General features: G+C 69.1%; 51 protein-coding genes (1 of these 51 cut by a window edge). 35 read left to right on the top strand and 16 right to left on the bottom strand.

The genetic code is table 11. From position 1 onward, the window contains the following. Positions 1 to 400: 400 nt before the first annotated feature. Complete coding sequence (locus AC3WQR_RS15075) at positions 401 to 943, bottom strand: hypothetical protein (protein ID WP_492742539.1); 543 nt, start codon at positions 941 to 943, stop codon at positions 401 to 403. Between the two features lie 123 nt (positions 944 to 1,066). Here AC3WQR_RS15075 and AC3WQR_RS15070 point away from each other — a divergent pair, with 123 nt between their 5' ends. Next, positions 1,067 to 2,038 carry a LysR family transcriptional regulator gene (locus AC3WQR_RS15070; RefSeq protein WP_062470498.1) on the top strand — a complete coding sequence of 324 codons (972 nt, stop codon included), beginning with the start codon at positions 1,067 to 1,069 and terminating at the stop codon, positions 2,036 to 2,038. Positions 2,039 to 2,391: 353 nt separating this feature from the next. Continuing rightward, positions 2,392 to 3,198 carry a metallophosphoesterase gene (locus AC3WQR_RS15065; protein ID WP_492742538.1) on the top strand — a complete coding sequence of 269 codons (807 nt, stop codon included), beginning with the start codon at positions 2,392 to 2,394 and terminating at the stop codon, positions 3,196 to 3,198. A 16-nt stretch (positions 3,199 to 3,214) separates the two neighbouring features. Here the strand turns inward: AC3WQR_RS15065 and AC3WQR_RS15060 are convergent, their stop codons facing one another. Further along, on the bottom strand, positions 3,215 to 3,949 hold the full coding sequence (locus tag AC3WQR_RS15060) for a GntR family transcriptional regulator (RefSeq protein ID WP_062470492.1): 735 nt from the start codon (positions 3,947 to 3,949) through the stop codon (positions 3,215 to 3,217). Between the two features lie 297 nt (positions 3,950 to 4,246). On the opposite strand from AC3WQR_RS15060, the gene AC3WQR_RS15055 reads away from it, so the two are divergent. The 8 genes from AC3WQR_RS15055 to AC3WQR_RS15020 all read left to right on the top strand — a co-directional run bounded on the left by AC3WQR_RS15055 (position 4,247) and on the right by AC3WQR_RS15020 (position 12,027). Beyond that, positions 4,247 to 5,587 carry an aromatic ring-hydroxylating dioxygenase subunit alpha gene (locus AC3WQR_RS15055; protein WP_492742537.1) on the top strand — a complete coding sequence of 447 codons (1,341 nt, stop codon included), beginning with the start codon at positions 4,247 to 4,249 and terminating at the stop codon, positions 5,585 to 5,587. A 9-nt stretch (positions 5,588 to 5,596) separates the two neighbouring features. Continuing rightward, the gene (locus AC3WQR_RS15050; protein ID WP_492742536.1) at positions 5,597 to 7,042 is read left to right on the top strand and encodes a glutamine synthetase family protein; all 1,446 of its coding nucleotides are present in this window, start codon (positions 5,597 to 5,599) and stop codon (positions 7,040 to 7,042) included. An 11-nt stretch (positions 7,043 to 7,053) separates the two neighbouring features. Continuing rightward, complete coding sequence (locus tag AC3WQR_RS15045; protein WP_492738571.1) at positions 7,054 to 7,377, top strand: 2Fe-2S iron-sulfur cluster-binding protein; 324 nt, start codon at positions 7,054 to 7,056, stop codon at positions 7,375 to 7,377. Positions 7,378 to 7,474: 97 nt separating this feature from the next. Then, positions 7,475 to 8,677, top strand: a complete 1,203-nt coding sequence (locus tag AC3WQR_RS15040) for an ABC transporter substrate-binding protein (RefSeq protein ID WP_492742535.1) — start codon at positions 7,475 to 7,477, stop codon at positions 8,675 to 8,677. Between the two features lie 36 nt (positions 8,678 to 8,713). Continuing rightward, positions 8,714 to 9,574 (top strand): branched-chain amino acid ABC transporter permease, encoded by an 861-nt coding sequence (locus AC3WQR_RS15035; protein WP_062470478.1) that lies wholly within the window; start codon positions 8,714 to 8,716, stop codon positions 9,572 to 9,574. After that, complete coding sequence (locus tag AC3WQR_RS15030; RefSeq protein WP_307696760.1) at positions 9,571 to 10,533, top strand: branched-chain amino acid ABC transporter permease; 963 nt, start codon at positions 9,571 to 9,573, stop codon at positions 10,531 to 10,533. The genes AC3WQR_RS15035 and AC3WQR_RS15030 overlap by 4 nt, the downstream gene beginning before the upstream one ends. Then, a complete protein-coding gene (locus AC3WQR_RS15025; RefSeq protein WP_492742534.1) occupies positions 10,530 to 11,306 on the top strand; it encodes an ABC transporter ATP-binding protein in 777 nt (258 codons plus the stop codon). Before AC3WQR_RS15030 ends, AC3WQR_RS15025 begins: the two co-directional genes overlap by 4 nt. Beyond that, positions 11,299 to 12,027 (top strand): ABC transporter ATP-binding protein, encoded by a 729-nt coding sequence (locus tag AC3WQR_RS15020; RefSeq protein ID WP_487850448.1) that lies wholly within the window; start codon positions 11,299 to 11,301, stop codon positions 12,025 to 12,027. The genes AC3WQR_RS15025 and AC3WQR_RS15020 overlap by 8 nt, the downstream gene beginning before the upstream one ends. A 4-nt stretch (positions 12,028 to 12,031) precedes the next feature. Here the strand turns inward: AC3WQR_RS15020 and AC3WQR_RS15015 are convergent, their stop codons facing one another. The 3 genes from AC3WQR_RS15015 to AC3WQR_RS15005 all read right to left on the bottom strand — a co-directional run bounded on the left by AC3WQR_RS15015 (position 12,032) and on the right by AC3WQR_RS15005 (position 15,331). Next, the gene (locus tag AC3WQR_RS15015; protein WP_492742533.1) at positions 12,032 to 12,382 is read right to left on the bottom strand and encodes a hypothetical protein; all 351 of its coding nucleotides are present in this window, start codon (positions 12,380 to 12,382) and stop codon (positions 12,032 to 12,034) included. Between the two features lie 101 nt (positions 12,383 to 12,483). Continuing rightward, entirely contained in the window at positions 12,484 to 13,653 is a 1,170-nt protein-coding gene (locus AC3WQR_RS15010) for an ABC transporter substrate-binding protein (protein ID WP_070061347.1), read from the bottom strand. 85 nt (positions 13,654 to 13,738) lie between these two features. Next, a complete protein-coding gene (locus AC3WQR_RS15005; RefSeq protein WP_390347450.1) occupies positions 13,739 to 15,331 on the bottom strand; it encodes a phospholipase D family protein in 1,593 nt (530 codons plus the stop codon). A 96-nt stretch (positions 15,332 to 15,427) separates the two neighbouring features. On the opposite strand from AC3WQR_RS15005, the gene AC3WQR_RS15000 reads away from it, so the two are divergent. Then, entirely contained in the window at positions 15,428 to 16,657 is a 1,230-nt protein-coding gene (locus AC3WQR_RS15000; protein ID WP_062470462.1) for a nucleoside recognition domain-containing protein, read from the top strand. Positions 16,658 to 16,663: 6 nt separating this feature from the next. On the opposite strand, the gene AC3WQR_RS14995 is transcribed toward AC3WQR_RS15000, so the two are convergent. Continuing rightward, the gene (locus tag AC3WQR_RS14995; protein WP_492742532.1) at positions 16,664 to 18,664 is read right to left on the bottom strand and encodes an alkyl/aryl-sulfatase; all 2,001 of its coding nucleotides are present in this window, start codon (positions 18,662 to 18,664) and stop codon (positions 16,664 to 16,666) included. A 123-nt stretch (positions 18,665 to 18,787) separates the two neighbouring features. Here AC3WQR_RS14995 and AC3WQR_RS14990 point away from each other — a divergent pair, with 123 nt between their 5' ends. The 5 genes from AC3WQR_RS14990 (at position 18,788) to AC3WQR_RS14970 (ending at position 22,694) form a co-directional block, all read left to right on the top strand. Then, a complete protein-coding gene (locus tag AC3WQR_RS14990; protein ID WP_492742531.1) occupies positions 18,788 to 19,702 on the top strand; it encodes a LysR family transcriptional regulator in 915 nt (304 codons plus the stop codon). Between the two features lie 50 nt (positions 19,703 to 19,752). Next, positions 19,753 to 20,262: a flavin reductase family protein gene (locus AC3WQR_RS14985; protein WP_354346178.1), complete on the top strand. Its 510-nt coding sequence runs from the start codon at positions 19,753 to 19,755 to the stop codon at positions 20,260 to 20,262. Then, positions 20,259 to 20,762, top strand: a complete 504-nt coding sequence (locus AC3WQR_RS14980) for a BON domain-containing protein (protein ID WP_492742530.1) — start codon at positions 20,259 to 20,261, stop codon at positions 20,760 to 20,762. The genes AC3WQR_RS14985 and AC3WQR_RS14980 overlap by 4 nt, the downstream gene beginning before the upstream one ends. Before the next feature lie 82 nt (positions 20,763 to 20,844). Next, entirely contained in the window at positions 20,845 to 21,753 is a 909-nt protein-coding gene (locus AC3WQR_RS14975; RefSeq protein ID WP_492742529.1) for a DMT family transporter, read from the top strand. Then, positions 21,750 to 22,694 carry a glutaminase gene (locus tag AC3WQR_RS14970; protein WP_492742528.1) on the top strand — a complete coding sequence of 315 codons (945 nt, stop codon included), beginning with the start codon at positions 21,750 to 21,752 and terminating at the stop codon, positions 22,692 to 22,694. Before AC3WQR_RS14975 ends, AC3WQR_RS14970 begins: the two co-directional genes overlap by 4 nt. 7 nt (positions 22,695 to 22,701) lie before the next feature. On the opposite strand, the gene AC3WQR_RS14965 is transcribed toward AC3WQR_RS14970, so the two are convergent. Further along, positions 22,702 to 23,691 (bottom strand): NAD-dependent epimerase/dehydratase family protein, encoded by a 990-nt coding sequence (locus tag AC3WQR_RS14965; RefSeq protein ID WP_492742527.1) that lies wholly within the window; start codon positions 23,689 to 23,691, stop codon positions 22,702 to 22,704. A 95-nt stretch (positions 23,692 to 23,786) separates the two neighbouring features. On the opposite strand from AC3WQR_RS14965, the gene AC3WQR_RS14960 reads away from it, so the two are divergent. From AC3WQR_RS14960 to AC3WQR_RS14900, 13 genes are all read left to right on the top strand, one after another. Beyond that, on the top strand, positions 23,787 to 24,743 hold the full coding sequence (locus AC3WQR_RS14960; RefSeq protein WP_492742526.1) for a LysR family transcriptional regulator: 957 nt from the start codon (positions 23,787 to 23,789) through the stop codon (positions 24,741 to 24,743). Continuing rightward, complete coding sequence (locus AC3WQR_RS14955; protein WP_070061358.1) at positions 24,744 to 25,238, top strand: hypothetical protein; 495 nt, start codon at positions 24,744 to 24,746, stop codon at positions 25,236 to 25,238. It begins immediately after the preceding gene. Between the two features lie 400 nt (positions 25,239 to 25,638). Further along, complete coding sequence (gene urtA / locus AC3WQR_RS14950) at positions 25,639 to 26,832, top strand: urea ABC transporter substrate-binding protein (RefSeq protein ID WP_492742525.1); 1,194 nt, start codon at positions 25,639 to 25,641, stop codon at positions 26,830 to 26,832. 5 nt (positions 26,833 to 26,837) lie between these two features. Further along, positions 26,838 to 27,740 (top strand): urea ABC transporter permease subunit UrtB, encoded by a 903-nt coding sequence (gene urtB, locus AC3WQR_RS14945; RefSeq protein WP_062470432.1) that lies wholly within the window; start codon positions 26,838 to 26,840, stop codon positions 27,738 to 27,740. Positions 27,741 to 27,743: 3 nt separating this feature from the next. Further along, positions 27,744 to 28,796: an urea ABC transporter permease subunit UrtC gene (urtC, locus tag AC3WQR_RS14940; protein ID WP_492742524.1), complete on the top strand. Its 1,053-nt coding sequence runs from the start codon at positions 27,744 to 27,746 to the stop codon at positions 28,794 to 28,796. Positions 28,797 to 28,810: 14 nt separating this feature from the next. Beyond that, complete coding sequence (gene urtD, locus AC3WQR_RS14935; protein ID WP_492742541.1) at positions 28,811 to 29,593, top strand: urea ABC transporter ATP-binding protein UrtD; 783 nt, start codon at positions 28,811 to 28,813, stop codon at positions 29,591 to 29,593. Between the two features lie 18 nt (positions 29,594 to 29,611). Next, entirely contained in the window at positions 29,612 to 30,301 is a 690-nt protein-coding gene (gene urtE / locus AC3WQR_RS14930; RefSeq protein ID WP_492742523.1) for an urea ABC transporter ATP-binding subunit UrtE, read from the top strand. Between the two features lie 42 nt (positions 30,302 to 30,343). Beyond that, positions 30,344 to 31,381: an aliphatic amidase gene (locus tag AC3WQR_RS14925; RefSeq protein ID WP_070061362.1), complete on the top strand. Its 1,038-nt coding sequence runs from the start codon at positions 30,344 to 30,346 to the stop codon at positions 31,379 to 31,381. Between the two features lie 11 nt (positions 31,382 to 31,392). After that, positions 31,393 to 32,403, top strand: a complete 1,011-nt coding sequence (locus AC3WQR_RS14920; RefSeq protein ID WP_492742522.1) for an alpha/beta fold hydrolase — start codon at positions 31,393 to 31,395, stop codon at positions 32,401 to 32,403. Beyond that, the gene (locus AC3WQR_RS14915; RefSeq protein ID WP_492742521.1) at positions 32,400 to 33,218 is read left to right on the top strand and encodes a CbbQ/NirQ/NorQ/GpvN family protein; all 819 of its coding nucleotides are present in this window, start codon (positions 32,400 to 32,402) and stop codon (positions 33,216 to 33,218) included. Before AC3WQR_RS14920 ends, AC3WQR_RS14915 begins: the two co-directional genes overlap by 4 nt. Next, complete coding sequence (locus tag AC3WQR_RS14910; RefSeq protein ID WP_492742520.1) at positions 33,215 to 34,852, top strand: nitric oxide reductase activation protein NorD; 1,638 nt, start codon at positions 33,215 to 33,217, stop codon at positions 34,850 to 34,852. The genes AC3WQR_RS14915 and AC3WQR_RS14910 overlap by 4 nt, the downstream gene beginning before the upstream one ends. Positions 34,853 to 34,918: 66 nt before the next feature. Continuing rightward, complete coding sequence (locus tag AC3WQR_RS14905) at positions 34,919 to 36,073, top strand: transporter substrate-binding domain-containing protein (protein ID WP_492742519.1); 1,155 nt, start codon at positions 34,919 to 34,921, stop codon at positions 36,071 to 36,073. 180 nt (positions 36,074 to 36,253) lie between these two features. Next, positions 36,254 to 36,907, top strand: a complete 654-nt coding sequence (locus AC3WQR_RS14900; RefSeq protein WP_492742518.1) for an ANTAR domain-containing response regulator — start codon at positions 36,254 to 36,256, stop codon at positions 36,905 to 36,907. Positions 36,908 to 36,913: 6 nt separating this feature from the next. On the opposite strand, the gene AC3WQR_RS14895 is transcribed toward AC3WQR_RS14900, so the two are convergent. Then, complete coding sequence (locus AC3WQR_RS14895) at positions 36,914 to 37,804, bottom strand: LysR family transcriptional regulator (RefSeq protein WP_062470400.1); 891 nt, start codon at positions 37,802 to 37,804, stop codon at positions 36,914 to 36,916. Between the two features lie 90 nt (positions 37,805 to 37,894). Between AC3WQR_RS14895 and AC3WQR_RS14890 the strand changes: the two genes are divergently transcribed. Continuing rightward, positions 37,895 to 38,089, top strand: coding sequence for a YjiS-like domain-containing protein (locus tag AC3WQR_RS14890; RefSeq protein ID WP_492742517.1), 195 nt, complete (start codon positions 37,895 to 37,897; stop codon positions 38,087 to 38,089). A 64-nt stretch (positions 38,090 to 38,153) separates the two neighbouring features. Next, the gene (locus tag AC3WQR_RS14885; RefSeq protein ID WP_492742516.1) at positions 38,154 to 39,821 is read left to right on the top strand and encodes a hypothetical protein; all 1,668 of its coding nucleotides are present in this window, start codon (positions 38,154 to 38,156) and stop codon (positions 39,819 to 39,821) included. On the opposite strand, the gene AC3WQR_RS14880 is transcribed toward AC3WQR_RS14885, so the two are convergent. The 5 genes from AC3WQR_RS14880 to AC3WQR_RS14860 are packed head-to-tail and all read right to left on the bottom strand — an operon-like array spanning position 39,802 to position 45,220. Beyond that, positions 39,802 to 40,386, bottom strand: a complete 585-nt coding sequence (locus AC3WQR_RS14880; RefSeq protein ID WP_492742515.1) for a uracil-DNA glycosylase family protein — start codon at positions 40,384 to 40,386, stop codon at positions 39,802 to 39,804. The two genes, AC3WQR_RS14885 and AC3WQR_RS14880, sit on opposite strands and share 20 nt — an antisense overlap. Before the next feature lie 11 nt (positions 40,387 to 40,397). Next, positions 40,398 to 41,228, bottom strand: a complete 831-nt coding sequence (locus AC3WQR_RS14875) for an isocitrate lyase/PEP mutase family protein (RefSeq protein WP_492742514.1) — start codon at positions 41,226 to 41,228, stop codon at positions 40,398 to 40,400. Positions 41,229 to 41,285: 57 nt separating this feature from the next. Continuing rightward, the gene (locus tag AC3WQR_RS14870; RefSeq protein ID WP_492742540.1) at positions 41,286 to 42,671 is read right to left on the bottom strand and encodes an L-serine ammonia-lyase; all 1,386 of its coding nucleotides are present in this window, start codon (positions 42,669 to 42,671) and stop codon (positions 41,286 to 41,288) included. Positions 42,672 to 42,675: 4 nt separating this feature from the next. Continuing rightward, on the bottom strand, positions 42,676 to 43,845 hold the full coding sequence (locus tag AC3WQR_RS14865) for a M20 aminoacylase family protein (protein WP_369645805.1): 1,170 nt from the start codon (positions 43,843 to 43,845) through the stop codon (positions 42,676 to 42,678). 25 nt (positions 43,846 to 43,870) lie between these two features. Continuing rightward, a complete protein-coding gene (locus AC3WQR_RS14860) occupies positions 43,871 to 45,220 on the bottom strand; it encodes a DUF3100 domain-containing protein (RefSeq protein WP_492742513.1) in 1,350 nt (449 codons plus the stop codon). 113 nt (positions 45,221 to 45,333) lie between these two features. Between AC3WQR_RS14860 and AC3WQR_RS14855 the strand changes: the two genes are divergently transcribed. Both AC3WQR_RS14855 and AC3WQR_RS14850 read left to right on the top strand, forming a co-directional pair. Further along, on the top strand, positions 45,334 to 46,311 hold the full coding sequence (locus AC3WQR_RS14855) for a LysR family transcriptional regulator (RefSeq protein WP_492742512.1): 978 nt from the start codon (positions 45,334 to 45,336) through the stop codon (positions 46,309 to 46,311). Between the two features lie 56 nt (positions 46,312 to 46,367). Next, positions 46,368 to 46,826: a CopD family protein gene (locus AC3WQR_RS14850; RefSeq protein ID WP_492742511.1), complete on the top strand. Its 459-nt coding sequence runs from the start codon at positions 46,368 to 46,370 to the stop codon at positions 46,824 to 46,826. Here the strand turns inward: AC3WQR_RS14850 and AC3WQR_RS14845 are convergent. From AC3WQR_RS14845 to AC3WQR_RS14835, 3 genes are read right to left on the bottom strand one after another with little or no spacing between them, the layout of a single operon-like run. Then, positions 46,823 to 47,281, bottom strand: a complete 459-nt coding sequence (locus tag AC3WQR_RS14845; RefSeq protein WP_492742510.1) for a VOC family protein — start codon at positions 47,279 to 47,281, stop codon at positions 46,823 to 46,825. The genes AC3WQR_RS14850 and AC3WQR_RS14845 overlap by 4 nt on opposite strands. 13 nt (positions 47,282 to 47,294) lie before the next feature. Continuing rightward, the gene (locus AC3WQR_RS14840; RefSeq protein WP_492742509.1) at positions 47,295 to 48,533 is read right to left on the bottom strand and encodes a CaiB/BaiF CoA transferase family protein; all 1,239 of its coding nucleotides are present in this window, start codon (positions 48,531 to 48,533) and stop codon (positions 47,295 to 47,297) included. A gap of 8 nt (positions 48,534 to 48,541) precedes the next feature. Further along, positions 48,542 to 49,741, bottom strand: a complete 1,200-nt coding sequence (locus AC3WQR_RS14835) for an acyl-CoA dehydrogenase (RefSeq protein ID WP_492742508.1) — start codon at positions 49,739 to 49,741, stop codon at positions 48,542 to 48,544. Between the two features lie 185 nt (positions 49,742 to 49,926). Here AC3WQR_RS14835 and AC3WQR_RS14830 point away from each other — a divergent pair, with 185 nt between their 5' ends. Together AC3WQR_RS14830 and AC3WQR_RS14825 are read left to right on the top strand one after the other, a co-directional pair. Further along, positions 49,927 to 50,829 (top strand): LysR substrate-binding domain-containing protein, encoded by a 903-nt coding sequence (locus tag AC3WQR_RS14830; RefSeq protein ID WP_492742507.1) that lies wholly within the window; start codon positions 49,927 to 49,929, stop codon positions 50,827 to 50,829. 11 nt (positions 50,830 to 50,840) lie between these two features. Then, positions 50,841 to 51,456, top strand: partial view of an AraC family transcriptional regulator gene (locus tag AC3WQR_RS14825; RefSeq protein ID WP_492742506.1) — the 5' portion only. 314 nt of this gene lie beyond the right edge of the window; the window shows 616 of its 930 coding nt (coding positions 1-616); it begins with the start codon at positions 50,841 to 50,843; its stop codon lies beyond the right edge, outside the window.

Here is a 51,456-nt window from a genome sequence, read left to right as displayed (position 1 = left end):
CTTTCTTCACCACCCACAACCAGCGCCCCTGAGAGCACCAGTCGCTTCGAAAACCAGAGGTATTCAGCAGCGAAGCCTGCCAGTGTATGTCATTTTGGGTGCCGAAGCCAACACGAGATGAAAAGAATCTTGCAGTGAGACCGCTCCACAGCTTGCCGCGTCGCTTGATCTCACTGCGCTCCCCAGGCGCGACTCCATTCGCCCCCTTATATATAGAGGCGTACGCCCCCCCAACTAGGGCGCCATCGAGCAACTCCCGCAGCACCCCCATGACAGCAGATACATTCACCAACCTGCATCGGCTCAGCCACCAATGAAAAAGGCCCGTCGGACATACGTCCGACGGGCCTTTGAACCAACTCAACTACAGCCGGCCGCTCAGCGCCCGGCCCAGCCTTGCTTAGTAATAGCGCGAGCTGTTCATGCGGCGCATCGCTTCGTACAGCGTGGGCATGCGGACTTCTTGCGAACGACGGTTCATGCGAGCCAGTGCGTCGACCTTGGCGACGGCTTCGACCGACACGACGTCGTCCGACTGCTGACGCCACACCGCGGCTTGCAGCTCTTGCATGATGCGCGGATCGCTCTGGGCGGTCGCCAGGAAGCGGGCGTCTGCACGCGCTTGCGCACGGCGCTCTGCAGCTTCGCGCCACAGGGTGGCCAGGCTGCTCTTGCGGACCGAGCCGACGAAGAGTGCGAACAAGGCGATGGCGGCGACGCAGAACACGGTCCATGCGGCGAGCAGTGCGCCTTCGTCCCAGCTGGAGACGATCTTGTCGGCGACCACGAGCACGGCGGCCGCGAAGGCCAGCACGAACAGTGCAATCAGAGGACGGGCGCCGTGGGCGCCGGCACGGGCGGCCTGGATCTGGCCGAAGAGAACTTCGGCGCGACGGACGCCGGGATGTTCGGTGGGTTGGTCAACGTGGACAAAGCTGGTCATGATGCATCCCTCCTGGGGATAAGTGGTAATCAGTGGTGGCGAACAAGGCCGATGCCCTGATATTAGGGATTACCCCAGTGTTCCGCCACTTTATCTTTCTGATGTTTATCATTCATATCGCTGATGGACGTCAATTTCCGCACATTCGATCTCAACCTGCTGCGCGTCTTCGACGAGGTGATGGCAGAGCGCAACCTCACGCGCGCCGCCCGCAACCTCGCGATCACACAGCCGGCCGTGAGCAACTCGCTGCGCCGCCTGCGCGAGTTGCTGGGCGACGAGCTGGTGCGGCGTTCCGGTGCGGGCGTGGAACCCACGCCGCGCGCGCAAGCCCTCTGGCCGACGGTGCGCGACGCCTTGCGCCAGCTGCAGCACACGCTGGCGCCCGGCGAGTTCGATGCCGGCACCGCCGACACGACCTTCCTGCTGGCCATGGCCGACGCCACGGCCGCCGAACTCATGCCGGGCCTGGTGAAGATTGCGGAAGAAGAAGCCCCGGCCATCTCGCTGCGCGTGCTGCCGCTGACCACGCGCGACCCGCGCCGCATGCTGGAGCACGAAGAAGTCGACATGGCGATCGGCTACTTTCCCGCCGTGATCGCGAGCCTGGCGGCGCGCGGCCAGTCGGGGGTGGGGGTGCCGTTCGAGACCCAGCGGCTCTACCTGGGCCAATATGTATGCGTGATGCGACGCGGCCATCCGCTGGCCAGCGCACCGCTGACGCTCGACAGCTACTGCACGGCACGGCACCTGCTGGTGAGTTTTTCGGGGCGGCCGTACGGCTTCATCGACCAGACGCTGGGCGCCATGGGACGCGAGCGGCGGATCGCGGTGACGGTGAACCAGTTCTTCACCGCCGGGCGCGTGGTCGCGAATTCGGACCTGCTGGCGGTGCTGCCGCGTCACTTCGTGAGCGTGACGGGCATCGAGAATCAACTGGTGGTGCGGGACCTGCCCTTCGACCAGCCGCCGGTGCATGTGGATGCCATCTGGCACCGGCGCGCCCAGCATGGGCATTCGCACGAGTGGCTGCGTACGGCGCTGTTGCGCTCGGCGGCCGCGGCGTTCGCGGGCTCGGTCCACGGACAGGCGTGACCTGCCCTTGGATCCCGGGTGCGCCGCACGGGGCGGCGCGCGTCAGCGAATTACCTGACGACGCTGAGCCAGGCGGAAGCCGCTGCACGCAGTTCTTGCGCGTGGTGCGCACCGCGACCGGCACGGCTGTCGGCGCTTTCCATCAGCGCGGCAGCGTGGCTGGCGGGGGTCTGGCTCGGCGACGAACGGAAGAAACGGGCCACTTGGGCAAGAAGACTGAACATGACGGTGCGCGGCTTGTGGCTGCGACGGGGTTGATTAACGATGGATGTAGATTAAGGGTAATCCCTAGCAAAGCAAGCCCTAGGTTATGCATCTCACGCATAGTGCGATTCACCTAGACTGACCCGACGATGAAGCTGCAACTGCTCTCCGACCTCCACCTGGAATCCCACCCCAACTTTCATGCCGACCCCATCCCGGGCGCCGACCTGCTGGTGCTCGGGGGCGACATCGGCTCCTACCAGGAAGGCTCCCGCCTGGCGGACACCGACTTCGGCCTGGGCCGCTTCTCGCCACGCAAGGGCTGGCCGACGCCAGTGGTCTACGTGCCGGGCAACCATGAGTACGACAACCTCGACTTCGACGCGACGCATGCGCGCCTGCGGGCGCTGTGCGACGAGCTCGGCATCCTCTGGCTGGAGCGCGAGACGCTGGTCATCGAAGGCATCCGCTTCATCGGCACCACGCTGTGGGCCGATTTCGACGCGCTGGTCGAGCCCCGCGACGGCCTCGCCGAGGCGCTCAAGAAGCGCGGCAAGGCGATGCGCGCGGCCGATTTCTACCTGGAGAAGATGGCCGGCACGCGCAACGGCAAGCCCTTCATGGCTGCCGAAATGAGAGAGCAAGCGCTCACCTGCCAGACCTGGTTGCGTGATGCGCTGGCCCAGCCCTACGACGGCACGACGGTGGCCATCACCCATTTCGCGCCCAGCCTCGCGAGCGCCGATCCCCGCTATGGGCTCACGCCCGGCACCGCGGGTTTCTGCAATTCGCTCGACGAGCTGCTGCCGCATGCGCAGCTATGGCTGCACGGCCACCTGCATTGCCCGTTCGACTATGTGAAGGACGGCTGCCGCGTGGTCGCCAATCCGCTGGGCTACCGAAGCAACGGCGAGCAAGAGGGCTACCAGCCCCAGCTGCTGATCGAAATCCGCTGACCGGCCGTTTCGCCGCTCAGGCGGTGCGCCCCTTGGCCACGAGCCGGATGCCCGGCATGAGCTCGGCCGCGAGTTCGGGCCGCTCCAGCGCGTAGTCGAGATTCATGCGCGCGATCTCGACGTGCTCCTCACCGAGCGCCTGGGCGCGCGAGCCCTGGCCGCGCTCGATGGCCTGCACCATCGCGTGGTGCGTGCGGTGCGCCTGGCGCATCCACTGCTGGCCCTCCTCCATCGACGACTGCATGGGCAGCATCGCGCTGGGTGCGGCGAAGGGCTGGCCGCCGAGCATGTCCATCACGCGCTTGAGCGCGAGGTTGCCGCAGCCTTCGAGGATCAGCCGGTGGAAGCGGTCGTTCATCTCGACGTAGGCCGCGTAGTCGTCGATCTCCATGCTGGGCTTGTTGACGGCGCGGTCACCATCTTCCAGGCAGTCCTTCAGGTCGCGCAGCAGCTGGCGCGACACGCCGTCTTCCGCCAGCAGGCGGGCGGCAAAGCCTTCGATCACACCCCGCACGCGGATGGCGTCGGCCACTTCCTGCGAGGTGAAGCGGCGCATCTGGTAGCCGCCGCTGGGCGACTGCTCGATGAGCCCTTCGTGCTCGAGGCTGGCCAGCGCCAGGCGCACCGGCGTGCGCGAGGCCCCGAGCTTCTCGGCCAGCGGGATCTCGGCCAGCCGCTCTCCGGGCACGAATTCGCCCTTGAGGATCAGGTCGCGCAGTTGCACGAGCACGCGGGATTGTTGGGAGTCCATCGGTAGGCGCCAGGGCAACAAGGAGAGGGATGAATGGGCGGATTCTAGGAGACCCGCCCGCCACTGCACGCAGCATAGCCAAACGGGCGCGGTTGTTGCATGCACTGCAAACAGAAGTGTGTCAAAAACACACAACCACCTCAGAGTTAACCCTATATATGACCGGTTCAAGCCCCAAAACAGGGCAAATCGGCCGATGAAAGTTTGACCTTTGTCAAAAATCACCAAGACAATGCATACAACTGCATGCAATGCCTGCAGGCCTTCTGACAAAGACCTCTCGATGGAGCCCGCACGATGATCAGCGCCGAGCAAAACGATTTCATCACCCGCGTCGGACCCGGCGCGCCCGCCGGCAAGCTGCTGCGCCGCTACTGGCAGCCGGTGGCCCTGGCCGACGAACTGGCGGGTCCGCGCCCGGTCAAGCCCGTGAAGCTCATGGGCCAGGACTTCGTGCTGTTCCGCGACGAGAGCGGCCAGCTCGGCATGCTCGACCGCGACTGCCCGCACCGCGGTGCCGACCTGGCCTTCGGCCGGCTGGAAAACGGCGGCATCCGCTGCGCCTTCCACGGCTGGCTGTTCGACGCCAAGGGCAACTGCCTGGAGACCCCGGCCGAACCCGCCACCAGCAAGCTGTGCAGCCGCATCAAGCAGTCGGCCTACCCGGTGGTCGAGAAGGCCGGCATCGTCTTCGCATACATCGGCGAGGGCGAGCCCCCGGCCTTCCCCGACTTCGACTGCTTCGTCGCGCCCGACAGCCACACCTTCGCGTTCAAGGGCCTCTTCGAATGCAACTGGCTGCAGGCGCTTGAAGTGGGCATCGACCCCGCGCACGCCTCGTACCTGCACCGCTTCTTCGAGGACGAAGACACCTCCGAGAGCTACGGCAAGCAGTTCCGCGGCGCCTCGGCCGACTCCGACATGCCCATCACCAAGGTGCTGCGCGAGTACGACCGCCCCGACATCAGCGTGGAGCCCACCGACTACGGCTTCCGCCTGAAGGCGCTGCGCAAGCTCTCCGAAGACACCACCCACGTGCGCGTGACCAACGTGGTGTTCCCGCAGGCCTTCGTGATCCCGATGAGCGCCGAGATGACCATCTCGCAATGGCACGTGCCCGTGGACGACACGCACTGCTACTGGTATGCCGTGTTCACCAGCTTCACCGGCCCGGTCGACAAACAGCAGATGCGCGACCAGCGCCTGAAGCTGTACGAGCTGCCCGACTACACCTCGCGCAAGAACAAGCGCAACAACTACGGCTTCAGCATCGAAGAACAGCTGACCGAGACCTACACCGGCATGGGCGACGACATCAACGTGCACGACCAATGGGCGGTGGAATCGCAAGGCGCCATCCAGGACCGCACGCGCGAGCACCTGGGCAGCACCGACAAGGGCATCATTGCCTACCGCCGCGTGCTGGTGAAGGCCATCGAGGCCACGCTCGCCGGCGAAACCGCGCCGATGCTCATCGACGCCGCCCAGGCCAGCGCCATGACCGGCCCGCCGTCGATCGACGGCATCGGCAAGGTGGTCGACGAAGCCGCCACCGAGGCCTACTGGCAGGACGCCGACCGCGCGCGCCGCCTGAAGTCCGACTGGGCGTCCGCACGCCTGGCCGCTGCCGCTGCCTGAGCACGCGCCATGAACAGCCACACCTTCGTCGACCGCTTCGGTCTCTGGTCGCCCGACCAGCATGCGCAGGCGCGCGAACTCGTGCGCCGCATCGACAGCGGCGAGGTGGACACCGTCCGCTTCGCCTGGCCCGACCAGCACGGCCTGCTGCGCGGCAAGACCCTGGTCGCGGGCGAGGCGCGCTCGGCCCTGTGGGAGGGCGTGAACCTCACCTCCACCCTGCTGGCCAAGGACACCTCGCACAAGACCGTGTTCCCCGTGTTCACGCAGGGCGGCGGCTTCGCCATCGAGGGCCTGCAGGGCGGCGCCGACTTCACCATCGTGGCCGACCCCGCCACCTTCAAGGTGCTGCCCTGGGCGCCGCGCACCGGCTGGATCCTGTGCGACGCCTACATGGCCGACGGCCGGCCCTGCCCCTTCGCCACGCGGCAGATCCTGCAGCGCGCGGTGACGCAGCTCGACGAGCTCGGGCTGGACTTCATCGCCGGCCTCGAGGTCGAGTTCCACGTCTTCAAGCTCGAAGACGCGCGCATGGGCCTGGGCGACTCGGGCCAGCCCGGCGAACCGCCGCGCGTGTCGCTGCTCTCGCATGGCCACCAGTACCTGACCGAGCTGCGCTACGACCGCGTCGACGGCCTCATGGAACTGCTGCGCTCGCAGCTCGTGGCGCTCGGCCTGCCGCTGCGCTCGCTGGAGATCGAGTTCGGCCCGAGCCAGTTCGAGCTCACCTTCGGCCCCACGGCCGGCGTGACGCCCGCCGACACCATGGTGCTGCTGCGCAGCGCCATCAAGCAGATCTGCCAGCGCGCCGGCCTGCATGCCACCTTCATGTGCCGCCCGAAGATCCCGAACGTGATGTCCAGCGGCTGGCACCTGCACCAGTCGCTGCGCCGCAAGAGCGACGGCGTCAACGCCTTCATGCCCGAGCCCGGCGGACGCGACCTCAGCGAGATCGGCATGCACTACCTCGGCGGCCTGAAGGCGCACGCCTGCGGTGCGGCCGCGCTCGCCAGCCCGACGATCAACGGCTACCGCCGCTACCGCCCCTTCTCGCTCGCGCCCGACCGCGCGATCTGGGCCCGCGACAACCGCGGCGCGATGCTGCGCGTGCTCGGCGGCCCGGGCCAGAACGCCTCGCGCATCGAGAACCGCGTGGGCGAGCCGACGGCCAACCCGTACCTGTACCTCGCGTCGCAGCTGTTCTCGGGGCTGGACGGCATCCACAACAAGACCGACCCCGGCCCCTCGGCCGACGCGCCCTACGAAACACCGGCCGAACAACTGCCGCGATCGCTCGGCGACGCCCTCGCCTGCCTGCGCAAAGACGAGATGCTCAACACGCAGATGGGCAAGACCTTCGTCGACTACCTGTGCCACATCAAGGAAGCGGAAATCGCCCGCTTCAACCTCGAAGTCTCGGAGTGGGAACACCGCGAGTACTTCGACATGTTCTGAACCCTTCTTTCATGCCCACGATCCACTACATCCTCAAGGACGGCAGCACGCGCGAGGTCGACGCCAAGGTCGGCGCCAGCGTGATGGAGACCGCCATCCGCGGCAACGTGCGCGGCATCGACGCCGAGTGCGGCGGCTGCTGCTCGTGCGCGACCTGCCACGTCTACGTCGACGACGCGTTCCTCGAACTGCTGCCGCCGCCTGACGACATGGAAAGCGCGCTGCTCGATGCCGTCGCGTCCGAGCGCCGGCCCGGTTCGCGCCTGAGTTGCCAGCTCAGCGTGAGCGCCGCCCTCGATGGCCTCACGGTGCGTGTGCCCGATACACAGGTCTGACCAACGTGTCGGGCATCATCGCCCGCTGCCCAACATCCGGTTACAAGCCAGCGGCGCCCGTGCGGCGCATTCCACTCCCACTGAAAGGCGTTTTTTCATGACGACGACGATGACCAAGCGAACCCTCCTCTCGACCCTGCTGCTCGCCGGCCTCGGCATGGCGGGTGCCGCTCAAGCCCAGACCACGGAGCCGCTGCGCATCGGCCTCATCGCGACCTACTCCGGCCCCTACGCCGACTACGGCCGCCAGTTCGACGCCGGCATCGCGCTCTATCTGAAGGAGCACGGCGGCAAGGTGGGCGGGCGCGCCGTCGAAATCATCAAGAAGGACACCGCCGGCCCGGCGCCCGACGCCGCCAAGCGCATCGCGCAGGAACTCATCGTGCGCGACAAGGTGAGCATCCTCACCGGCCTGGACTTCAGCCCCAACGCCTACGCCGTGGGCGCCATCGCCACGCAGGCCAAGATCCCCACGCTGGTGATGAACGCCGCCTCCTCGGCCATCACCACCAGCTCGCCCTACGTGGCGCGCCTGTCGTTCACCGTGCAGCAGGTCACCGACCCGATGGCGCGCTACATGCTCAAGCAGGGCGTGAAGGACGCCTACACCGTGGTCGCCGACTACGCCTCGGGCGTGGACGCCGAGACCGCGTTCAAGAAGGCCTTCACCGCCGGCGGCGGCAAGGTCTCGGGCGAGGTGCGCACGCCGATGAACAACCCCGACTTCTCGGCCTACGTGCAGCGCATCAAGGACGCCAAGCCCCAGGCCGTGTTCTTCTTCTTCCCCTCGGGCGTGATGCCGCCGGCCTTCCTCAAGGTGTGGAAGGAGCGCGGCATGGAGCAAGCCGGCATCAAGCTCTTCGCCACCGGCGAAGCCACCGACGACAGCTACCTGGACGCCACCGGCGACGTGGCGCTGGGCCTGGTCACCAGCCACCACTACTCGTTCGCGCACAACTCGCCCAAGAACCAGAAGTTCGTGAAGGACTTCGCCGCCGACAACGGCGCCAAGCTGCGCCCCAGCTACTTCGCCGTGACCGCCTACGACACCATGGCCGCCATCGACCTGGCGCTGGCCAAGACCAAGGGCGACACCGCCGGCGACAAGTTCATGGACGCGCTCAAGGGCCTGAGCTTCGAGAGCCCGCGCGGCCCGATCGAGATCGACGCCGCCACGCGCGACATCGTGCAGACCGTCTACATCCGCAAGACCGAGCGCGCCAACGGCCAGCTGGTGAACGTGGAGTTCGACAAGTTCGAGCGCGTCAAGGACCCGGCCAAGGAAGCCGCTCCCAAGTAAGCCAACGCCAGCCAGCACGCAGCAAGCAGGAAATTCATGGGCATCGTGATCTTCGATGGAGTGGCCTACGGCATGCTCCTGTTTCTCATCGGCGTGGGCCTGTCCATCACGATGGGACTCATGAATTTCGTCAACCTCGCGCACGGCAGTTTCGCGATGGTGGGCGGCTACGCGGCCAGCGTGCTCATGAACCAGTGGGGCCTGGGCTTCGGGCTCTCGCTGGCGGCGGCCTTCGTGGCGGCGGCCGTGGTGGGCGCGGTGCTGGAGTTCGTGTTCTACCGGCGGCTGTACCGCGCGCACCCGCTGGACCAGGTGCTGCTGTCGATCGGCGTGGTGTTCGTCTCGATCGCCGCGTTCACCTACTTCTTCGGCCCGACGATGCAGCCCTTCACGCTGCCGAAGGCACTCGAGGGCCAGGTGTCGTTGCTCGGCCTCGAAGTGGGCCGCTACCGCCTGTTCCTCATCGGCTGCGGCGTGGCCGTGCTGGTCGCGCTGCTGCTGGGCCTGGGCAAGACGCGCTACGGCGCGATGGTGCGCGCCGCCGTCGACAACCAGCGCGTGGCGGGCGGCACCGGCATCCACGTGCAGCGCCTGTTCTTCCTGACCTTCTCGCTGGGCTGCGGCCTGGCGGGCCTGGGCGGCGCGCTGAGCCTGGGCATGCTGGGGCTGGAGCCGTCGTTCCCGCTCAAGTACCTCGTCTACTTTTTGATGGTGGTGTGCGTGGGCGGTGCGGGCACCGTCACCGGGCCTTTCATCGCGGCGCTGCTGGTCGGCATCGTCGACGTGGCGGGCAAGTACTACCTGCCTGAAACGGGCGCCTTTCTCATCTACGTGTTCATGATCGTCATGCTGCTGGTGCGCCCGAACGGCATCGTCGCCAAGAAGGGGCTCGCATGAAGCCGCTGAGCCTGTCCCCCGCGCAGCTGCGCGTGGCCGAAATCGCCTTCTGGCTCGCGCTCGCCTCGAGCTTCTTCCTCTTGCCCGACAAGCTCACGCTGATGAGCCAGATCATGATCTTCGGGCTCTTCGCCGTGTCGCTGGACATGGCGCTGGGCTACGCGGGCATCCTCACCGTGGGCCACGCCGCCTTCTTCGGCGCGGGCGCCTACGCGGCCGGCCTGCTCGCCAAGTACGGCTGGAGCGAGCCCTTCACCGGCCTGGCGTTCGCGCTCGCCGTGTGCGGCCTGCTGGGCTACGTGCTGAGCTACCTGGTGGTGCGCGGCGCCGACCTCACGCGGCTGATGATCACCATCGGCGTGTGCGTGCTGCTGTTCGAGCTGGCCAACCGGCTCTCGGGCATCACGGGCGGCACCGACGGCCTGCAGGGCGTGGTGATCGCGCCGGTGCTCGGCCTGTTCGACTTCGACCTCTACGGCAAGACCGCGTTCGGCTATGCCTTCGGCGTGGTGCTCGCCATGTTCCTGCTCGTGCGGCTGGTGCTGCGCTCGCCCTTCGGCCTGGCGCTGCGCGGCATCCACGACAGCCGCAAGCGCATGACGGCCATCGGCTCGCCGGTGGAAGCGCGCCTGCGCATGGCCTATGCGATGTCGGCCGCGGTGGCCGGCGTGGCGGGCGCGCTGCTGGCGCAGACCACGCAGTTCGTGGGCATCGAATCGATCAGCTTCAACCGCTCGGCCGAAGTGCTGATCATCCTCGTGCTCGGCGGCACCGGGCGGCTGTATGGCGGCCTCATCGGCGCCATCGTCTACATGCTGGTGCACGACTGGTTCGCCGACATGAACCCGCAGTACTGGATGTTCTGGCTCGGCATCTTCCTGATCGCGGCCGTCATGCTCGGGCGCGGCGGGATCATGGGCGCGCTCTCGCGCGTGGTGCGCACGGGGAAGGCGCGATGAGTTCCACCACCGCAACCACCACGCACGCGCTGCGCACGCAGAACCTGGGCATCCGCTTCGGCGCCTTCCAGGCCGTGAGCGACGTCAACCTGTCGCTCGAACCCGGTGCGCGGCAGGCGCTGATCGGCCCCAACGGCGCCGGCAAGACCACGCTCATCAACCTGCTCACGGGCGTGTTCAAGCCCACCAGCGGCCAGATCCACCTGGGCCCGCGCGACATCACGCGCCTGCCCGGCGACAAGCGCGCCCGCATGGGGCTGGCGCGCACCTTCCAGATCAACACGCTGTTCCCCAGCCTCACGCCGCTGCTGTCGGTGGTGCTCGCGATCAGCGAGCGCGAAGGGCTGGGCGCCACCTGGTGGCGGCCGCTCAAGGGCTGCACCGCCGTGTTCGACGAGGCGCATGCGCTGCTGGCCACGCTGAAGCTCGACGCCCTGGCCGACGTGCCCGTGGCCGAGCTGGCCTACGGCAAGCAGCGGCTGCTCGAGATCGCGCTGGCGCTCGCCGCCAAGCCCCGCATCCTGCTGCTCGACGAGCCCGCCGCCGGCGTGCCGGAGGACGAGAGCGGCGAACTCTTCGAAGCCATCGCGGCGCTGCCGGCCGACATCAGCGTGCTCTTCATCGAGCACGACATGAAGCTCGTGTTCCGCTTTGCGCGCCGCATCTCGGTGCTGGTGGGCGGGCGCATCCTCACCGAAGGCACGCCCGCCGAGATCGGCGCCGACCCGCGCGTGCGCGAGGTCTACCTGGGAAGCTCGCACCACCATGGCTGAATCCGCCGCACTCGCCTTCGACCGCGTCACCGCCGGCTACGGCAACGCCGTGGTCCTCGACCGCCTCGACTTCTCGCTGCGGCCCGGCGAAAGCCTGGCCATCCTCGGGCGCAACGGCGTGGGCAAGACCACGCTGCTCGAAACGCTGATGGGCAACACCCGCGTGATGCAGGGCGCGATCCGCTGGCAAGGCGCCGACATCACGCGCTGGCCCGCGCACCAGCGCGTGCGCGCGGGGCTGGGCTGGGTGCCGCAGGAGCGCGAAGTGTTCCCCTCGCTCACGGTGGAAGAAAACCTCACGGTGATCGCCCGCCCCGGCAGCTGGACCTTGCAGCGCGTGTACGAGTTCTTTCCGCGCCTGCGCGAGCGGCGCGGCAACTACGGCAACCAGCTCTCGGGCGGCGAGCAGCAGATGCTGGCCATCGGCCGCGCGCTCATGACCAACCCGAAGCTGCTGCTGCTCGACGAGCCCATGGAAGGCCTCGCGCCGATCATCGTGGAAGAGCTGGCGGCAGCGATCCGGCGCCTGTGCGAATCGGAAGGCCTGGCCTCGATCGTGGTGGAGCAGCACCCGGTGCTGGCCCTGGACATGACGCACCAGGCGATCGTGCTGGAGCGCGGCACCGTCGTGCATGCGGGCCCGAGTGCGGCGCTCGCGGCCGACAAGGAACTGCTCGAAGGCTTGCTGGGCGTCGGCATCGCCGAGGCGCCGGCCGGCTGAACCGTCAGGCCAGCAGGCCGATCCGCCGGGCACCGACAAAGAAACGCCACGACGCCAGTCCGCCGGCGATCAGGCTCACGCCCCACGACAGCCACACGCAGGTGTACAGGATGAAGGCCAGGCCGACGTCCACCACGGGCGCCAGGAAGGTCGTGTCCTTGCCGAACAGCACGTGGGTGCCCAGGCCCCACCACACGAAGTACGGCAGCACGGCCAGGCACAGGCCGTAGACGAGGCTGGCCACCAGCGGGCCCAGGTACTCGCGCAGCACGGCCCAGCGCACGAGGAAGAACAGGGCCAGGTCCAGCAGCACCAGGGCCAGCAGGCCGAGGCCCAGGATGAGTTCGAGGGTCATGGCCGCACTGTAAGCACGCCGACCCGCGACAGGGCCGCGCGTGCGCCGGCGTACCGGCAGGCGCTACCGTGCGCCGCAGCGCGCGGTACGCCTCGACCGCATCAGCTCAGCATCTGCCCGCGGCTGCCGATCACGGCCACGTCCACGAACTGGCCGCCTTCGCGGTTGGAGCGGCCGTAGTTGATCTTCACGCCGCCCAGGTCGAAGTTCTCGATGCTCGCCATGCCGCCGAGCACGGCGGCGCGCGTCGGCGCGGGGCCGGCGCGGCGCAGGCCCTCGGCCAGCACGGCGGCGTTCATGTAGCCCTCCAGGCTGGTGAGCGAAAAATCCTTGGTGCCGTTGGCCACCATGTCGGCCTGGTAGCGGCGCACGATCTCGAACTTGGTCGAGTACGGCGACGGCACCACGATCACGAAGCCCAGGCCGCGTGCCAGGTCGCCCATGGCCGACAGCGCGCTGGCCGTGATCGACAGGCCGTAGGCCGAGCTGCTGTTGCCCGCGCCGCGCAGCGCCTTCAGGAACACCGGCGCCGTGCCGGCCAGGCCGACCACCACCACCTGCGGCTTGGCCTTGGCGATGGCCTCGGCGGCCGGGCCCACTTCCATGCTCGTGGTGTTGGGCGTGGTGGCGATCACCGCCGGTTCCAGCTTGGCCTTGGCCAGCGCGTTCTTGAACGCCGCCAGCACCGACTGGCCCAGCGGGTCGTTCGAATGCACGAGGCCGATGCGGGTCTGGCCCAGCACGGCGGCCGTGCTCACCAGCTTGTCGACCTCCTGGTCGTAGTTGGCGCGCACCCAGAAGGTGTTGGGCGAGGTCTTCTTGCGCAGCGCGATGGTGCCGGTGATCGGGCCGACCACGGCCATGCCGGGCACCGCGTCCATCACCTCGGCGGTCTGGCGCGTGCCCAGCGGGTGCACCAGCGCGAGCACCGAGCTGTCCTTTTCGAAAGCCAGCGCGTTGGCCTTGGCCACCTCGGGCTTGAAGGTGTCGTCGGCCATCACGAGCTCGACCTTGCTGCCGTGGATGCCGCCGGCCTTGTTCAGTGCGTTGAAGAACGCGCTGGAGCCCTGGTACAGCCCCTGGCCGTTGGCCTTTTCGACGCTGCTGTTGTCGAAGGTCGTCCCGATGCGGATCGCACGGTTCTGCGCGAACGCCGGAAATCCCAGCCCGACGCCGGCCGCGGCGGCCGTCGTGGCGGCCAGCCCGGAAAGAGCGCGGCGGCGGCTGGTGGAAAGCGGCGCGGTCGACTCGCGCGGCACGGGGACGGTCATGATCAAAGCCTCCAATAGTCGGTGACAAAAGTTCACATTTCAAACAGAAATGTAACGCACCTCACTGGATCGGTCATGACAAACCCTAGAGCAGCTCCTCACCCACGATGGGTAAAAGCAACCAGTTCTTGAAGCGCAGCCAGAGGAATTCGCCCGGTTCGTCCTCGTGCACGATGTCGCCGCCGGCATCGTCGTATTCCAGCCACTGCACGCGCCGCCCGCCCGGCGCGAGCCGCAGCCGGTAGCCCAGGTTGACGCGCTCGCCGTTCATGAGCTTGTCGTAGTCCTGCACCAGCCGCGGGCTGTCGATCACCAGCCCCATCTCGGTGTTGACGGCGGCCGAGCGGTGGTCGAGGTTCATCGAGCCGACGAAGAAGCGCTCGTCGTCCACGATGGCCAGCTTGGCGTGCAACCGGCTGATCGACTTGCCGAAGTCGCCGAAGCGCCCCGAACGCCCGGTGAGCGTGGGCGCGATCTCGTAGATGGTGACGCCGATCTTCAGCATGTCGGCGCGGTAGCGCTCGTAGCCCGCATAGGCCAGCGGCTCGTCGGTGGCGCCCAGCGAATTGGTGACCACCGTGATGCGGCCGCCGCGCTCGATGGTCGCCTTCATCATCGCCATGCCACGCGCGCCCGGAATGAAGTACGGCGAGCCGATCTTGACCTCGTGCTTCGCCGCCTGGATCACACCGAGCGCGCCCTCGGTCACGCTGCCGCCGTAGGCCGCCTCGGCCTTGCGCGTGATCTTGTCGGGGTCGTCCACGAACAGCGTGGCCGGGGCCCAGTAGCGGTCGATGCGGCCGGTGGTGAGCTGCTCGCCGAGCGGCGACTTGTTCAGGATGTCGCGCTGGCGCATGGGCACGTCGGGCACGGCCGCGCGCGCCAGGGTGTCGAAGCGCCGCTGGGCTTCTTCCACCGGCACGCGCCGCGGCGCGATGCGCTCGATGGGCCAGGCATGCTCGCTGTTCCAGTAGCGGTCGAAGCCCTCGGACATGCGGCGCACGATCGGCCCGCTGGAGAGCACGTCCATGTCGATGAAGTTCGCCGCCGTGCTGCGCATGAAGTACTCGTTGGCGATGTTGCGCCCGCCCGAGACCGCAAAGCTGTTGTCGGCCACCAGCAGCTTGTTGTGCATGCGGTGGTTGATGCGCCCGAAGTCGCCCAGCGAGAACAGCAGCCGCGCGGCCAGCGAGCCGGCGCGCGAAGGCAGCGGGTTGAACAGCCGCACCTCGATGTTCGGGAAGGCCGAGAGGCTGCTGAACACCTCGTCCTCCCCCGCCGTGTACAGGTCGTCCACCAGCAGCCGCACGCGCACGCCGCGCGCGGCGGCCTCGCGCAGCTCCTTGAGGAACAGCAGGCCGACGTCGTCGTTGCTGATCAGGTAGTACTGCACGTCGAGCGACTTCTGCGCATGCCGCGCCAGCGAGATGCGCGCATCGAACGCGAACGCTGCCTCGGGCAGCAACCGGAAGCCCGACAGCCCCGCCGCCCCGCCCTGCGGCGCGTCCTGGGCGGCCAGCCGGCCCAGGTCGGTGTCGGCCACGTCGGTGATCGCGTTCGTGAGCACCGGGTGCGGCTGCGGCGGCGGCAGGCTGGCGCAGCCCGCGAGCCAGGCGAGGGCCAGCCCGCTCGACACCAGGGCGACAAAGCGACGAAGGCGGAACAGGGCGGCGGCCATGGGTCGCACTGTAGCGCCGCAGAGCCCGGCCGGGGCGGCATGCCGCCCTATGATCAACGGCACACACGGCAGCCAACGAAAAGAAGGAAAAAACGCGTGCTCAATGGGTTGTGGCTGGGGTTCTTCGGGATGGCGGCGCTCGCAGCGCTGGGACGGTGGCTCGTCGGCGGCGACCCGACCGTGTTCGCGGCGCTGGTCGAAAGCCTGTTCGCGATGGCGCGGCTGGCCGTCGAGGTGATGGTGCTGCTGTTCGGCACGCTCACGCTGTGGCTGGGCTTCCTGCGCATCGCGGAAACTGCCGGCCTCGTCGGATGGCTCGCGCGCCTGCTCGGGCCGCTGTTCCGGCGGCTGATGCCGGGCGTGCCGGCCGGGCACCCGGCGCTCGGGCTCATCACGATGAACTTCGCGGCCAACGCGCTGGGGCTGGACAACGCCGCCACGCCGATCGGCCTGAAGGCCATGCGCGAGCTGCAGCGACTGAACCCCGACCCCGTGACGGCCACCAACGCGCAGATCCTGTTCCTGGTGCTCAACGCCTCGTCACTGACCTTGCTTCCCGTCACCATCTTCATGTACCGGGCGCAGCAGGGCGCCAGCGACCCGACGCTGGTGTTCCTGCCGATCCTGCTGGCCACGAGCGCCTCGACGCTGGTGGGCCTGCTGTCGGTGGCGGTGGTGCAGCGCCTGCGGCTGTGGGACCCGGTGGTGCTGGCCTACCTGGTGCCGGGCGCGCTGCTGCTGGGCGGCTTCATGGCGCTTTTGGGCACGCTGTCGGCGGCGGCCATCGCCTCGCTGTCGTCGCTGCTGGGCAACCTCACGCTGTTCGGCGTGATCATCGTGTTCCTGGCGGCCGGCGCGATCCGGCGCGTCAAGGTCTACGAGGCCTTTGTCGAAGGCGCGAAGGAAGGCTTCGACATCGCGAAGCACCTGCTCCCCTACCTCGTCGCGATGCTGTGCGCGGTGGGCGTGCTGCGCGCCTCGGGCGCGCTCGACTTCGCGCTCGACGGCCTGCGCTGGCTGGTGCAGGCGGGCGGCTGGGACGCGCGCTTTGTCGACGCCATGCCGACGGCGCTCGTCAAGCCCTTCTCGGGCAGCGCGGCCCGCGCGATGCTCATCGAGACCATGAAGACCCAGGGCGTCGACAGCTTCCCCGCGCTGGTGGCCGCCACCATCCAGGGCAGCACCGAGACCACGTTCTACGTGCTGGCGGTGTACTTCGGCGCGGTGGGCATCCAGCGCGCCCGGCACACCGTGGCCTGTGCCTTGCTGGCGGAGCTGGCGGGGGTGGTGGCTGCGATTGCGGTCTGCTACTGGTTCTTCGGCTGAGCCCGCTTACTTGCGGGGCTCGACCACCGGGAACATCAGGTCGAAGTTGTCGAGCATCCCGAACAGCTCGCCCAGCTTCGCCCGGTTGCCGTCGATCTTCACGAGCCCCGACTGCACGGCCTCCGGAAAGGTCGTCTGCTTCAGGGTGATCGCGTCGAGCGTTGCCCGGCTCAATGTGACCGTGGCATCCGCGCCCGCCGCCTGCAGGTTCTTCACATGCGTGAGCGCCGAGTTCTCCAGTGTCAGCACGAACTTCTGGTTCGAATCGGTGAAGTTCCAGTTGACCACCATCGTCTTGCCCTCGGCCTTGGCCGCGTCGAGCCGCACGCCGAGGAAGTCGAAGAAGAGCTCGTTGCTCACCGCCTTCAGCGTGTCGCCGTTCGCGCTGCTGCCGCCCGGGATCTTCGGCACGCCGTTGCGCAGTTCCATCGCGCCCACCAGGTAGGCGCTGCGCCACGTGCCCGCCTCCGACTGGTAGCCCATCTGTTCGAGCGCGTCGGCGCCGAGTTCGCGTGCCGCGCGGTTCGCCGGGTCGGCGTACACCACCTGGCTCATCGCGCTGGCCACCCAGCGGTACTCGCCCTTCTTGAAATCTTCGCGGGCGCGCGCCACCACCGCGTCGGCCCCGCCCATGTACTCGACCGTCTTCTTCGCCTGCGCCACCGGCGGGAGCGGGTTCAGGTTGGCCGGGTTGGCGTCGTACCAGCCCAGGTACTTCTGGTAGACCGCCTTCGCGTTGTGGCGCAGCGTGCCGTAGTAGCCGCGCGTGGACCATTCCTGCTCCAGGCTCGCGGGCATGCGCAGCGTCTCGGCGATCTCGGACGCCGTGTAGCCGTGGTTCAGCAGGCGCAGCGACTGGTCGTTGATGAACTTGTACATGTCGCGCTGCTTCTTCAGCAGGTCGACGATGCGTTCGCGCCCCGTGGTGGGCCAGTGGTGCTGCGCGATGAGCACGTCGGTCTTGTCGCCGAAGGCCACGCGGGCCTCGTCGATGTACTTGGCCCACAGGTTGCCGTCGCGCACCTCGGCGCCGCGGATCGTGTACAGGTTGTGCATGTTGTGCGTCACGTCCTCGGCCATGTTGAGCACGCGAAACTGCGGCAGGTACATGAGCATCTCGGACGGCGCCTCCGAGCCCGGCACCAGCTGGAACACGATCTGCACGCCGTCGATGGTGCGCTCCTCGGTGGTCTTCTCGATGGTCGAGGTGGGCGCGATCAGCGTCACGCTGCCGCGCGCCAGCGCCTTGCCCAGCCCTGTGTCGACCTGCCCGCGCGCGCCCGGCGGCAGCAGCGTGCCGAACTGGTACTGCGAGCGCCGGTTCATCGCGTTGCCCGCCAGGATGTTCTCGGCCACCGCCGATTCCATGAAGCCCGAAGGCGCGATCACCTGCACCTTGCCCGCGGCCACATCGGCCTCGCTGACCACGCCCTTCACGCCGCCGAAGTGGTCGGCGTGGCCGTGCGTGTAGATCACCGTGCCGACCGGCTTCTTCGGGCGGTGCTGGTAGTACAGCTCGAGCGCGGCGCGCGCGGTCTCGGCGGCCAGCAACGGGTCGATCACGATCAGCGAGGTGTCGCCTTCGACGATGGTGACGTTCGCCAGGTCGAAGCCGCGCACCTGGTAGACGCGGTCGGTCACCTTGAACAGCCCGTGAATCGCATTGAGCTGCGCCTGCCGCCACAGGCTCGGGTTGACCGTGTCGGCCGCCTCGTTCGCCTTCAGGAAGTCGTAGGGCTTCATGTTCCAGACCGGGCGCGGGCCGCTGCCGCTCACCAGTGCGTCGGGCACGGTGCCGATGAAGCCGCGCATCGCGTCCTCGAAGTCCTGCTTGTTGGCGAAGGGCAGCGCCTTCGCCATGTCGGCGTTGGCCTTCAGCGTGACGGGCTCGGCCGCCTTGGGCGCCACCACCGGCTGCGCGGTGGCGGTGAAAGCGCAGGCCCAGGCGACAAGGGCCAGGGAGAAACGGCGGGGTACGAAAGAAGCGGCAGGAGCAATGCGGGTCATCGATGTCTCGGAGTTGGGGTCTGTCGGACGACGGGGGCACGGGAAGGCAGCGGCCGATTTTCGGAACCACTCAACCCCTTGGCAAATGCAAAATGTGCGCTTGCTTTTGAACCAAAACGCAAAATGCAGCTGCGCCACCTCCAGCACCTGATCGCCCTCGCCGAGCAAGGCAGCTTCGGGCGTGCCGCGCAGGCCGTGCACCTGTCGCAGCCCGCGCTCTCGCGCAGCATCGACGCGCTGGAGCAGGCGCTGAAGGCCCGCCTCATCGACCGCGCCTACGGCACCGTGCGCTTCACGCAGGCCGGCGAGCTGGTGCTGGCGCGGGCCCGCGAGCTGGTCGCCGACGCGCGGCAGATCCAGCGCGAGGTGCAGCAGCTCGAAGGCCTCACGCTCGGCAGCCTCAATGTGGGCCTGGGCCCGTTCGCGGCCGGGCTGCTCGGGCGCGCGGCGCTCTCCCTCATGACGCAGCGCCACCCGCAGTTGCTGATGCGCATGGAAGTGGCCGACACCCCCACCCTCAGCGAGCGCCTGCACCGGCGCCAGATCGACCTGTTCATTGCAGACACCCGCGACCTGAAGAAGCAGCCCGGCCTGAAGCTGGCGCGGCTGCCCAACGTGCCGGTGTCCTTCTTCGTGCGGCCCCGGCATCCGTTGCTCAAGCAGCCGGCGCCGGTCACGCTCGAGCAGCTCATGGACTACCCGGTGGCCGGCCCCAACCTGCCGGCCGAGGTGGCCGCGCATTTCGACCGGCAGATCCGCCGCACCGACCGCGGCGTGTTCAACGTGACCTGCGACGACGCCGACACGCTGCGGCACCTCGCGCTCACGGCCCACGCGGTGATCCTCGCGCCCCACGCGCCCGGCCTCGCGCCCGAGACCGCCGCGCTCGCGCCGCTGCCGGTGGCGGGCCTGTCGCGCATGCGCACCCACTACAGCCTGGTGACGCTGGCGGGCCGCACGCCCTCGGCGGCCGCCACGGTCTATACCCGGCTGGTGACCGAGTTGCTCGGGCCGGTTCAGCAGCCCGCCAGAGCCTGAGCCAAAATGGCCCCTTCTCCGCCGTTCACCGCCTTGCCGTCCGTTCTCCCGTGACCACCTCCCGCCGGGCCCAGCCCCCCTCCTTCTCGCCCGGCGAATTCCGCAAGGCACTCGGCATGTTCGCCACCGGCGTGACCATCGTCACCGCACGCGCGGCCGACGGCAGCCTGGTCGGCCTCACGGCCAACTCGTTCAACTCGGTGTCGCTCGCGCCGCCGCTGGTGCTGTGGAGCCTGGCGCGCGCGGCCGCGTCGATGTCGGCGCTGCGCGCCGGCTCGCACTACGCGGTCAACATCCTGGCCGCCAACCAGAAGGCGCTGGCGGAGCGCTTCGCCACCAAGAACATCGACCGCTGGGCCGACGTGGCCTACACCGACGGCCTGGGCGGCGCGCCGGTGCTGCAGGGCGCGGCGGCGAGCTTCGAGTGCTTCAACCGCAGCCGCTACGACGAAGGCGACCACGTGATCTTCGTGGGCGAGGTGGAGCGCTGCACGCACGACCCCGACGCCTCGCCGCTGCTGTTCCACGGCGGGCGCTTCTACACCGAGCACCCGTTGTGAAACACCCCGCGCTGCTGGCCGTCCTGCTGCTCGCCGCGCGGATCGCCACGGCGCAGGGCACCACTGAGCCATCGCCGCTGCGGCAGAACTGGTTCGACGACCCCTTCTTCCAGGTCGCCGCGGGCCTGCCGGCCTGCCCCATGCCGCAGGGCCCCTACTACACCGCCGAGGAACGCCGCGCGCAGACCCACTCGCGGCTGGAGCGCGGCACCAGCTGCTGGCTCGCCGGCAAGTGCACCGACAGCAACGCCTACCGCTACGACAAGCCCCTCGCGCCGAAGGTGCGTGCCGCGCTGCTCGCGGTGCCCGGCGTGCGCCGCGGCAGCGTGTGGGTCACGGTGCAGCGCCGCTGGGTCTACCTGCAGGGCTGCGTGCCCAACGCGGCGCTGGCCCGCAAGCTCGAACGCGCGGCGCGCACCGTGGCCGACGTCGAGACCGTGGTGCCCGACCTGATGGTGGGCACGCGCGGCAAGCCGCCCTACCCGCTGGCCGGGCACTGAGCGGCGCCGCACGGGTTCTTCGCCGGCGCGATACGATCATCGGATGAATTCCGCGGCCCGTGCCGCCACCGATTGACCGCGAATGATCCAGCGCAAGACCCACCTCGACTCCCTGGCCATCGGCCTGCTCATCGTCTGCTGCGCGTTCTGGGGCCTGCAGCAGATCCTCATCAAGACCACCGTGACCGAGGTGCCGCCGCTGTGGCAGGCCACGGTGCGCATGGTCGGCGCGGTCGTGCTCCTGTGGCTGTGGTGCGTGGTGCGGCGCGTGCCGCTGTTCGAGCGCGACGGCACGCTGTGGCCCGGGCTGCTGGCCGGCCTGCTGTTCGCGGGCGAGTTCGCCGGCATCTACCTGGGGCTGCAGCACACCAGCGCTTCGCGGCTCACGGTGTTCCTCTACACGGCCCCGTTCTGGGTCTCGCTGCTGCTGCCGCGCTGGGTGCCGGCCGAGCGGCTGCGCGGCTTCCAGTGGCTGGGCCTGTTCATCGCCTTCGCGGGCGTGGTGCTGGCCTTCAGCGAAGGCTTCGGCCACATGAGCTCGTCGCAGCTCATCGGCGACGGCATGGCGCTGGCGGCCGGCATGCTCTGGGGCCTGACCACGCTCACGCTGCGCACCACGCGCCTGGCCACGGCCAGCGCCGAGAAGACGCTGTTCTACCAAGTGGCCGTGACCGCCGCCGTGTGCCCCCTGCTGTCGCTCGCGCTGGGCGAAACCTGGGGCTTCTCGTACTCCGCCTGGGCCTGGACCTCCATCGGCCTGCAGACGGTGGTCGGCGCCTTCGCCAGCTACCTCACGTGGATGTGGCTGCTGCGGCACTACCCGGCGACGCAGATGTCGTCCTTCACCTTTCTCACGCCGCTGTTCGCGCTGATCTTCGGCGTGGCGCTGCTGAAGGAGCCGCTCACGCTGCAGCTGGTGGTGGCGCTGATCGGCGTGGCGCTGGGCATCGTGCTGGTGAACCGGCGGCCTGCGGTACAACGCCCCGCATGAGCAAGAAACTCCACCGGTTCCAGCCCGTCCTCGACGAGATCGTCGCCACCCTGCGCCTGCAGCTCGGCCAGGGCGGCACCGTGGCCAGCTACATCCCGGCGCTGGCGCGCGTCGATGCGCGGCAGTTCGGCATCGCGCTGCGCACCTGCGACGGCGAGGAAGCCGGCGCGGGCGACTTCGAGACGCCCTTCTCCATTCAAAGCGTGTCCAAGCTCTTCACGCTCACGCTCGCCATGCAGCGCATGGGCGACGCGCTATGGGAGCGCATCGGGCGCGAGCCCTCGGGCAACCCCTTCAACTCGCTGGTGCAGCTGGAGAACGAACAAGGCAAGCCGCGCAACCCCTTCATCAATGCCGGCGCCATCGCGGTGGCCGACCGGCTCGTGAGCCAAGCCAAGGCCAGGGGCGGCAGCGCCAAGGCCGACATCCTCGCGCTCATGACCAGCCTGTGCGGCGAGCGCATCGACTTCGACGGCGAGGTGGCGCAGTCGGAGGCCGACACGGGCTTTCGCAACGTGGCGCTGGCCAACTTCATGAAGAGCTTCGGCAAGATCGACAACGACGTGGCCGAGGTGCTCGACACCTATTTCCACCAGTGCGCGCTGCGCATGAGCTGCCGCCAGCTCGCGCGCGCCGCCGCCTTCCTGTGCCGCGACGGCGCGCACCCGATCCCCGGCGAGCCCGAGGTCACCGGCGAGCGCCAGACACGCCGCATCAATTCGCTGATGCTCACCTGCGGCACCTACGACGCGGCCGGCGACGTGGCCTTTTCGATCGGCCTGCCCTGCAAGAGCGGCGTGGGCGGCGGCATCGTCGCGGTGGTGCCCGACCAGCTCACGCTGTGCGTGTGGTCGCCGGCGCTCGATGCCACCGGCAACTCGCTGCTGGGCATGAAGGCGCTGGAGCTGTTCGTGGCGCGCACCGGGCTGTCGGTGTTCTGACGCCCGCTCAGGCCGCGACGGCCACGGGCGCCACGGGCAGGCAGCCCATGCCGTCGAGCGCGGCCTCCACGGCCTCTTCAAGCGGCGTGTGCGGCTCACGGCCCAGAAAGGCCACCAGCTTCGCGTTGTCCATGCCCACGGGCGTGCGCCACAGGTAACGCATCTCGCGCAGCTCGCGAAAGGTGACGACGAAGGGCGAGGCCAGCGCCAGCAGCCACCAGGGAAAGGCCGACACGCGCACCTGGGCGCCGGTGCGCCGGGCCACCACCTTGCGGATCGCGTCGCTCATGCGCATGCCGTCGGCGTCCCAGTGGCCGGCCATGTGAAAGCGCGCGAAGGGCGCGAGCCGGTCGCGCCGCGCCAGCAGCTCGACCATGGTGCGGGCCACGTCCGGCAGGTACGACCACTGGTGGCCGACACCGGGGTCGCCGGGGCAGCTGACGGCCCGGACGGGCTGCCCCGCCTTCACCAGCCCCTGCGAGAACCAGTTGTTGCCGGCCTTCGGGCCGAAGAAGTCGCCGGCGCGCACGATCAGCACGCGCGCGCCCTGGCGGCTGGCGTCTTCGAGGCGCCGTTCCATCTCGACGCGGATCGCGCCCTTGGCGGTGAGCGGGCGCTGCGGCGAGTCTTCGGCCAGCAGCGGGAAGGCATCGGGGCCGAAGTTGTAGACCGTGCCGGGCAGCACGACGGTCGCGCCCTCGGCCTTCGCGGCGGCGAGGGTGCTGTCGAGCATCGGCAGCACCAGCTCCGACCAGCCGCGATAACCCGGCGGGTTGACCGCATGCACGATGACCGCGCAGCCCTTCGCGGCCCGCCGCACGGCCTGCGCGTCCATCGCGTCGCCGGCCAGCCAGGTGATGCCCTCGCGCTTTCCTTCGACCGCGCCGCGCTTCAGGGCGCGCACCTCCCAGCCCGCATCGCACAGCTGACGGGCCACCTCGCCGCCGATGCCGCCCGTGGCGCCGAGCACCAGAACCGTGTTGTCGTTGCGTGCCATGAAATGCTCCTGAACAGTGATCGATGGACGAATTCTGGGCAGGATAGGGTTCGAATGGAATTGCCGAACATGCACCACCAGCCATACATTTCCGTATGACCTGGAACATCAGCTGGGAGCTGTACCGCTCCTTCCTCGGCGTGCTGCGCGAAGGCTCGCTCTCGGGCGCGGCGCGCGCACTCGGCATCACGCAACCCACCGTCGGGCGCCACGTGGCGGCGCTCGAAGAAGCGCTCGGCGTGGTGCTCTTCACGCGCTCGCAGGTCGGCCTGCTGCCCACCGAAGTGGCGCTGGCGCTGCGCACGCATGCCGAGGCCATGGAAAGCACCGCGGCCTCGCTGCAGCGCGCGGCCAGCAGCCAGGGCGACGGCGTGCGCGGCGTGGTGCGGGTGTCGGTCAGCGAGGTGGTCGCGGTGGAGGTGCTGCCGCCCGTGGTGGCGCGGCTGCGCGAGGCGCACCCGGCGCTGAAGGTCGAGCTGGTGTCGACCAACCGCGTGCAGGACCTGCTGCGGCGCGAGGCCGACATCGCCGTGCGCATGGTGCGGCCCCGGCAGGCGCAGCTGGTGGCACGCCGCATCGGGAACATCGAGCTGGGCTTTCATGCGCACACGAGCTACCTCGCGCGCCACGGCACGCCGCGCACGCCCGACGACCTGGCGGCGCATGCACTCATCGGCTACGACCAGCCCTCGGCCTTCGTGCGCGAGGCGATCAAGTCGTTCAAGTCGGTCACGGGCTTCACGCGCGACGCCTTTGCGCTGCGCACCGACAGCGACCTCGCGCAGCTGGCCCTCATCCGCGCGGGCGCGGGCATCGGCGTGTGCCAGGTGGGCCTGGCCAAGCGCGACGCCGCGCTGGTGCGCCTGCTGCCGCGCGCGCTCTCGCTCAAGCTCGACACCTGGGTCACGATGCACGAGGACCTGCGCCACAGCCCGCGCTGCCGCGTGGCCTTCGACGCGCTGGTCGAGGGCTTGCAACAGTACGTTGGCGCGGCTTCCACGCCCACGCCCCGGGCGACAATGCCCCGCGCAAGACCCAAAGCTTCCCCCTGAATGACGACGACCGACTCCCCCGACCACCTCCCCCTGCAGGAACCCCGCCTCTGGCGCGACGACCTCTGGACCGCCCGCATCATCAAGAACGAGGAAGACGACGGCTGGGCCGTCGAGATGACCCGCCACGGCGACCCCGAGCCCGCGCTCGTCGGCCCCTGGACCATGGGCCGCGACAAGAAGAACCCCAAGCCGCTGGACACCCCCGCCTTCCACACGCTGGTGAAGACCGCCGCCGAGGTGATCCGCCGCCACGAGCAGCAGCTGCACGCCACGCTCAACAAGAGCGTGACCGTCACCGCGCGCAACGACCAACGCGTGCGCGTGGCGCTGTCGATCGTGCCCGACGAAGACAACCCCTCGGCCACGCTCACGGCGTATGACGATGCCGACGACTCGGAGCTGGCGAGTGTGAACGTGTCGCCCGCGTTCCGGCTCACGACCTCGAGCGCCACCGCGTGGATCGAGTCGGACTACGCACGCCCGCGCAGCTGATGTGTTCAGGCGCTGCGCGCGAATAGCACACGCGCCGCCCTTTCGCCAATTAGCGAAAAAGCGTATGTTCACGCCGGGGTGAGTTGAGAAGAATCCGCCCCAACGAGCAATCGTTCCCAGTCATACGACGCCCGCTGCCAGTGCTGCCAGCGAGGTGTCGGGCAATTAAGCCCGAATCGGTTTCACCACCGGTTCGGGCTTTTTTGTTTTTTCGGTCGCAACAACGCCTTTTTCAAACGGATGCGCGTCATCCGGTGGCGCAGCTTTGCCCGAAGAAAACGCACTGGCAGCACAGCGCTCGTTTGCAGGGGCCGCACGGCGGGAGGAGACACCCAAAACGCGGTTCCGAAGGTCGGATGTTCCTGATGACTCGCACAAAACCAAAGCAAAGGAATTTGACATGACGAACGCTTTCAACCGCCGCCAGATCGTGAAGACCGGCGGCTCGATGATCGTGCTGGGCGCCGCCTCCGGCGTGGCCGGCCTGGCCCGCGCGCAGGACGGCGCGACCGTGAAGCTCGGCCTGCTGCATTCGCTCTCGGGCACCATCGCCATCGCCGAGGCTTCGCTGGTCGACGCCGAAAAACTGGCCATCGAGGAGATCAACGCCGCCGGCGGCGTGATGGGCAAGAAGATCGAGGCCGTGGTCGAAGACGGTGCGAGCGAGAACTCGGTGTTCGCCGAGAAGGCCCGCAAGCTGCTGGAGCGCGACAAGGTGGCGGCCATCATCGGCTGCTACACCTCGGCCTCGCGCAAGGCGCTGCTGCCGGTGCTCAACCAGGCCAAGGGCCTGCTGTTCTACCCGACCTACTACGAGGGCCAGGAGCAGGACAAGCGCGTGTTCTACCCCTCGCAGGAAGCCACGCAGTCGGTGATCGCGGCCGTGGAATGGATGGCGCGCGAGAAGGGCAAGAACTTCTTCCTCGTCGGCTCCGACTACATCTACCCGCGCACCTGCAACAAGATCGCCAAGCCCGCCATCGCGAAGGCCGGCGGCAAGGTGCTCGGCGAAGAGTACGCCCCGCTGGGCCACACCGAGTTCTCGTCGATCATCAACAAGATCAAGGCCGCCAAGCCCGACTGCATCTACAGCACCGTGGTGGGCGGCTCCAACGTGGCCTTCTACAAGCAGCTGCGCGCGGCGGGCCTGGACGGCGCCAAGCAGGTGCTGCTGTCGACCGTGGTGTCCGAGAACGAGATCGACGGCATCGGCCGCGACAACGCCGCCGGCTACTACGCCTGCATGGGCTACTTCCAGAGCATCAAGTCGCCGGCCAACGAGAAGTTCGTGAAGGCCTTCAAGGCCAAGTACGGGCAGGACCGCGTGATCGGCGATCCGATGGAGGTGGCCTACAACAGCGTGTACCTGTGGAAGCTGGCAGTGGAAAAGGCCAAGTCCTTCGACGTCGACAAGGTCACGGCCGCCGCCGCGGGCGTGGAGATCGAGGCGCCCGAGGGCACGGTGCGCATCCACGCCACCAACCACCACGTGTGGAAGAAGGTGCGCGTGGGCCGTGCACGGCCCGACGGGCAGTTCGACATCGTGTGGGAATCGCCGCAGCTGGTCGAGCCCAACCCCTTCCCGAAGGTCTGAACGCGATGAACTTCGACATCGCGGTGATGCAGGTGTTCAACGGCGTGAGCCTGTTCACCATCCTGCTGCTCATGGCCATCGGGCTGGCCATCGTGTTCGGCCTGATGGGCGTCATCAACATGGCGCACGGCGAGCTGATGGCGCTGGGCGCCTACATGACCTACCTGGCGGCGCGCTTCTTCGCGCACTACGCACCGGGCTTCATGGACCTGTACCTGTTCGCCGCGATTCCGTTCGCGTTCGCCGTGACCTTCGCGTTCGGCTATGTGCTGGAGCGGGGCTTCATCCGCTTCTTCTACGACCGCCCGCTGGACACCCTGCTGGCCACCTGGGGCCTGAGTCTCATGCTGCAGCAGGCCTACCGCTCGATCTTCGGCGCGCAGGAGGTGAGCGTGCCGCTGGCCTCGTGGCTGGCGGGGGCGTGGGAGCCGACGGCGGGCATCCAGCTGCCGCTGAACCGCATCTTCATCGTCGGGCTCACGGCCCTGGTGGCGGTCGGCGTGTACCTGTTGCTGTACCGCACGCCGTGGGGGCTGAAGGTGCGCGCGGTGACGCAGAACCGCGCCATCGCCGGCGCAGTGGGCATCGACACGCACCGCGTCGACGCGATGACCTTCGCGCTGGGCTCGGGCCTGGCGGGCATCGCGGGCGCGGTGTTCACCATGATCGGCTCGACCAACCCCGGCACGGGCCAGCTGTACATCGTCGACTCGTTCATCGTGGTGGTGTTCGGCGGCGTGCAGAGCCTCATCGGCACCGCGCTCTCGGGCTTTGCCATCGCGCAGTCGCAGACCTGGCTCGAGTACCTCATGAGCGGCTCGATGGCCAAGGCCACGATCCTGCTGCTGGTGATCGCGGTGCTGTACTTCCGGCCGAACGGCCTGTTCGCCACGCGGTCGAGGAGCTGAGGCATGCACGGTCTTTCTCCTCAACGCAAGCGCGACATCGGCGCCCTGCTCGCGGTGCTGGTGCTGCTGGCGGTGGTGCTGCCGCTCACGCTCGACCCGTTCCGCCTGAACCTCGTGAGCAAGTACCTGGCCTTCGCGTTCGTCGCGGTGGGCGTGGTGCTCACCTGGGGCTACGGCGGCGTGCTGAGCCTGGGCCAGGGCATGTTCTTCGGCCTGGGCGGCTACATGATGGCGATGTTCCTCAAGCTCGAGGCCTCGGCGCCCGAGCTGCCGGACTTCATGGTGTGGAGCAGCGTCGAGCAGCTGCCCGCGTGGTGGCAGCCCTTCCACTCGCTGGGCTGGACGGTGGCGGGCATCCTCGTCGTGCCCGCCGTGCTGGCCTACGTGTTCTCGTACGCGATCTTCAAGCGGCGCGTGAGCGGCGTGTACTTCGCGATCGTCACGCTGTCGCTGGCGCTCACGCTCACGGTGGTGGTGGTCGGCCAGCAGGGCGACACCGGCGGCGCCAACGGCATCACCGATTTCCGCACGCTGCTGGGCTGGGACATCGCCACCGACGAGGCCAGGCGCACGATGTACTTCGTCGAGGTGGCGGCCATTGCGCTCGTGATGATGGTGTCGCTCGCCATCGTGCGCAGCCGCTTCGGCAAGCTGCTGATCGCCATCCGCGACAAGGAAGACCGCGTGCGCTTCAGCGGCTACAACACGGCGCACATGAAGGCCTTCGTGTTCGCGGTGGCCGCCGTGCTTTCGGCGATCGGCGGTGCGTTCTACAGCCTGCAGGTGGGGCTGATCGCGCCGGGCGTGATCGGCGTCGTGGCCTCGGTCGAGATGGTGATCTACGCGGCGGTCGGCGGACGGTTGTCGATTCCGGGCGCGGTGATCGGCGCGCTGCTCATCGGCTTTCTCAAGTCGTACCTGTCGGAGACCTTCCCCGAAGGCTGGCTGTACGTGCTGGGCGCGGTGTTCATCCTCGTGGTGTGGGCGATGCCGAACGGGCTCGCGGGCCTGGGCGAGAAGCTCATGCGCCGACGAGGTGCGGAGGTGGCGCCATGAACGCCACGATGACGATGCCCAACGGTGGGCTGCCGCAGGCCGCCTCGGCGGTGCCACCGTCGAGCGAGCAGATCCTGCGCATCGAGGACCTCACCGTGTCCTTCGACGGCTTCAAGGCTGTCGACGGGCTCAGCCTCTCAGTGGAGCGCAACGAACTGCGCGTGATCATCGGTCCGAACGGCGCCGGCAAGACCACGCTGCTGGACATGGTCTGCGGCAAGACCAAGCCCAGCGCGGGCCGCGTGCTGTTCAACGGCCAGGACCTCGGCCGCCTGAACGAGTACGAGATCGTGCGCGCCGGCGTGGGCCGCAAGTTCCAGACGCCCTCGGTCTACGAAGACCTCACGGTGCTCGAAAACTTCGAGATCTCGCTGCCGCGCATGCACGGCCTGCTGCAGTCGCTCACCTTTCGCCGCACGCCCGTGGTGCGCGCGCGCATCGACGCGATGGCCGAGCAGGTCTTCCTGGCCGATCGCCTGGGTCACCGCGCCGGGCAGCTCAGCCACGGGCAGAAGCAGTGGCTCGAGATCGGGATGCTGCTGATGCAGGAGCCCGAACTGCTGCTGCTCGACGAGCCCGTGGCCGGCATGAGCCCGCGCGAGCGCGAGCAGACCGGCGACCTGCTGCGGCGCATCTCGGCCGGCAAGTCGGTGGTCGTCATCGAGCACGACATGGACTTCGTCAAGCGCATCGCGCACCGCGTCACGGTGCTGCATCAGGGCAAGTTGCTGAGCGAAGGCACGGCCGCCGAGGTGCAGGCCGACCCGCGCGTGATCGACGTGTACCTCGGCCACTGAGAAGAAGGAGAAATTCACATGCTCGAAGTCTCCGAACTCAACGTGGCGTATGGCGAGTCGCACGTCATCCGCGATGTATCGCTGCGCGTCGCGCCCGACGAGGCGGTCGCCATCATGGGCCGCAACGGCATGGGCAAGACCACCTTGCTGAAGTCGCTCATCGGCCTGTTGCCCGCGCGCGGCGGCCACATCCGCCTGGGCGGCACCGAGCTCACGACGCTGCCCAGCTACCAGCGCGTGGCGCAGGGCCTGGCCTTCGTGCCGCAGGGGCGCATGGTGTTCCCGTTCCTCACGGTGGAGCAGAACATCCTGTCGGGCGCCGCGAGGTCGGGCCACCGCACGGTGCCCGAGTACCTCTACACCTTCTTCCCCGTGCTCAAGGACATGAAGCAGCGCAAGGCCGGCAACCTCTCGGGCGGCCAGCAGCAGATGCTGGCGATTGCGCGCGCGCTCATCTCGGAGCCGAAGGTGCTGATCCTCGACGAGCCCACCGAGGGCATCCAGCCTTCGATCATCAAGGAGATCGCGCAGACGCTGAACGTGCTGCGCGCCGAACGCGGCTTCGCCGTCGTGGTGTCGGAGCAGGTGCTGAGCTTCGCGCTCGACCTCGCCGACCGCTTTCTCGTCATCGACCGGGGCCGCATCGTGCACGACGAAGCGCGCGCCACGCTCGACCAGGACAAGGTCAGGTCTTTTCTGACCGTGTAGCCCTTCCTCTTTTTCTTCAACCACCCCTTCAGGAGCAGCGTCATGAGACATGGTGATATTTCGAGCAGCAACGATTGCGTCGGCGTCGCGGTCGTCAACTACAAGATGCCCCGCCTGCACACCAAGGCCGAGGTGCTGGACAACGCACGCAAGATCGGCGAGATGCTGGTCGGCATGAAGAAAGGCCTGCCGGGCATGGACCTGGTGATCTTTCCCGAGTACTCCACGCACGGGATCATGTACGACGCCAAGGAGATGTACGACACCGCCTCGGCCATCCCCGGCGAGGAGACCGCGATCTTCGCGGACGCGTGCCGCCGCGCCAACGTGTGGGGCGTGTTCTCGCTCACCGGCGAGCGCCACGAGGAGCACCCGAACAAGGCGCCCTACAACACGCTGATCCTCATGAACAACCAGGGCGAGATCGTCCAGAAGTACCGCAAGATCATGCCGTGGGTGCCCATCGAGGGCTGGTACCCGGGCGACTGCACCTACGTGAGCGAAGGCCCCAAGGGCATGAAGATGAGCCTGATCATCTGCGACGACGGCAACTACCCCGAGATCTGGCGCGACTGCGCGATGCGCGGGGCCGAGCTCATCATCCGCTGCCAGGGCTACATGTACCCGGCCAAGGAGCAGCAGATCATGGTCTCCAAGGCCATGGCCTTCATGAACAACACCTACGTGGCGGTGGCCAACGCGGCCGGCTTCGACGGCGTGTACTCGTACTTCGGCCACTCCGCGCTCATCGGCTTCGACGGCCGCACGCTCGGCGAATGCGGCGAAGAAGAGATGGGCATCAACTACGCCGAGCTGTCGATGGGCCTGATCCGCGACGCGCGGAAGAACGGCCAGTCGCAGAACCACCTGTTCAAGCTGGTGCACCGCGGCTACACCGGCACCATCAACTCCGGCGACGGCGACAAGGGCGTGGCAGCCTGCCCCTACAACTTCTACACGCAGTGGATCAACGACCCCGAGGGCACGCGCGAGATGGTGGAGTCGTTCACGCGCACCACCGTCGGCACACCCGAGTGCCCGATCGAGGGCATCCCGAACGAACCGGCCAAGCACCGCTGAAGCACCGCCCCATGGACCACGACATCTTCGAACTCGGCGATGTCGCGCTGCAGCGGGGGGCCACCCTGCGCGGCGCGAAGCTCGCCTACAAGACCTACGGCACGCTCAACGCACAGAAGAGCAACGCCATCGTCTATCCGACCTGGTACTCGGGCCAGCACACCGACAACGAGTGGCTCATCGGCCCCGGCATGGCGCTGGACCCGGCGAAGTACTTCATCATCGTGCCCAACATGCTGGGCAATGGCCTCTCGTCCTCGCCGAGCAACACGCCCGAGCCCTACAACCTGGCGCGCTTTCCGGACGTCACGCTCTACGACAACGTGACGCTGCAGCACCGGCTGGTGACCGAGCAGTTCGGCATCGAACAGCTCGCGCTGGTGGTGGGATGGTCGATGGGCGCGCAGCAGACCAACCAGTGGGGGTGCCTCTACCCCGAGATGGTGAAGCGCATCGCGCCTTTCTGCGGCTCGGCGAAGACGGCACCGCACAACATCGTGTTCCTCGAAGGCGTGAAGGCCGCGCTCACGGCCGACGCGGCCTGGAACGGCGGCTGGTACACCACGCCGCCGACGCGCGGGCTGCGCGCGGTGGGCCGCGTGTACGCGGGCTGGGGCCTGTCGCAACCCTTCTACATGCAGCAGCTGTGGCGCGAGCTGGGCTTCAGCTCGCTCGAGGATTTCCTGGTCGGCTACTGGGAAGGCTTCTTCCTGAAGAAGGACGCCAACAACCTGCTGGCGATGCTGTGGTCGTGGCAGCACGGCGACATCAGCGACAACCCGGTGTTCCAGGGCGACTTCAAGAAAGCGCTGGGCGCCATCAAGGCGCGCGCGATCGTGATGCCGGCCGAGCGCGACCTGTACTTTCCCGTGGCCGACAACGCATGGGAGGTGTCGCACATGCCGAACGCCGAGTGCCGCCCGATCCCCGGCGTGTGGGGCCACTTCGCGGGCGGCGGCAGCAGCCCGGTCGACACCCGCTTCATCGACAACGCCCTGCAGGAACTGCTCGCCACGCCATGAACGCTCCCGTGCACGATCCGCTCGCCGCCTACCGCATCGAGACCGAGCCCTTCTACCGGCCCGCAAGCAACGAGGTGGCGCTGTACCGGCACGCCTACCGCCACCGCATGCCGCTGATCCTGAAAGGGCCGACCGGTTGCGGCAAGACGCGCTTCGTGGAGCACATGGCGTGGTCGCTCGGCCGGCCGCTGGTCACGCTGGCGTGCAACGAGGACATGACGGCGTCGGACCTCGTGGGCCGCTACCTGCTCGACGCGAACGGCACGGCCTGGCACGACGGGCCGCTGACGCTCGCGGTGCGCCACGGCGGCATCTGCTACCTCGACGAGGTGGTGGAGGCGCGGCAGGACACCACCGTGGTGATCCACCCGCTGACCGACGCGCGCCGCATCCTGCCGCTGGACAAGAAGGGCGAGCTGGTGCACGCGCACCCCGACTTCCAGCTCGTGGTGTCGTACAACCCCGGCTACCAGAGCAGCGCCAAGGACATGAAGCCCTCGACGCGCCAGCGCTTCGCGGCGCTGGAGTTCGACTACCCCGACGGCGCACTCGAAGCGGAGATCGTTGCGCACGAGGCCGGCGTCGACCCCGCGCTCGCCGCGAAGCTGGTCGCCATTGCGCACTGCTCGCGCGAGCTCAAGCATCGCGGGCTCGACGAGGGTGTGTCGACGCGCATGCTGATCTACGCGGGCGTGCTGATCCGCGACGGCGTGTCGCCGCGCGACAGCTGCGACATGACGATGACGCGCGCCCTCACCGACGACCCCGACATGGCGAGCGCGCTGCAGGGCTTTGTCGAGGCGCAGTTCGGATGAACGACGGGCACGGCGCCCTCTCGCTGCTGGCCCGCGGGCTGGCTGGCATCGATGTCGACGTGCAGCCGCTGGCCGGCACACGCGCCGTGCTCACGGGCCGTCGGCTGCTGTTGCCCGAGGGTGACGAAGCCGTGCGCCTGCACCGCGCGATGGTGGCGCATGCGGTCGCGCACCTGCGCCATTCGACGCCTGCGCGGCCGGCGCCCATGCTCAAGCCGATGGGCATCGCGGTGGTCTCGGCCCTTGAAGATGCGCGCGTCGAGCGGCTGCTGTGCCGCGACTTTCCCGGCCTGCACGGCTGGTTCGTCGCCGCGCTGCCGCCCGCGCCCGATCCGCTGGACCTGCGCTTTGCCGCGCTGATCGCGCGCATGGACCGCGTGCTGCTGCGCGCCGAGGCGCAGGACGACAACCACTGGGTGAACAAGGCGCGCCGCCTGTTCGACGAGACCGTCTCGCGCGCGGGCCTGGAAGACTACGACGCCTTCCGCGCCGTCGCCTCGATCCTCGCCAACGACCTGGGCCAGATGCGCGTGCGCTTCGAGCCGCAGGACTACGCCGTGCCCGCGCCCTGGCGCGACGACAACAGCTACCTGTGGGATTTCGGCGAGGCCGAGACGCCGCCCGACGACGCCATCGCGCTGCAGCAGACGGGCGTGCGGCCACCGCCACTTTCGTCCGATGCACCGAACGAAGGCAGCGAAGCCCCACCCGAAGGCATCGCCGACATGGAACTCGGCCGCTACACCTACCCCGAATGGGACCGCACGCAGGAGCGCCTGCGGCCCGACTGGTGCACGGTGATCGAGAAGCTGCCCGCGTGGCAGGGCCTGGGCGCGGCGGGCACTTCGGGAGCGGCGGCCAACGAGCGCATCGTGCCGCTCGCCCTGCCCCGCGCGCGCCACCTCGACCGCACGCACCGCCTGCGCCGCCAGTGGGAAGGCGACGACATCGACCTCAATGCGGCCATCGAGGTGCTGGTCGATCGCCGCCTGCGCCTGCGGCCCGATGCGCGGCTGTTCATGCGCCCGGGCAAGGGGCCGCGCCCGTCGAGCGTGCTGGTGCTGCTCGACCTCTCCGAGTCGGCCAACGACGCGGGCCATGGCGATGGCGCCGTGTCGCTGCTCGACCTGGAGAAGCAGGCCGCGCTGCTGCTCGCCGCCTCGAACGCGCGCGGCATCGACCGGCTCGCCATCCACGGCTTCTCGTCGAACACGCGCGCCGAGGTGTACTACTACCGCCTGCTCGAATTCGGCCAGCCGCTGGCCGCGCCCTCGCGCGCCATGATCGGCGCGGTGCGCGGGCGCTACTCGACGCGCATGGGCGCCGCGCTGCGCCATGCAGCCTCGCACCTGCAGGCCGAGCCGGCGGGGCCGCGCGCGATCCTGCTGGTGACCGACGGCGCGCCCTCGGACATCGACGTGCACGACCCGAAGTACCTGATCGAAGACGCCCGCCAGGCCGTGGCCGAGGCGCGCGACGCCGGCGTGCGCAGCGCCTGCATCGCGGTGGACGGCGCGGCCGACGCGTACGTGCGGCGCATCTTCGGCTGGCGCAACTATTGCATCGCCGACGACGCGCGCAGCCTGCCCGCGCGGCTGGCCCGCATGAGCACGCGGCTGGCCGCCGCCCATTGACCGACCGCATGAAGAAAGCCAGGGAGGAGCACACAATGAGGGCCCACACATCCAGGAGACACCCCAGTGGCTGACAGGAACCCTCTACGCGTCGGCATTCTGTATTCCGAGACCGGCGTCACCTCGACCATCGGCCTGTCGCAGCTGCAGGGCGCGCTGCTGGCCATCGAGGAGATCAACGCGGCCGGTGGCGTCGACGGCCGCGAACTCGTGGCCGTGCGCTACGACCCGCAATCGAACCCCGTGCGCTACGCCCAGCTGGCCGAGCGGCTGATCGTGCAGGACCGCGTCAACGTGCTCTTCGGCTGCTACATGTCGAGCAGCCGCAAGGCCGTGATCCCGGTGATCGAGAAGTGGAACAAGCTGCTGTTCTACCCCACGCTGTACGAAGGCTTCGAGTACTCGGGCAACGTGATCTACACGGGCGCGGCGCCCAACCAGAACAGCGTGCAGCTGGCCGAGTTCATGACCACGAACTTCGGTGCGCGCGTGTACCTGATCGGCTCCGACTACATCTACCCTTACGAGTCGAACCGCATCATGGGCGAGCTGGTGATGCAGCGCCCCGGCAGCGAAAAACTCGGCGAGCGCTACGTGGCACTCGACGCCACCGAGAAGGACTACCGCGCGATCATGGACGACATCCGCGACAAGCGGCCCGACTTCATCTTCTCGACGGTGGTGGGCGATTCCACCGCGAGCCTGTACCGCGCCTATGCCGAGGCCGGCTTCGACCCGAAGACGATGCCCATCTCGAGCCTGACCACCTCGGAGGCCGAGATCTCGCAGATGGGCCCCGGCGTGGCCACGGGCCATTTCACGGCGGCGCCGTATTTCCAGTCGATCGATTCGCCCGCCAACCAGCGCTGCCTGGCGCGTCTGCGCGCGCGCTTCGGCGACGGCTGCGTGCCCAACCTGTGCTGGGAGGCCTCGTACTTCCAGATGCACATCTTCGCCAACGCCTTCCGGCAGGCGGGCACGGACGGCATCGCGGAGATCCTGCCGCACATCCTGGGCAGCGAGTTCGATGCGCCGCAGGGCCGCGTGAAGATCGACCCGACCAACCACCACACCTGCCTGTACCCGCGCATCGGCCGCGTCGACGCGCACGGGCAGTTCACCATCGTGCGCCAGGCGACACGCCCGGTGTACCCGGACCCGTACCTCGTCACACACTCGCTGGGCGACTGGACGGCGCGGCTCGATGCGCTGGAGCTCTAGGATGAACCCGCAGCGGTTGTTCATCGGCGAGCCCCTGCAGCGTGTCCCCGTGCGCAGGGCACCGGGTGCTTCCCGCAGCGAAATCAAGGAGGAGCCGAAGGCGGGGGGCATTCGCGGAGGGAAGTACCCGGTGGCCTGTGCACACGCCCCGGACAGCAGCGCCGAGAGAAAGCCCTGACCGTGGACAGCACAGCCCCCAAGCGACACACCCTGCGGGTGACGCCACCGCAGCTCAAGGAGCTGCGGCTGCTGAAGATCGCGGTGATCCACCCCGACGACGCAGACGGCCGGCAGCTCACCCAGCAACTGCAGCGCATCGGCTGCCAGGTGCAGGCCTTCTGGCCGCCCGTGCAGCACCTGCCCGAAGGCATCGACGTGGCCTTCATGGCCGTGCAGCCCGACTTCATCAACCTGCGCTTCGAATGGACCCAGAGCGAGGACGCCCCCGCAGTCATCGCCGTCGTGACCTACGAGAACCCGACCATCGTCGAGGCCGTGCTCGAGATCCGCGCCAAGGCCGTGCTGCCGTCGCCGGTGCGCTCGTTCGGCCTGCTGTCGGCGCTGGTGGTCGCGCGCGAAGCCCACAAGGAAAGCCGCTCGCTCGCGCGGCGCCTGCGCAAGACCGAGGCCAAGCTGCTCGGCGTGCGCCAGCTGGCCGAGGCCAAGAGCATCCTCATGAAGACGCACGACGTGTCCGAAGGCCAGGCCCACGACCTGATCCGCGAACAGGCCATGAGCAAGCGCACCACCATGGAAGACATCGCCGCGGCCATCGTCAACGCCAACGAGATCCTCTCGCTGGGCACGCGCAGCCCCAAGCCCGGGCCGGGCTGACGGCGCTCAGAGCTGGCGGAACGCCGTCAGCACCTTCAGCACGCTCTGCGTGGCGCCGTCGAGCGTGGCATGCGGGCGGTGCGCGATGCCCAGGCGGCGCGTGAGCTTGGGCGTGACCGGCACGATCTGCATGCGCTCGTTGAGCGCCGCATCGGTGGTCTGCTGCAGCGGCAGCAGCGCCGCGCCATAACCCGCCGCCACCAGGCTGCGGATCGCCGCGTCGTAGTTGAGCTCGATGCGCGCGCGCGGCGCAAAGCCGGCCGCGGCAAACCACTCCATCGACAGCCGGTACATGTGCGTGGTCGCGTCGTTGAAGATCAGCGGCTGCGTCGCCAGCCAGGCCGGCGTGGCACGCTTGGGCGCCTTCCAGCGCGGCGGCACGAAGGCCATCATGGGCTGCGTGCGCCACGGCGTGACCACCAGGTCGCGCTGCGGCGGCTGCGGCATCGCCACCAGGCCGATGTCGAGCGTGCCCGCCGCCAGCCGCGCCATCGCCTCGGCCGAACCGAGGATGCTCACCTCGACGTCGATGCCCGCATGGCCCACGCCCAGCGCCTCGAGCACCTGCGGCAGCAGGTCGACCACCACGCCGGTGGAGGTGCCCAGCCGCACGCGGCCCGTGCGGCCCTCGGCCTGGCGCTTCACGGCCTCCACCGCCTCGTCGGTGTCGCGCAACAGCTTGCGCCCACGCTCGACCAGCGCCGCGCCGGCCGCGGTGGGCGTGACGCGGCGGTTGCCGCGCACCACCAGCTGCGCGCCCAGGCGCGATTCGAGCTCGCTGATGTGCAGGCTCACGGTGGGCTGCGCCAGGTGCAGCGCCTGCGCCGCCGCCGAGAAGGTGCCCAGGTCGGCGATGGCGATGAGGGTGCGCAGTTGGTCGAGGTTGAGCTGTCGCATCAGGAATGCTGATTGAGGGTGTCAGAAATCTCAACTTCCACAATAGCACGCGCCGCCGGAAGATGAGCGCTCCCCTACCAGGAGCCCACCGTGACCGCGCCGAAGCCACCGTCTTTTCATCAACGCCTGCTGCACGCCCTGCACAACTGGCGCCGCCGCGCCGTGACACGCCGCCGCGCCCGCGACGACGTGCTGCTGCTGGCCGGCATGAGCGACCACGACCTGCGCGACCTGGGCATCGGCCGCAGTGAAGTGCCCGAGCTGGTCGACCGCAACCGCTACTGACTCATTGAACCCTGCCTGCGGTTTCTTCAGGAAGCCGCGGGCGATTTGAGGTTCAATCCGGGGCGTGCCCTCCACCGCCTCCCCCGCCCTTCTTTCCATCGAACTCACCTCGCCGCAGTCCGTCGACGGACGGCGCGCGGCCTTCCAGTCGCTGTGGCTGCTGGTACGCATGCAGCACGCCCATGCCCATGGCGGCGGCAGCGGCGTCGTGCGGCTGGCCGACCTGCGCGGCGAGGTGTCCGACGCCAGCACGCTGCGCATGGTCGTGAGCCGCGCGTTCCGCGACTTCAAGGCCTGGGGCCTGGAGGTCGGCTGGGGCGAAGACCTGCAGCGCGAGCCGCGCTTTCTCAACGCCGAGCGGCGCAGCCAGGGCCCGTTCTGGCTGCCGGCCGCGCAAGCCAAGCGCCTGCGCCTGCTCGTGGACAACCGCCCGGCCACCGCCGCCGAGGTGGCGTCGTTCCTCGGCCTGCGTTCGCGCAAGGCGCAGGCCGCCGGCACGATCACGCCGCCCGACGCCGTGCACCTGCAGGACGCCGCTTTCTGGAAGCAGCTGGTCGCCTCGCAGCAGGCCGCGCGGCAAGGCCGGCTGATGTCGCCGGTGGCGGGCGGCAACGGCAACGGCAGCGCGCTTGAGTCCATCCGTCTGGCCGGCACGCTGGCCGCGAGCGACTTCCAGCGCGCGCTGGTCACGCTCAACGAGGCCATGCTGTGGCGCCGGCTCGGCGACAACGAACAGGCGCGCCGGCGGCTGCAGGCGCTCAAGAAACAGCGGCTCGCGCACCACGTGGCGGGCAACGACTACCTGGGCGCGATGGAGTGCATCGTCTCGGCCTGGTGCGCCTACACCGCGCGCGACCTGCCGCTGGCGCAGTCGCTGCTGGGCGGCATGGCCGAGGACCCGGCGCGCGCGCTGGTGCTGCGCCACCACCCCGACGTGCGCTTCGAGTGGTGCAACCTGTGGGCGCTGGCCTGCCGCTCGCGCGCCCTCGCGCTGGCCGCCGACGACCGCCCGGCCGCCGCGGCACTCGCCGAAGAGTCGCTGCAGCGCTTCGGCGAGGCACTGGCGGCGGCCTTCGAGTCGCACTCCTTCGATGCCGCCCAGCACGTGGCGGCCAACATGGGCATGGCCGCGTGGCTGTTCGACCGCGTGGGCCTGGGCGACCTGCCGGCGCTCGCGCACGACGGCCACCGGGCCGACACCACGCGCCGCGCGGTGCAGTGGATCGCCTTCAGCGAATGGCTGTGCGGCCACACCGACGGCCAGGGCCGCTCGGCATGGAACGCGATCTATCTGATGCGCATCGCGCGCGGCCACTGCCGGCCCGACGCGCAACCCACGCTCGCGCAGTTCCGCGCGCAAAAGCCGCTCGACCCGGCCGCGATGTCGAAGCTCGCGGGTCCGCTCGCCGACGCCTTCGACACCGCGAACTGGCCCGCGCGCTGGGTCGACGTGGCGCAGGCGCGGCTGGCCGACCACCAGGCCGGGCGACGCCGCTACCCCGGCCTGCAGCAGGGCAGCCTGCTGTTCGAGCACGCGTGGTACGCGGCGCACGCGGGCGACCTGAAAGCGGCCGAGCACTCGCTGGGCCTGTTGCGCGAGGTGCTGCCGCAGCTGGTGCCGAGCGACCGCGCCTACTTCACCGAGTCGTGGAACGATGCGTTGCCGGCCGAGCTGGTGCTCGAAGCGAAACCGCCGAGGCGGCCGTCGGCCCCTAAAAAGAAGGCGCGCTGAGCGCCTGCTGGACACGTTCCCGCAGCACTGGCAACACGTCGTTCTCGAACCACGGGTGGTGCTGGAACCAAGCGGTGTTGCGCGGCGACGGATGCGGCAGCGGGACGAAGCGCGGCGCGTAGTCGGCAAAGGCCTCGACGGTTTCCGTCACGCCGCCGCGCGCGGCCTTGCCGAGGAAGTGGCGCTGCGCGTACTGGCCGATGAGCAAGGTCAGCGCGATGTGCGGCATCTGTGCCAGCAGGCGGTCGTGCCACAGCGGCGCGCATTCCTTGCGCGGCGGCAGGTCGCCGCTCTTGCCTCGGCCCGGGTAGCAGTAGCCCATGGGCACGATGGCGATGCGCGCCGCGTCGTAGAACAGCTCGCGGTCGATGCCGAGCCAGCGGCGCAGCTGGTCGCCGCTCTTGTCGTTCCACGGCACGCTGGTCTGGTGCACCGTGAGGCTGGGCGCCTGGCCGACGATCAGCAGCCGCGCGCTCGCACTGGCCTGCACGATCGGGCGCGGCCCGAGCGGCAGATGCGCCTCGCATGCGCGGCAGGCGCGGATTTCGGCGAGCAGCGCGTCCACGGTGCTGAAAACTAGTCGGCGAACGGGCGGAAGAAGGCGTTCAGCTCGGTGCCCGGCGTGGCATCGGCAAAGCCGTCGAAGCGGCCCTGCTCGGCCAGCGTGCGCGCGGCGCGGATGAAGCCGCCCCAGGCCGCGCGCGCCATGCCGCCGCCCACGCTCACGCGGCGCACGCCGAGCGCGGCGATGTCCGCCATCGTGAGCTCGCTGGTCGCGCCGACCAGCAGGTTGACCGGCTTGGGCGCGACGGCGGCCACCACGGCCGCGATCTGCTCGCGCGTCTTGATGCCGGGCGCGTAGAGGCAGTCGGCGCCGGCCTCGGCGTACGCGCGCAGGCGCGCGATGGTGTCGTCGAGGTCGGGGCGGTTGGCAAAGAAGTTCTCGGCGCGGCCCACGAGCAGCGTGTCGCCGCCCGCCGCATCGATGGCCCGGCGCGCGGCGCGCAGGCGCTCGACCGCGACGTCGATGGGGAACAGCGGATCGTCGGGGTTGCCGGTCGAGTCCTCGATCGACAGGCCCGCCACGCCGGTCTCGACCGCGAGGCGCACGCTCTCGGCCACGCCCTGCGCGTCGACGGCAAAGCCGTTCTCGAAGTCGGCGTTCACCGGCAGGTCGGTGGCGGCCACGAGTTCACGCAGGTGCGCGAGGATCTGGTCGCGCGACATGGCACCGTCGCCATGGCCCTGCGACCACGCGAAGCCGGAGCTGGTGGTGGCCAGCGCCTTGTAGCCCAGGCCTTCGAGGTAGCGCGCGCTGCCGGTGTCCCAGGGGTTGGGAATGACGAAGCAGCCTTGTTCGTGGAGGGCGCGGAAGGCGGCGCGCTTGTCGGCGACGGTGCGGGTCATGGGGCCTCGACTTTCTGTGTTCAGGACAGGGAGCCGGCCATTCTGACGCAGCCTTCGTCAGCACTCCACCACGTTCACCGCAAGCCCCCCCAGCGAGGTCTCCTTGTACGTGGACTTCATGTCCTCGCCGGTCTGCTTCATGGTGCGGATCACGGCGTCGAGCGAGACGTAGTGGCTGCCGTCGCCGCGCAGCGCCATGCGCGAGGCGTTGATGGCCTTCACGGCGCCCATCGCGTTGCGCTCCACGCAGGGAATCTGCACCATGCCGCCGACCGGGTCGCAGGTCAGGCCCAGGTTGTGTTCCATGCCGATCTCGGCCGCGTTCTCGACCTGCGCGGGCGTGGCGCCGAGCACGGCGGCGAGCGCGCCGGCCGCCATCGAGCAGGCCACGCCGACCTCGCCCTGGCAGCCGACCTCGGCGCCCGAGATGGAGGCGTTGGTCTTGTAGAGCATGCCGATGGCCGCTGCGGTGAGCAGGAAGTCGACGATGCCCTCGTCGCTGGCCTGCGGCACGAAGCGCTGGTAGTAATGCATCACGGCGGGCACCACGCCGGCCGCGCCGTTGGTGGGCGCGGTGACGACACGGCCGCCGGCCGCGTTCTCCTCGTTCACCGCCATCGCGAAGGCGTTGACCCAGTCCATGGCCGCGAGCGGATCGGCCGCGCCGGCCTGCGCCAGCAGCTCGCGGTGCAGCTCGGGCGCGCGGCGGCGCATGCGCAGCGGGCCGGGCAGCGCCTGCGCGGCCAGCGGGTTGTCGATGCCGAAGCCGCGCTGCACGCACTGCTGCATCACGCCCCAGATGCGCAGCAGGCCCGCGCGCACGTCGGCCTCGGGCCGCCACACGCATTCGTTGCGCAGCACCAGCGTGGCCACGGAGATGCCGTGCGCGCGGCACTGCGCCATGAGTTCGTCGCCGGTCGTGAAGGGATGCGGCACGGCCGCTGCGGCGGCGGCCGTTTGCGCCACCGCCTGCCCGCCCTCGACGACGAAGCCGCCGCCGACCGAGAAGTAGGTGCCTTCGGCCAGCGTGCCGCCGTCGGCCGCGAAGGCCGTGAAGCGCATCGCGTTCGGGTGTTCGGGCAGCGACTCTTCGCCGCGAAAGGCGATGTCGCGCACGCGGTCGAAGGCGATGGGCGTGGTGCCCAGCAGGCTCAGCTGGCCGGTGCGGCGCAGCGCGTCCAGGCGCGGCTGCACGGTCTCGGGCCGCACGGTGTCGGGCGCGTCGCCGAAGAGCCCCAGGATCACGCCCTGGTCGGTCGCGTGGCCGTGGCCGGTGGCGCCGAGCGAGCCGAACAGGTCGACGTGCAGCCGCGCCACCTGCGCGAGCAGGCCGCGCCGTTCGAGCGATTGCGCGAACAGCAGCGCGGCGCGCATCGGTCCGACGGTGTGCGAACTGGACGGCCCGATGCCGATCTTGAAGATGTCGAAGGCGGAGAGCATCAGCGCATCATGCGACCGGAAGCTGCTGTTTGACCAGCGCCACCCAGTAGGCCGCACCGAGAGGCAGGATGTTGTCGTTGAAGTCGTAGTACGGGTTGTGCACGTTCGGGTCGTTCGGGCCCTCGCCCGCGCCGATGCCGATGTAGGCGCCGGGGCGCTTTTGCAGCATGAAGGCGAAGTCTTCCGAGCCCATGGCGGGCGGGATGTCGGTGTGCACCTGTTCGAGGTCGACCAGGCTGGCCGCCGCCGCGATGGCCGCGTCGGTCTCGGCCGGCGTGTTGACCACGCCGGGGTAGCCGCGGCGATATTCGAGCGCCACCTTGGCGCCGTGCGTGGCGGCCACGCCGTCGCAGATCTGCTGCATCGCCGCCTGGGTCTTGTCCTGGATGGCCGCGTCGAGCGTGCGCACGGTGCCGCGCAGCACCACGGTCTCGGGAATGACGTTCCAGGTGTCGCCGCCGTGGATCTGCGTGACGCTGACCACGGCCGCGTCGGTGGCGCCGGTGCGCCGGCTCACGATGGTCTGCAGCGCGTTGATGAGCTGGGCCGAGATCACCACCGAGTCGATGCCGGTCTCGGGCATGGCGCCGTGGGCGCCCTTGCCGGTGATGACGATCTCGAAGGTGTCGAGAAAGGCCGTCATGGTGCCCTTGCGGATCGCGAAGCGCCCGCGCGGCAGGCTCGGGAAGTTGTGCATGCCGTAGACGGCGTCGGCCGGGAACTGCTCGAACAGGCCCTCTTCCACCATCACGCGGCCGCCGCCTTCGTTTTCCTCGGCAGGCTGGAACACGAAGTGCACCGTGCCCTGGAAAGGCTTGTGGCGCGACAGGTGCTCGGCCGCGCCCAGCAGCATGGCCGTGTGGCCGTCATGGCCGCAGGCGTGCATCTTGCCGACGCATTTGGAGGCATGCGCCTGCGTGCCGAGCTCCTGCATGTTGAGCGCGTCGAGGTCGGCGCGCAGCGCGATGCTGGGGCCCTCGCCGTTCTTCAGCGTGCCGACCACGCCGGTGCCGGCCAGGCCGCGGTGCACGGGCAGGCCCATGAGCATCAGCGCGTTGGCCACCACGTTGGCGGTGCGGTGTTCCTCGAAGGCGGTCTCGGGGTTGGCGTGGATGTCGCGGCGCCAGCTGAGCATGCGGGCACGGGTGTCTTCGGCAATCTCGGGGTCGCGGTACATGGCGTGAATCTCTCGTAGGATGAAATCAGTGGAAGAACTCGGCGATGAACGTGGCGCCGAGGAAGGTGCCGGCCGTCGCGGTGAGCGACACCACCACGATGCGCCAGCCGAGGCGGCGGAACACGGGCAGGTCCTTGGCGACCGAGAAGCCGGCCAGCGCCAGCACTGGCGTGGTGAAGGCCAGGAAGTTGAGCTTGGCGGTGATCGCGATCAGCGCGTCGGAGAACGGGAACAGGCCCGGGATGCCGACCACGGTGGCCACCACCGAGAGCACCAGCACCATCGGCAGGCGCGGCACGAAGCGCTTGATGGCTTCGACCGCGCCGGCAATCGCCACCACGGCGAGCACGCCTTCGAGCGACACCAGCACCGGCACCTTGTAGGTCACGGCATTGCCGATGAGCACGCCGCCGCCCACCACCAGCCAGGCCAGCAGCGTGTCGCGCAGCGACGTCGGCGCGGCGTGGGCCACGTCGGCGCTCGAGACGTTCGCGCCTGCGTCCACGGCAGCGCCCTGTTGTGCGCCATGCTTCGAGAAGCGGCCCAGCACCGGCTCCAGCTTGCCGTAGAGCCACGAGCACAGCGGCAGCGACAGGAACAGCGTGAAGTAGAAGCCGGCCACGGTGGTCAGCAGGTTCGACGCGGCGGCAATCGCCGTGAGCTGCGGCAGCATCTCGGGCGGACTCTGCGCGGCGATGGCGCCCAGCGCCGCCGCCATCAGGCTGCCCGAGCCCACGCCGGCGCCCATGGCCAGCGAGCGCGGGTCGAAGATGTGCAGGCTGGCGATGAAGCCCGCCAGCATCGCAATAAAGAGCGCGCCCAGCACGGTGCCGGTGATGTACTCGGCCAGCACGCCGCGGCCTTCGGGCGAGGCCATGCCGTACTTCTCGCCGATGATCACGAGGTTGCCCTCGCGGCCCACCGAGAAGGTGGCGCCCACGGCCTCGCGCTTGATGCCCAGCAGCAGCGCCAGCGGCAGGCCCAGCGCCAGGGTGCCCAGCGCGTGGCCGAACTCCTGGAACAGCAGCGCCCAGCCGGCCTGCTTGACCTGCGGCAGCGCGGCGCCGACCGTGAGGCCCAGCTTCACCACGAACAGCAGCAGGCCCGCGTTGAGCAGGCCGCCGGCCAGCGACTGCTGCGCCGTGGCCACGCGCACCACGCCCGGCACGCGCCGGTGCGCGATGCCCCAGGCGGCGGCCATGAGCAGCGCCCACAGCATCGGCAGCAGCACCACCTTGCCGGGGCCGACGCTGAACTGCGTCGGGCCGATGAGTTCGGCCACGGCCACGAGGACCAGGGTGACGACGAGGAGCTTGAGTTTGCCGGCGGCGGTGGACGGCGCGACGGCTGCAATCGTGGAGGCGGCGGAGGTCATGGGTGGAGGGTGTTCGAGGGGTGCCGGCGAGTTTCGGGCGGCAAGCCTCTTGCATCAATGACTGCAAATAAGGATATTCGTTGCATTGAATGCAACACTCGGAGACGACCGCCATGGACGACAAGCTCGACACCCGCCGGGTGCGCTACTTCATGCAGGTGCTCGACAGCGGCTCGGTGCGCGGCGCGGCCGACGTGCTCGACATGGACCCGTCGGCCGTGAGCCGCGCCATCGGCATCCTGGAGACCGAGTGCGGCCTGCCGCTGCTGGAGCGCCACGGACGCGGCGTGGTGCCCACCGACGCGGGCCAGCTGCTGGCCGGCTACGTGCGAAGGCAGCAGGGGCAGAAGCAGCACCTGCTGGCGCAGATGGACAGCATCCGCAAGATCGAGAGCGGCCACATCGACATCGTGGCCGGCGAAGGCTATGTCGACTGGCTGATGCGGCACAGCCTGCGCATCTTCATGGCCAGCCACCCGAAGATCACGGTGAACCTCGACGTCGCCAGCACCGACGAAATCGTGCGCCGCGTGATCGAGGAACGTGCCCACATCGGCATGCTGTTCCAGCCGCCGAAGGACGAGCGGCTCACCTCGCACCAGTCGCACGCGCAGCCGATCCAGGCCATGGTGCTGGGCTCGCACCCGCTCGCGCAGCTCGGGCGCCCGCTGAAGCTGGCCGACCTGCTGCCCTACCCCGGCGCCACGCTGCACCGCAACTTCGGCGTGCGCCAGCACATCGAGGCGGCCGAGATCAGCGAGGGCGTGCGGCTGCCCGCGCTGCTGACCACCACCTCGTTCAGCGCGTTGGGCCACTTCGTGTCGGCGGGCCTGGGCTACACGCTGGGCACGCGCATCTCGCTCACGCCCAATGCCGACCACCCGTCGCTGGTCGAGCTGCCGATGAAGAACCCGCTGCTGTCGCAGGGGCGCTCGCACATCGTGTCGCGCCACGGCCGCCTGCTGCCGCCGGCCGCGGCGACGCTGCTGCGGCAGGTGGTGGCGGACATGAAGCGCTATGCCGACTCGATCGCGGGCACAGGCACCGCCAAGCCCCGTGCGAGCACGCGCGGGCGCGGCGCGACGGGTTGAAGGGCATGGGGGCTTGCGTTGCGTGCGCGCACGGTTCGGTGTTCTGATCGGAGCCCATGTCCTACCTCGCTCCCCTCTTCATTCACCTGCTGTGCGCCGCCTTCTGGGTCGGCGGCATGGCCGTCATGCACTTTGCGGTGCGCCCCGCCGCCGTCGCCACGCTGGAGCCGCCGCTGCGCCTACGCATGATGGCCGCGACGCTGCGGCGCTTCTTCATCGGGGTGGACGCGTCGGTCACGCTGCTGTTCGTGAGCGGCTTCGCGATGATCCTCGCGACCGGCGGCTTTCGCGCAGTGCACTGGCGCGTCGAGGCCATGATGGGCATCGCGCTCGTGATGGCGGCGATCTACGTCTACATCCGCGCCTCGGTGTTCCGCGCCCTGCGCCGCGCGGTGGACGACAGCGCCTGGCCCGTGGCGGCCGCGCGGCTCAATACCGTGCGCCAGCTGGTGACGCTGAACCTCGCGCTGGGCGTGGTGGTGTTCGCGGTGGCGGTGATGGGGCGCGGCGGCTAGGCCGCAGGCCCCTTCAACTCAACGCCGTTGCCATCGGGATCTTCGAGGTAGATCGAGGGGCCGCTGCCCTCGGCTCCGAAGTTGTTCTGCACCTCGCCCTGCACCGGCACGCCGTGCCGCGCCATGCGCGCGCGGATCGCGGCCTCGTCGAAGGGCTCGATGCGCAGGCACAGGTGATCGACGTTGCGCCCCTCGCGCCCGGCCAGCGCGCCGCCCTGGCGGCCCAGCTTGCCGTCGTGCGTGACGAGGTCGATGAGGCTGCTGCCGGCGCGCAGGTGCACGAGGCCGAGGTCGTCGCGGCGCTTCTCGAGCGTGCAGCCGAGCACGTCGCAGTAGAAGGCCATGGACCGCGCGGCGTCGCGCACGCGCAGCACGACGTGGTCGATGCGCAGCACCGCGAACGGGGCCGCATCGGCTGCGGAAGCAACAGGAGACGAAGCAGGCGAGCGCGTCATGCCCGCCAGTGTGTCAGACCACCCCGGCCGCGCGCAATGCCTCGAAGCGCGAGGCGTCGACGCCCATCTCGGCCAGCACCTCCTGCGTGTGCTGTCCGAGCGCGGGCGGTGCGCGGCGCAGCACCGGCGGCGTGGCCGTGAGGCGCAGCGGGCTGGCCACGCCGGTGATGCTGGCAATGCCGTCGCCCGCATCGCGCGGCAGCGTGACGGCCAGGCCGCGCGCCTGGACCTGCGCGTCGTCGAAGGCCTGCGCGATGTCGTTGATGGGGCCGCAGGGCACGGCCTTGTCTTCGAGCAGCGCGACCCAGTCGGCGGTGGTGCGGGTGCGCGTGAGTTCTTCCATCATCGGGATCAGCACGCCGCGGTGTTTCACGCGCAGCGTGTTGGTCGCAAAGCGTTCGTCGGCGGCCCACCCGGCGTGGCCGGCGGCTTCGCAGAAGCGCGCGAACTGGCCGTTGTTGCCGATGGCCAGCAGCATCGAACCGTCTTGCGTCGGAAAGTCCTGGTAAGGCGCGAGGCTCGGGTGCGTGTTGCCCTGGCGGCCCGGCGCCTTGCCGGTGTTGAGAAAGGCGCTCGCCTGGTTGGCGAGGATGGCCATGCCCACGTCGAGCAGCGCCATGTCGATGTGCTGGCCTTCGCCGGTGCGGTCGCGCACCTGCAGCGCCGCGAGGATGGCGGTGCTGGCGTAGACGCCCGTGAACAGGTCGGTGAGCGCCACGCCCACGCGCAACGGACCGCCGCCGGGTTCGCCGTCGGGGCGGCCGGTGATGCTCATCATGCCGGTCATGGCCTGGATCATCAGGTCGTAGCCCGCGCGCTCGGCGTAGGGGCCGTCATGGCCGAAGCCGGTCACGCTGCAGTAGATGAGGCGCGGGTTGGCCGCGCGCAGGCTTTCCTGGTCGAGGCCGTACTGCTTCAGGCCGCCGGTCTTGAAGTTCTCGACCACGATGTCGGCCTGCGCCGCCATCTGCTGCAGCAGCGCCTGCCCTTCGGGCGTGGCCATGTCGATGGTGACCGAGCGCTTGTTGCGGTTGCAAGAGGTGAAGTAGCTGGCCTGGTCGGTGTCGTGGCCGTTCGCGTCTTTCACGAAGGGCGGGCCCCAGGTGCGCGTGTCGTCACCGACGCCAGGGCGTTCGATCTTGACGACGTCGGCGCCCAGGTCCGCGAGGATCTGCGTGCACCACGGGCCCGCGAGCACGCGGGACAGATCGAGGACCTTGATGCCGTCGAGTGCTGCGGGCTTGGTGCTCATGCGTCTGATCAGTTCGCGAAAGCGGCGATGCCGGTGATGGCGCGGCCCAGGATGAGCGCGTGGATGTCGTGCGTGCCTTCGTAGGTGTTGACCACTTCCAGGTTCACCAGGTGGCGCGCCACGCCGAACTCGTCGCTGATGCCGTTGCCGCCCATCATGTCGCGCGCCATGCGGGCGATGTCCAGCGACTTGCCGCAGTTGTTGCGCTTCATGATCGAGGTGATTTCCACTGCGGCGATGCCTTCGTCCTTCATGCGGCCCAGGCGCAGGCTGCCTTGCAGGCCCAGCGTGATCTCGGTCTGCATGTCGGCCAGCTTCTTTTGAATGAGCTGGTTGGCGGCGAGCGGGCGGCCGAACTGCTTGCGGTCCAGCGTGTACTGGCGGGCGCGGTGCCAGCAGTCTTCGGCGGCACCGATGGCGCCCCACGAGATGCCGTAGCGGGCGCTGTTCAGGCAGGTGAACGGACCCTTGAGGCCTTGCACTTCGGGGAACGCGTTTTCTTCAGGGCAGAACACGCCGTCCATCACGATTTCGCCGGTGATGCTGGCGCGCAGGCCGACCTTGCCGTGGATGGCGGGAGCGGTCAGGCCCTTCATGCCCTTTTCGAGCACGAAGCCGCGGATCGGGCCGACGGTGCCGCTTTCGCTGACTTCCTTGGCCCACACCACGAACACGTCGGCGATGGGCGAGTTGCTGATCCACATCTTCGAGCCGCTGATCGCGTAGCCGCCCGGCACCTTCTTGGCGCGCGTGGCCATGCTGCCGGGGTCGGAGCCGTGGTCGGGTTCGGTCAGGCCGAAACAGCCGATCCATTCGCCGGTGGCGAGCTTGGGCAGGAACTTCTGCTTTTGCGCTTCGGTGCCGAATTCGAAGATCGGCACCATCACCAGCGAGCTCTGCACGCTGGCCATCGAGCGGTAGCCCGAATCGACGCGCTCGACTTCACGGGCGATCAGGCCGTAGGCCACGTAGTTCAGGCCGGGGCCGCCGTACTGCTCGGGGATCGTCGGGCCGAGCAGGCCGAGCGCGCCCATTTCGCGAAAGATGGCGGGGTCGGTTTCGCCGGTGCGGAAACCTTCGATGACGCGGGGCGCCAGGCGCTCCTGGCAGTAGGCGTTGGCCGCGTCGCGGATCATGCGTTCTTCGTCGGTCAGTTGCTGGTCGAGAAGAAGGGGGTCGTCCCAGTGGAATTGCGCTTTGGCGGCCATGTGGATGTCTCCGGAAAAGGAAGAAGAAACAAAAGAAGGGGGAATGCGGTCGATCGTAGCCACGCAGGAGGCCCGGCGCAAACGATGAATCCTCACCCAGATATGCGTCTGACGCACATCTCGAGAGACACATCTTGTTGATTTACTGGTGAAACCAATCCGCCAGTCATACACTTCCGGCATACATGCGCCGCAAGATCCCGCCCCTGCAGACCCTCGTGTGCTTCGACGCCGCCGCGCGCCACGAGAGCTACACGCGCGCCGCGCAGGAACTGGCGCTCACGCAGAGCGCGGTGTCGCGCCAGGTCGGGGCGCTCGAGGCCTTCCTGGGCGTGGCGCTGTTCCGCCGCACGCGGCACGGCGTGGCGCTCACGGCCAGCGGCGCCGCCTACGCGCGCCAGATCGCCCGCCGCCTGGAGGCCATGGAGCGCGACACGCTCGACGCCATGGCGCACCAGGGCGAAGGCGGGTCGCTGTCGCTGGCGGCGGTGCCCACCTTCGCCACGCGCTGGCTGGTGCCGCGCCTGCGCGGTTTTGCGGCGCTGCAGCCCGACGTGGTGGTGCACATCGAGACGCGCACCCGCCCCTTCCTCTTTGCCGACGCGGAGTTCGACGCCGCGCTGTACGCCGGCACGCCCGCGCAGGTCGAGAACTGGGCCGGCACGCGCGCGCTGCTGCTCATGCATGAAGACGTGGTGCCCGTGTGCAGCCCTTCGCTGCTGCCCCACGGCAAGGCCGTGTCGCCCGCCGCCATCGCGCGGATGCCGCTGCTGCAGCAGAGCACGCGCCCCGACGGCTGGCGCCAGTGGTTCGACGCGCAGCAGGTCGACGCCCCCACCGCCCGCGGCGGCCCGCGCTACGAGCTGTTCTCGATCCTCGCCGCGGCGGCCTCACACGGGCTCGGGGTCGCGTTGATGCCGACGATGCTGGTGGCCGACGAACTGGCGCGCGGGGAGCTGGTGGTGGCCTGCCCGCGGGCGCTGTCGGGGGAGCGCAGCTATTACCTGGTGACGCCGGAGCGGGCGGATCAGCGGCCGTTGTTGAAGTTGTTCAGTGATTGGTTGCTCGCGCAGGCCCGCCAAGGTTGAGAATGCGCGCCATGCCGCGCGACAGCCGCTCCGAGTACGAATGGCGCATGCACAAGGTGCTGACGCACATCGACGACCACCTGGACGAGGCACTCGATCTCGCGGTGCTGGCCGACGTGGCGCATTTCTCGGCGTACCACTTCCATCGCCTCTTCGCAGCCTGGGCCGGCGAGACGCTGGGCGACTACATCCGGCGCCGCCGCGTGGAGGTGGCCGCGCTGCGGCTCGCGACACAGCCGCGCCTGTCGGTGCTCGAGGCGGCGGTGTCGGTGGGCTTCGGTTCGGGCGAGGCGTTCACCCGCGCGTTCCGCGCGCATTTCGGCAGCGCGCCCAGCGCGTGGCGTGCATCGCACGACTGGTCTTTGCCCTGCGACGACCCGTCACGCAATAGCAATCCTGATCAGATCGCCCTGCACGGCTTCACGAAGAATGGATCTCCAACGCGCAATCCTGCGCACGAGGAGCCACCTGTGAATGTCCAGCTGATCACCCGCTCTCCCGTCACCATCGCCTACCTGCGCTACACCGGCCCGTTCGGCGCGCCGGTGGGCGCGTTCTGGGCCGAGAAGGCCGCGCCCTGGATCGGCGCGCACAAGCTGTGGTCGCATGCGCGCTACGGCATCAGCC

The organism is Variovorax sp. FW305-3-2-15-B-LB1 (genome assembly GCF_058787635.1).
This window is presented reverse-complemented; position numbering and strand designations above follow the sequence as displayed.

What these genes read in the sequence shown, in the direction of transcription:
- AC3WQR_RS15075 (WP_492742539.1), bottom strand. Translation starts at nt 943, where the DNA reads ATGACCAGCTTTGTCCACGTTGACCAACCCACCGAACATCCCGGCGTC.
- AC3WQR_RS15070 (WP_062470498.1), top strand. Translation starts at nt 1,067, where the DNA reads ATGGACGTCAATTTCCGCACATTCGATCTCAACCTGCTGCGCGTCTTC.
- AC3WQR_RS15065 (WP_492742538.1), top strand. Translation starts at nt 2,392, where the DNA reads ATGAAGCTGCAACTGCTCTCCGACCTCCACCTGGAATCCCACCCCAAC.
- AC3WQR_RS15060 (WP_062470492.1), bottom strand. Translation starts at nt 3,949, where the DNA reads ATGGACTCCCAACAATCCCGCGTGCTCGTGCAACTGCGCGACCTGATC.
- AC3WQR_RS15055 (WP_492742537.1), top strand. Translation starts at nt 4,247, where the DNA reads ATGATCAGCGCCGAGCAAAACGATTTCATCACCCGCGTCGGACCCGGC.
- AC3WQR_RS15050 (WP_492742536.1), top strand. Translation starts at nt 5,597, where the DNA reads ATGAACAGCCACACCTTCGTCGACCGCTTCGGTCTCTGGTCGCCCGAC.
- AC3WQR_RS15045 (WP_492738571.1), top strand. Translation starts at nt 7,054, where the DNA reads ATGCCCACGATCCACTACATCCTCAAGGACGGCAGCACGCGCGAGGTC.
- AC3WQR_RS15040 (WP_492742535.1), top strand. Translation starts at nt 7,475, where the DNA reads ATGACGACGACGATGACCAAGCGAACCCTCCTCTCGACCCTGCTGCTC.
- AC3WQR_RS15035 (WP_062470478.1), top strand. Translation starts at nt 8,714, where the DNA reads ATGGGCATCGTGATCTTCGATGGAGTGGCCTACGGCATGCTCCTGTTT.
- AC3WQR_RS15030 (WP_307696760.1), top strand. Translation starts at nt 9,571, where the DNA reads ATGAAGCCGCTGAGCCTGTCCCCCGCGCAGCTGCGCGTGGCCGAAATC.
- AC3WQR_RS15025 (WP_492742534.1), top strand. Translation starts at nt 10,530, where the DNA reads ATGAGTTCCACCACCGCAACCACCACGCACGCGCTGCGCACGCAGAAC.
- AC3WQR_RS15020 (WP_487850448.1), top strand. Translation starts at nt 11,299, where the DNA reads ATGGCTGAATCCGCCGCACTCGCCTTCGACCGCGTCACCGCCGGCTAC.
- AC3WQR_RS15015 (WP_492742533.1), bottom strand. Translation starts at nt 12,382, where the DNA reads ATGACCCTCGAACTCATCCTGGGCCTCGGCCTGCTGGCCCTGGTGCTG.
- AC3WQR_RS15010 (WP_070061347.1), bottom strand. Translation starts at nt 13,653, where the DNA reads ATGACCGTCCCCGTGCCGCGCGAGTCGACCGCGCCGCTTTCCACCAGC.
- AC3WQR_RS15005 (WP_390347450.1), bottom strand. Translation starts at nt 15,331, where the DNA reads ATGGCCGCCGCCCTGTTCCGCCTTCGTCGCTTTGTCGCCCTGGTGTCG.
- AC3WQR_RS14995 (WP_492742532.1), bottom strand. Translation starts at nt 18,664, where the DNA reads ATGACCCGCATTGCTCCTGCCGCTTCTTTCGTACCCCGCCGTTTCTCC.
- AC3WQR_RS14990 (WP_492742531.1), top strand. Translation starts at nt 18,788, where the DNA reads ATGCAGCTGCGCCACCTCCAGCACCTGATCGCCCTCGCCGAGCAAGGC.
- AC3WQR_RS14975 (WP_492742529.1), top strand. Translation starts at nt 20,845, where the DNA reads ATGATCCAGCGCAAGACCCACCTCGACTCCCTGGCCATCGGCCTGCTC.
- AC3WQR_RS14970 (WP_492742528.1), top strand. Translation starts at nt 21,750, where the DNA reads ATGAGCAAGAAACTCCACCGGTTCCAGCCCGTCCTCGACGAGATCGTC.
- AC3WQR_RS14965 (WP_492742527.1), bottom strand. Translation starts at nt 23,691, where the DNA reads ATGGCACGCAACGACAACACGGTTCTGGTGCTCGGCGCCACGGGCGGC.
- AC3WQR_RS14960 (WP_492742526.1), top strand. Translation starts at nt 23,787, where the DNA reads ATGACCTGGAACATCAGCTGGGAGCTGTACCGCTCCTTCCTCGGCGTG.
- AC3WQR_RS14955 (WP_070061358.1), top strand. Translation starts at nt 24,744, where the DNA reads ATGACGACGACCGACTCCCCCGACCACCTCCCCCTGCAGGAACCCCGC.
- urtA (WP_492742525.1), top strand. Translation starts at nt 25,639, where the DNA reads ATGACGAACGCTTTCAACCGCCGCCAGATCGTGAAGACCGGCGGCTCG.
- urtB (WP_062470432.1), top strand. Translation starts at nt 26,838, where the DNA reads ATGAACTTCGACATCGCGGTGATGCAGGTGTTCAACGGCGTGAGCCTG.
- urtC (WP_492742524.1), top strand. Translation starts at nt 27,744, where the DNA reads ATGCACGGTCTTTCTCCTCAACGCAAGCGCGACATCGGCGCCCTGCTC.
- urtD (WP_492742541.1), top strand. Translation starts at nt 28,811, where the DNA reads ATGCCCAACGGTGGGCTGCCGCAGGCCGCCTCGGCGGTGCCACCGTCG.
- urtE (WP_492742523.1), top strand. Translation starts at nt 29,612, where the DNA reads ATGCTCGAAGTCTCCGAACTCAACGTGGCGTATGGCGAGTCGCACGTC.
- AC3WQR_RS14925 (WP_070061362.1), top strand. Translation starts at nt 30,344, where the DNA reads ATGAGACATGGTGATATTTCGAGCAGCAACGATTGCGTCGGCGTCGCG.
- AC3WQR_RS14920 (WP_492742522.1), top strand. Translation starts at nt 31,393, where the DNA reads ATGGACCACGACATCTTCGAACTCGGCGATGTCGCGCTGCAGCGGGGG.
- AC3WQR_RS14915 (WP_492742521.1), top strand. Translation starts at nt 32,400, where the DNA reads ATGAACGCTCCCGTGCACGATCCGCTCGCCGCCTACCGCATCGAGACC.
- AC3WQR_RS14910 (WP_492742520.1), top strand. Translation starts at nt 33,215, where the DNA reads ATGAACGACGGGCACGGCGCCCTCTCGCTGCTGGCCCGCGGGCTGGCT.
- AC3WQR_RS14895 (WP_062470400.1), bottom strand. Translation starts at nt 37,804, where the DNA reads ATGCGACAGCTCAACCTCGACCAACTGCGCACCCTCATCGCCATCGCC.
- AC3WQR_RS14875 (WP_492742514.1), bottom strand. Translation starts at nt 41,228, where the DNA reads ATGACCCGCACCGTCGCCGACAAGCGCGCCGCCTTCCGCGCCCTCCAC.
- AC3WQR_RS14865 (WP_369645805.1), bottom strand. Translation starts at nt 43,845, where the DNA reads ATGTACCGCGACCCCGAGATTGCCGAAGACACCCGTGCCCGCATGCTC.
- AC3WQR_RS14860 (WP_492742513.1), bottom strand. Translation starts at nt 45,220, where the DNA reads ATGACCTCCGCCGCCTCCACGATTGCAGCCGTCGCGCCGTCCACCGCC.
- AC3WQR_RS14855 (WP_492742512.1), top strand. Translation starts at nt 45,334, where the DNA reads ATGGACGACAAGCTCGACACCCGCCGGGTGCGCTACTTCATGCAGGTG.
- AC3WQR_RS14850 (WP_492742511.1), top strand. Translation starts at nt 46,368, where the DNA reads ATGTCCTACCTCGCTCCCCTCTTCATTCACCTGCTGTGCGCCGCCTTC.
- AC3WQR_RS14845 (WP_492742510.1), bottom strand. Translation starts at nt 47,281, where the DNA reads ATGACGCGCTCGCCTGCTTCGTCTCCTGTTGCTTCCGCAGCCGATGCG.
- AC3WQR_RS14840 (WP_492742509.1), bottom strand. Translation starts at nt 48,533, where the DNA reads ATGAGCACCAAGCCCGCAGCACTCGACGGCATCAAGGTCCTCGATCTG.
- AC3WQR_RS14835 (WP_492742508.1), bottom strand. Translation starts at nt 49,741, where the DNA reads ATGGCCGCCAAAGCGCAATTCCACTGGGACGACCCCCTTCTTCTCGAC.
- AC3WQR_RS14830 (WP_492742507.1), top strand. Translation starts at nt 49,927, where the DNA reads ATGCGCCGCAAGATCCCGCCCCTGCAGACCCTCGTGTGCTTCGACGCC.